The sequence below is a fragment of the Lysinibacillus sp. BS3 genome, from assembly GCF_039614735.1.
In the GTDB taxonomy this organism is placed as follows: Bacteria; Bacillota; Bacilli; order Bacillales_A; family Planococcaceae; genus Lysinibacillus; species Lysinibacillus capsici.
This window is the reverse complement of the sequence record NZ_CP154860.1, coordinates 4,651,264-4,708,934: the sequence shown is the minus strand read 5'-3', so window position 1 is coordinate 4,708,934 and position 57,671 is coordinate 4,651,264. Positions and strand designations below refer to the sequence as shown.

Genomic DNA, 57,671 nt, shown 5'->3' with positions numbered 1-57,671 from the left:
CTCAAAAATTAATTCCGCGTATTAAACACTTAATACACAGTATGTAGAATGATGGGTTGCACCTATCAACATGAACATATTTTTTCTCTCGTTAACACCTCAGCGTATTAAGTGCTTAATACACCGACAATAAAAAAATGTATTAAACAGTTAATACACTTCTTGAAATGTATTATATGCTTAATACACATTTTAAGTCAACCACATTTATGGAAATATCTATCAATAATTAAAATCACAGCCAGTTGTACAAGTAGCATACATCATGGATGCAAATATACTTTTCTTCAAACAGACGAGTGTTTTTATCTTCATTGTTAACTGGTAATGACTGTATGTTTTCTTGTAATTATTTTTTAGCACAAAAAATATTTTATGTTCACAAGAGGTATAAGAAATAGAAGTTGAGCTATACTATTAAAGATTTCACTTCAAATCCAATGACTAGGAGGGTTAACCCGATGAGTGCGATTGATCGATAACTCAGAAGGACCATCAAAACTGAATAAGCTAAAGTACAGATTTCTTAGGAATATCTTAAGATCCTATGCGGAAGCGAGGCAGTGTGTCATGGAGCAGAAAATGTAAGTGGTAATCAGACCCGGAAATTCATTTCCGGGTTTTTCTAATTGTAAAGCCGTTATTCTAATTCAGCTAAATACATAAAAGCCATATTCAGATGAATATGGCTTTTTCTCTTATCCAATTAATTCCTTTGCAAGGAATCTATAGGTATTTAAACGACTTTCTAATTCATATTGATTGCAATTTAGCATCACTTCATCAAAGCCATAGCGTTCTTGCTCAGCGCTTAAAAAAGCAGCAATGTCTTGGGGTGTCCCGACAAGATTCGCCTTGCGATTATTGTCAATCGTCAATTTATCCATTTCAGTTAATGGATAATCCTTCGCTTCTTCGGGTGACATTGTTTGAATGATTTGCCCTTTCATTAATTGAAGACGAGAAATATCAATCGGTTTAGCTAAATATTCCGCTTCTTCTAGGGTTGGGGCAACTGTTGCTGCATATGTCACAATGATTTGTGGTTTATCCATATAATAAGAAGGCGTAAAATAGGCTTTATAGGCATCAAAGATATCCTTTGACATATTGCCCGTGAAAAATTGTGCATACGAATAGCCTACTCCCAGCTGGCCAGCCTGCATTGCGCTCTGACCACTAGAACCTAGTAACCAAGCCTCTGGTAATGAAATATGAGCAGGAGCTGCAACGACTTGATCATAGACATGTTCACCTGTTTTTTGATTATTCATTAGCTTTAATATGATTTCTAGCTTATCATACTGTTCTGTGAAGCGTTGTCGTCTTCCCTCTGCCAAGGCATAGATAGCGGCATGATCACCACCAGGAGCTCTCCCCACACCAAAATCAATACGATTGGGTGCCAGCCCCGATAATGTTTTAAAGACCTCCGCTAGCTTATAGGGTGAATAATGCATCATCATGACACCACCCGTACCAATGCGAAGCCGCTGTGTTTTAGCAGCTAAAAAAGCAGCAGTTACTTCAGGAGCTGAACTCGCCAATGACTGGCTATTATGGTGTTCAGCAAGCCACATACGGTGATAGCCAAGCTCTTCACCTAGCAATGCCAGCTGTTCTGTACGTTGGAAGGCCTCTTCTGCAGAATGACCTTTTGGAATCGGCATTTGATCTAAAATACTTAATCTCATGTAAAACATCCTCTCTGTCTCTAGCTCCCCCTTTTACTGTAATACAGTTTGGATGATTTACAAAATAAAAAACCTTACTCATAAGCTAGTTGTTTCTTTTCCCAAGTGTGATAGACCATGCCAACAAGCTTTTGTTGTTGTTGCTGGTTTAATACGACTTCTTTAAATTTCATTGCCTCTAGGGAAAATTGCTGCGTTTGTTCGTTCACGACAAATTGGAGAATAGCATGTCCTTTTTCGTCTTGAAACGTAATATCACCTGATAATTCTACAACTTGCTCCCCAGTTTTTGCTTCATAATAGCGCCAGTAAGGTTCATAAAAAGCGTAATTAAACGCATTTCGAACTGTGACATCTGAAAAATTCTCCAAATAGCCTTCCTTTACGGTATCAATATACTCATGATCTGTTATATCTTTTTTTGCATTAAAGACATACCCTACAAGTACTCCCATAAACACAACACAGAGAAATACACGTATATGATTTCCTAAACTCATGTCATCACGTCCCCTTTACGTAAAAACACCATTATCTACATAATACATCAAAATAATGACTCCAAGTAGATTTTTTTTGTTTTATGTAGAAATTATCGTCATTTTCTATCGGATCACTTCACTTATTTCTATTAAAAAATAGCAGCTAGAGTATTTACAGCCTATCCTCAGTTCGCTACTATCAGATTATTATGATAGAAAAGAGATGACCTTTTGTGCCTTTTGATTTAGATGTAAATATTTTATTAATTTTAATCCTCTTCGGTTTTTTAGCAGCCTTTATTGATTCAGTGGTTGGAGGAGGTGGGCTTATCTCATTACCAGCTCTTATGTTCGTTGGCCTTCCTCCCTCTGCTGCAGTAGCAACCAATAAATTGGCAGGTACAATGGGTTCCCTTACTAGCACAGTGACATTTTATCGGTCTGGTAAACTAGATATAAAAGCCGTCTATAAGCTATTCCCCTTCGTCTTTTTTGGCTCTATGCTGGGTGCTTGGATTGTCCACTTAATGGACCCAAGTGTACTGAAGCCATTAATGCTGATTATGCTTGCAGTCGTTGCCATTTATACCATCTTTAAAAAAGACTGGGGCAGTATGACCACCTTTAAACAATTAACCCCTAAGCGTTCTATTATTTTTGTTTTCGTGATTACACTTATTGGCTTTTATGATGGCTTTTTAGGTCCTGGGACAGGCTCGTTTCTACTCTTTGCTTTTCTCATAGTTGGCTATGATTTTTTACAATCAGCAGGAAACGCCAAATTTTTAAATTTCGGCAGTAATGTAGCTGCCCTCCTTATGTTTATATACTTAGGACAAATAAATTATGCCTATGGACTACCAATGGGTCTTGCGCAAATTGCAGGAGCTATTGTTGGTTCAAAATTTGCCATTAAACGCGGCAGTGGCTATGTACGTAAATTATTTATCGTTGTGACCATTCTATTACTCTTGAAAAATACATATGACTATTTTTCATGATCAGCCGTTATACTAACGTATGCCAATACTATAGAAGGATCAAACTTATCTCAATTGGGGTAAGTTTTTTTCATGGTATCAACTTTTTCCCTCTCCTCGTACGTCTAGTAAATGTATACAATTTGACAATGTTAAAAAGGAGCTTCTTTGGACATGAGAACAAGAAATGCATTTCAACATGAAGAGGTGTTTGTCCAATTCATTCGAGAACAAAAAGAGCGTTTTTATTTGCTCGCGTATAGCTATACAAAAAATGAACAGGACGCACTAGATGTTGTACAAGACAGTATCCAAAAAGCCATGCTTTCATTAGATCGACTTGAGAATGTGACCTATATGAAAAGCTGGTTTTATAAAATAGTTGTCCGTACAGCCATAGATTTTTTACGTAAGCATAAACGCTTACAAGTGACAGATGATGATACATTACAATATTTAACACCTGCTCAAGAGGATGTTTATGAGAATGTTGACTTGGAGCATGCGTTGGATGAACTCCCGCAAATGTATCGAGAGGTTGTCATTCTCCATTATTTCGAGGATTTAAAACTCGCTGACGTGGCGAACATCCTCGACATTAAGTTGAGTACAGCCAAATCGCGTCTTTATAAAGCATTAAAACTATTGAAAATCCAATTGGAAGATGTGAAGGGAGAAACTGCACATGGATAAAAAATTACAGGAGTTAGAAAAACAATATATGAAAGTCCCGATTCCAAAAGAGCTAGACTTCGTGGTTGAAAAAGCACTTAAGCAAGGTCGAAAAAAGAAAAAAAATCGTACACCTCAATGGGTCCTTGGATCTGCCGCTGCAGCCATGCTATTTACAGCTGGTTTAAATGTAAGTCCTGCAATGGCACGCACACTCTCAGAAATTCCCGTGGTTGGTAGTGTGATAAAAGTATTGACTTGGACAGAATATGAAGTGGCTGAAGATAATTATGATGCCAACATTAAAGTACCTTCTATTGAAAACTTAGAAAATCAGGATCTGGCGAATACATTAAATGAAAAATATCGTGCAGAAGGTAAGACACTTTACGATGAATTTATGGCAGAAGTGGGCGATTTAAAATTAAATGGCGGTGGTCATTTAGGTATTGATAGTGGCTACGAAATCAAAACTGATAACGAACAAATTTTGTCGATTGGCCGTTATGTAGTGAATACCGTTGCTTCTTCTTCAACGGTGATGGAATACGATACGATCGATAAAGAAAACGAAATTTTAATTACTTTACCTATGCTCTTTAAAGATCAACACTATATTGAAACAATTAGTGAAAATATTAAAGAACAAATGCGTACACAAATAGCTGAATCGAATCAAGATAAAGTTTATTGGGTAAAGGGTGCTGGCCTTGCCGATGAAGAGTTAATGGAAGAATTTACAACTATTAAACCTGATCAGCAATTCTACATTTCTGATAAAGGCAAGCTTGTGATTTCCTTTGATAAATATGAAGTGGCACCTGGCTATATGGGCGTTGTAGAGTTTGAAATCCCAACAGATGTCTTAAAAGACGATCTTGTAAGCACAAAATATATTCATTAATTTAGCTTACTTTTCCTATGACGAGGTATTGGATGATGGTGTCATCCAATACCTCGTTTTTTCATGAAACCATACCATTTTCTGCTTATAAAGCCGACTTTTTTTGTCAAAGCTAATATGTATCAATCAATGTTAGAGGGTTTTCAACATGAAAAGTGTAGGATCAATCAGTATTTTACATGTCATCTTCCTATCAATGACTGTTATTGGCTTAAAAAATCATGTAACCATTATTCCTCCGCTACTAGATGTGGCCAAAAGAGATGGCTGGCTATCCGTATTGTTTGCTGGAGGAATTATTTTCTTTTGGCTATTTTTATTAGTATATATTCAATCAAAATCTAATCAGGAGCCCATCCGAGATTGGCTCGATTCAAAAATCGGGAAAATTGGCTCTACTATTGTTATTTATACAGTTGCTATTTTTTTAATGATTATCGCAGCTTTTACAATGGTTGAAACACTGCAATGGATTAATACTACATTTTTACCGCAAACCCCTGTAATTATCTTACTATTTATCTACATCATTCTGTGTATTCTTCTTGTGACGACTAGCTTACAGACGCTCGTCATTTTAAACGTTTTTGTATTATTCGGAGTAGTTATCTTTGGCTTTTTCGTGGCCTTTACGAACATGCAGGTAAAAGATTATGAATTATTACGTCCATTTTTTGAACATGGATTCCAGCCTGTCTTGCGAGGTATGATTTTCCCTGCATCAGGGTTTATTGAGCTTTTAATGTTGCTATTTTTACAGCATCAATTTAAGGAACGTATTCGCTGGTACCACTTTGCTATTATGCTGGCCATTTTAGTAGGACTGACATTAGGACCTTTAATTGGAGCCATTACAGAATTTGGACCGAATGAAGCGGCTAAGCAACGCTATCCTGCCTACGAAGAATGGGGATTAGTGACAATCGGTCGCTATATCGAGCATCTTGACTTTTTCTCCATTTATCAATGGCTGACAGGAACCTTTATTCGTGTTAGCTTCCTTTTGTACATTGTGGCAGATTTATTGAAGATGACAGGAGATCCCAAGCGTATATGGCAAATGCTTGCTCCTCCCTTCTTTATTCTTTGTTTACCATTAATCATGCTAAATGAAAGCCTATTTTTAAAAGTAAAAGGAAATTATATTCTGGCAGCCACTTTTATTTTTTTCTTTTTACTGTCAATATTTTTCGTAGTCGTAGCTTTCTTGTCGGATAAATCTTCTAAAAAGGGGAAAACTGAAAAACAAGATAAGAAAAGTGGTGAATCATAATGCCTCAGCAAGAACAAGCGCTAGATCTTAGTACGCTCAGAAAATTATTTCAAAAATCAGCAGATATTCAATTTCAGGAATATATGTTTAATCAGCAGAAAGTACACTTTATTACGTGTGATGCTATGATTGATCAACAAATGCTTAATGAAGTGATTATTCAACGTATTCAATATTTATATGATCATTTGGATGAGGTTCCCTTTGAAGAGAATATCGCAAGGCATCTTCATGTTCCAAGTATTCAAAAAGTACAAGACAAGGAACAGCTGATAACTTTTGTCTATAGTGGCTTCTTGTTGTTGTATTTTGACGAAGACAATCTTTTATATGCAAGCAATATTGCCCAAAAGCCGAATCGCCAGCCTGAAGAAACGCGCATGGAGGTTCTTGTTAAAGGGCCCAGAGATAATTTCATTGAAGATATTCGCGTCAATATCGCACTCATAAGAAAACGTTTGCCGACCAATTCATTTTGTGTGGAAAAAGTGGAGCTTGGGAAACGATCAAAAACTACGATAGCCATTCTTTATTTTGATGATATTGTGGATATGGATATTTTACATGGCATCAAAAAGCAGCTTGCTGCTGTTGATACAGATATTGTTTTTAGTGGCGATTTATTGATGGAACGGGTGAATAAAAATTCCAAGCTTTTTCCGAAGTTTGATTATACTGGACGACCTGATTATGCGGTTCAGGCCTTAGCGAGAGGACGTTTTATTATTTTTGTAGATGGCGTCGCCTATGCTATCGTTACCCCTGTCAATTTGTTTCTCTTACTGAAATCAGCTGAGGATAATGAATATCCTATTATTTTCAGTTCACTCGAACGATTATTAAGAATATTTGGTATTTTAATCGGCTTACTACTTCCTGCATTCTGGCTTGCCTTGACAACCTATCACCAAAACCAATTGCCGCTTCAACTACTCGCAACCGTCGTGCAAGCGAAGGCTGGCTTACCGCTCCCCTCTTCACTTGAAATGTTGCTGATGTTGCTGATGTTTGAATTATTTCGTGAAGCAGGCTTGCGTCTCCCTTCCGTTATTGGTGGGACCATCAGTGTTGTAGGTGGATTAATTATTGGGGATGCAGCCATTCGAGCAGGTGTAACGAGTCCTGAAATGATCGTTGTCATCGCCATTTCTACCATTGCTTCCTTTACATTAGTGAATCAGTCACTTGTTACTTCAGTTAGCATATTACGCGTTGCCTTTATCTTTGCTAGTGCCTTTTTCGGGTTATTTGGCTTCTTTGTTTCTTTATACCTGACACTGCTTTATTTAAGTAATATTCGAATTTACGGCTACTCTTACATGAATCTAGCAACAGATCTAAATTGGGCAACCATTAAAAAATCCATCTTTCGATTATCACCCAAAGGCTATACAGAGCGGAACAAAGCGCTTGCTCCTCAGGATTATACACGAACTTCAAAAGGGCATGAGAACAAAGATTCTCCACATAAAAACAAATAGCATCCCTATCGATTGTGAAGGGATGCTATTTTTATTCGCTCAACTATTTTGGACTCTTTCTTTTATAAGGTCCAGTACACTTTCCCAATGACCTTTCATTTCTTCTCGTACTGTCTGATCAGAAAGATGTTCTTGATGAAAGCTAATGGTTGTTTTATTACGCTCTTTGGGTAAAATACGTATTTGTACGGTAGATGGTTTTGACCACTCTTCCTTTTGCCAAGTCAATCGAAGCTGCTCTAATGGTTTAACAATCCTGATTTCGCCTGTCCCTGTCTTTGAATGGTATTTGTACCCAGGTTCGAATATAACTGAAGTGTCTTCCCCCAGCCATGTACGTACTCCTTCTGTTGTCGTAATCAATGCCCATGCTTGCTCCTGCGAAATTGGAAATGTCCTTCTAACCCCGATTTGAAAACCCACACTTTTCGTTTGACCGATAATTTTTTCGTTATCCATTGCTTCACCTCTATTTTATGACCTTTATTGTGAACTGTAATGTTCTATTCGATTTACCTGCTAAACATTCCTTCTATGATTCATAAATGAATGTTCCATTTTCCATATTAAAGATTTGACCTGTTACCCTATGCATATTCGATGGCATTACCTTCAATCGATTCCCTCTTTCCAAATAAACCTTCACTATGCATGTCAGTGTCCTTTGGCTACCACATGAGCAGTTGTACAAGTAACTTAGGGAAGCAACCAAAAAAGGGAAATTGTTTTAAAAAACAATCTCCCCCTCCTTCATTTACGTCAATTCCACAAACTCTTTCTGAACGCTTTGTTCTGTTTGTCCCTTGCGAAATTGAATATGATGAAGCTTTGCAAAAATCCCATTTTGAGCCACTAGCTCATCATAGGTACCATCCTCTTCAATGCCCTTCGGTGTCACAACTAATACACGATCAGCATTGCGAATAGTTGCCAGTCGATGGGCAATAACTAGTGTTGTACGATTTTCAGCAAGCTCTGTTAACGATTGCTGAATAATCATTTCTGTTTCTGTATCTAAGGCAGAGGTTGCCTCGTCTAAAATTAAGATAGGCGGGTTCTTTAGGAACATACGAGCAATCGCTAGTCGTTGCTTTTGTCCTCCTGATAATTTTAAGCCACGTTCACCTATTTGTGTATCATAGCCATCGGGCAGCTCTGCAATAAATGCCTCTAGATGTGCTTTTTTCGCTGCCTCTCGAATTTCCGCTTCACTTGCATCTAATTTTCCATAGGCAATGTTTTCACGAATCGTACCTGTAAATAAAAAGACGTCCTGCTGTACGATACCAATTTGAGCACGTAATGACGCTTGTGTCATATTACGTATATCGATACCATCAATCGTAATAGCGCCTTTTGTCACCTCATAAAATCGAGGAATCAATGAGCAGATTGTAGTTTTACCAGCACCCGAAGGCCCTACAAAGGCAATGGTTTGGCCAGCTTTTACATCAAATGATATATCATGTAAAACCTGTTTGGATGCATCATAATTAAAATGAACATGATTGAAGGCAATATTTCCATCTAAATGTTTTATAACCTTTGCATCCTCACGATCTTGAATTTCTGGCTCCTGTTCAATTAATTCACGGAAGCGCTTAAAGCCAGCCATTCCTTTCGGATAAAGCTCTAATAAAGCACTAATTTTATCAATTGGTTTAATCAGGACATTCGTATATAAAACAAAGCTCACTAGCTCCCCATAAGATAATTTCCCATTAAAGCTTAGCCAAGCGCCGACCACTAACACCATTAATGTAAGGAGGCGCGTCATCATGTAAATACTGGAGTGTGTCCCTGCCATAATTTTATAGGCATATAATTTAGCCGTACGGAAAAATCCATTTTGCTCCTTAAAGCGTTTAATTTCAAAATCTTCATTTGTAAAGGATTTCACAACACGGACACCAGACACACTATCCTCTACACGTCCGTTCACATCAGCAATTTTGCCATACATCGTTTTCCAAGCATTGTTCATTTTTATATTACTAAATGTCACAAGCCATGTTAAAAATGGCACCATAATCGCTGCAATCAAAGCGAGTGTTGGATTGACATTAAACATAATGGCAAAGGCCCCAACAAAGGTCATGATCGCAATAAAGAGATCCTCTGGTCCATGATGGGCAAACTCGCCTATATCAAACAAATCATTGGTAATGCGACTCATAATATGACCTGTTTTCGTATTATCAAAGAATCGGAAAGATTGCCTTTGTACATGCGTAAATAATTCCTGACGCATATCCGTTTCGATATTTATGCCTAGTTTATGCCCTAAATAGTTAACGATAAAGTTCAATAATGTACTAATGGCATAAACAAGCAGTAATAGGACACTTATTTTCACGATCATGCCCCAATCCCCTGTTGGCAATAACTCATCGATAAACCATTGAACAGCCAATGGAAACGCAAGCTCTAAGATTGCTACAATAATGGCACTCGAAAAATCGATGACAAACAATCGTTTATGTGGCTTGTAGTAGGAAAAAAATTTTCTATACATGTTTGTCTCCTCTCTAAGTTGTAAAAATTTTGCCTATCTTTTAATAGTACCATTTGTGCAAACGTAACGGAAAAGTATTTTTTCTCCATAGCAGTATATTTTTATTTACTTTTAAAATGTTGCATGTTACTATGTTAGTAAGAATTGAATAGCTTTTGACTTTATTGTCAAAGGGGAGTAGCTAGCAGATGCGATCGAAGCATCTGATTCACATTCGTCATTACATGGTATATTACCATCGGGTGTGATGGCATTTCTTGTCACACAGAACACTTTCTGTGCAACGAACAGTTAATTGCTTAGCAAGACCTTTGCCTATTTTTTAGGCAGGGGTCTTTTTCTTTTGCTTAAAATAGGGAAAGAATAAGTTAGCAAGCCATTCATTTCTGTTCAACAATTAAAGGAGGCAATAAATTTGGAGGCAATATTTTTAGAATACGCATGGGTACTTGTCGTATTAATTGTACTAGAAGGTTTGTTAGCAGCAGACAACGCCGTCGTAATGGCTGTTATGGTTAAGCATTTACCAAAGGCACAACAACAAAAAGCTTTATTGTATGGATTGGTGGGGGCGTTTGTTTTCCGTTTTGCCGCATTATTCCTTATTACAACGCTCGTTAATTTCTGGCAGATTCAAGCAATAGGTGCCGCTTATCTACTGTTTATGTCTATTAAGCATATTTATGATTCGCGGAAAGCATCTCAAAACTCCGAAGAAATTCAAGAGCCGAAAAAACAATCTGGCTTCTGGATGACGGTTGTAAAAGTAGAACTTGCTGATATCGCATTTGCTGTGGATTCTATTCTTGCGGCGGTTGCCATTGCTGTCACACTTCCACATATCGGTGATTTTGATATTGGCGGTATTAACGCAGGTCAGTTCGCAGTGATGTTCTTAGGTGGTATTATTGGTGTCATCATGATGCGTTTCGCAGCTCGTTGGTTTGTAAAGGTTCTCGACAAATTCCCATCACTTGAAACAGCTGCTTTCCTAATTGTCGGCTGGGTTGGTGTAAAATTAGCTGTATTAACATTAGCACATGAAAAATTGGGTGTGATTCCACACGAATTCCCCCACTCCACTCTTTGGAAAGCTATTTTCTGGATTGTCTTAATTGCTATCGCATTAGGTGGCTACCTAATCGGTGTCAAAAATCAAAAGAAACAAGAACAATAATAATGAAAAATCGCTTCGATTACGATCGGGGCGATTTTTTTATTTTCTTAAAAATATAAAAGAAGGTATTTTCTAATTGAGAACGAATATCAATTATTTTTTGCATGAATTGCTTTAAAAATTAAATTTTTTGTATGTTACTGCCTCTACGCTGTATACTAGTAAAGAAGTCATTTACTGCAAAAGGAGGAAAACTTTTATGTTATCTGAAAAACTACACACAGCTCTTAATGAACAAATGAATTTTGAATTCTACTCTGCGCATGCCTATATGGCAATGGCAGCCTATTGCACAGATCAAGATTATGATGGCTTCGCTAACTTCTTTTTAGTACAAGCAGAAGAAGAACGCTTCCATGCCATGAAATTTTATAATTTCTTAAGTGATATGGGCTACCGCGCAACAATTCAAGGTTTTGAAAGCCCAGGCAATCATTTCGAATCCATTTTAGATGCCTTTAAAACGGCTCTATCACACGAAAAAGAAGTAACACGCCGTATTTACAATTTATCAGACATTGCTTTAGATGAACGTGAGCATGCGACAATGGCCTTCTTAAAATGGTTTATCGACGAGCAAGTAGAAGAAGAATCTACATTTGATACATTAATTCGTAAAATCGAGCGTATCGAAACTGACTCAAACGCAATCTTTATGCTAGATGCAGAATTGGCTACACGTACATTTACACCAGATACAGAAGCATAATATTTCTTATAAAAAAATCTGCCATTAAGGCAGATTTTTTTAGGTATCTATCTTGCTTGTGGGATTTTCAAAAGATGCAATCAGAACCACCAGTCTAACTGGTGGTTTGCTCTACGCGTGAAACGCTGGGGTACTGGCCCATGTCTAAAGACACACTGAAAGGTCCGCCAACCGCACTCCGTTTTCACGCTACCACTAAAGTGGTTTTATTATTTTCGCTTTTTTGCTTGTATTTCTTCTCCTGTAAATGGATCAATGAATTCTTTCATGGTCATTTGATCCTCAAGAATATCCTCTTGCAATTGATTTTTTATATATTCCTGTATGATTTTTCTGTTTCGTCCTACTGTATCTACATAATATCCGCGACACCAAAACTTCCTATTTCCATATTTGTATTTCAGGTTCGCATGCCGATCGAATATCATTAAACTACTCTTCCCTTTCAAATAACCCACAAACGATGAAACACTTATTTTTGGTGGAATACTCACCAACATATGAATGTGATCAGGACAGGCTGTGGCTTCAATGATTTCTACTCCTTTTCTTTCACATAACTGGCGAAGAATTCTACCTATATCTGCTTTGATTTGTCCATAAATAATCTGCCTTCTATATTTTGGCGCAAAGACGATGTGATACTTACAATTCCATGTCGTGTGTGCTAAACTTTTATTATCCATTTGGAGCCCCTTTCGTACGAAGTCGGTTGACCAGACCTGATTTCATTGTACGGCTGGGGTTTTTTTCTTGTCCATAGCTAGAAGCTCTTTGGAACCCCTCGCATAGCAAGGGGTTTTCAAAATATACAATAAAAGAGAAACGTTGAAAAATCAACGTTTCTCAGGTTCTTTATGGTTCTCTTACCACTCCATCAAAGGCAGCTTGATAGATTTGATAGATATCTTCACGCTCTAATGGCATTGGACTTCGCGCTAAAATACGCGTTTGTTTTGTAGCATCCTCTGTTAGCTGTTCAAGTGCTGATGCAGGGATATTGAATCCTTGTAATGTTGAGGGAATTTTCACATCTTGAACGAGTTGTTGTAAGGCATCAACACATTTATAGGAAGCCTCTTCTTGCGATAAATAGGATGATGATATTCCCATGGCATCTAAAATATCTTTCATTCGTTTTTCACAGCTTTGACGAATATACCCCATGACATATGGTAATAGTACTGCATTGGAATCACCATGAGCTATATGGAACTGACCTCCCAGGGGATAGGCTAAAGCATGGACGCCTGCTACACCGGCATTGAAAAAGGCTAATCCTGCTAAATAGCTGCCATAACTCATATCTGTGCGCGCTTGCTTGTCTTGTCCATTATGGACAGCTGTTCGGATTGACTGGCTAATTAATCGGATAGCTTGTAGTGCAAGTGCATCCGTTACTGCATTCGCATTTACTGATACGTAGGCTTCTATCGCATGAGTTAACGCGTCTACCCCAGTCGCCGCTGTCACCTTCGATGGTAAGGAAATCGTTAAGGCAGGATCTACAATCGCTACATCCGCTAATAAATAATCATGTGTCACGACATCCTTGGTTGTATCCAGTGATAGCACAGAAATATTTGTTACCTCCGAGCCTGTCCCAGAAGTGGTAGGAATTAAGATTTTAGGTAACCCTTTATTATCTAATGTTTTCGTTCCTGTTAGGTTTAAATAATCTGCAACTTTTCCATCATGTTTTGCTAATACGGCGGCAAGCTTTGCTAAATCCAGTGCACTGCCCCCACCTACACCAATCACCAAATCAAATGGATGCTTTCTCGTAAAATCAACCAGTTTTTCGCCAATTGCAAGCGGAGGCTCTGGTGCAATATCCGTATAAATGGTTGTTGTATAGCCTTTCTCAATCAAAGGCTTTTCAACATTGTCCGTTAGACCTATTTCTTTTAATAATGGATCTGTCACGATCAAAATATTGTGAGCGTTAAACTTCTTTACCTCTAGCAGAAGCTGACTCAAACAGCCCCAGCCAGTATAGCTAGCAGGCGTAAAGGTTAATTTATGCATGGCTTCTCTACTCCTATCTATTCATAATAGCCTTCCGTTGATTTTCTAAATGATTTAAATTGAATAGGATCATGGCCAAACCATACCTGTGAATTTGTTTCATTTGCTAGTCTTCGAATCCGTTCCACTGTTGTATTATAACCTACAGAATCGTAGATAATGCCTGGTGGCTTGACAGGAGGACCAAAGCTTTCTGCCGTATAAATGGCATCTGAGGCTAAAATAATACCACCTGTGTCAGGCATTTGAATATGCAAACCTAGCATTCCCCAAGCATGACCACTACCAAAATTTAATACTTGTATCCCATCAGCTAGTTTTACATGATCCTCGCCACGTTTGATTAAGCGCCATTGTAGATTGTTTTTAATCCACATATCAATGTCACCCCAAACATAGGCACCGTCTTTCACGTTTCTAGCATATGTTTGTAATGTGCCATTAAACTCATCTTCCTGTACAATAATTGTGGCATTTGTAAAGAGTTCTAAGCACCCTGCATGGTCGAGATGCAAATGGGAAGCAACAACATATTTGATATCCTCTGGACGAACATTTAATTCTTCTAGACGATGATGTAAATAGCATTCTTCTGGCATATTAATAGGAAATGCTTTTTGCGTAAATTCACCCCATCGCCCTTCTGGACCCATCGAGTTTGGATTGCATGCAGTATCAAATAGAATTTTGCCTTCTGGATGATCAATCAATACTGTATAAACAGGGAATTCAACAAATTCATTTGGCTGGTTTGGATGATCGATGGTTGCGGGATTGTGCATCGCAATCATATAATTTTTATCCATTCGCATCGTACCATTGTCCATCACATACAATTTTGGATGTTGTTTAATCATTTTCATTTTCCCATCTCCATTCGTGATTATTGGTTATTCCAAATTACTAGCTTCATTTCCGTCATTTCTTCTAACGCATATTTAATGCCTTCACGGCCTGTGCCGCTTTCCTTTACACCACCATATGGCATGTGATCTACTCGATAAGTAGGTACATCATTAATGATGACTCCACCAACGTGCAATGCTTTTGTAGCCTGAAAAGCTGTCTGAATAGAAGGAGTGAAGATGCCTGCCTGTAGGCCATAGTGAGAATCATTGATAGCCGCTATCCCTTCATCAATGGTGGATACCGTATTAACGATAACAACAGGTGCAAAAATTTCTTCACAGGATACACGACTCTGTGGTTGAACATTATATAAAACAGTGGGCAATAAAATATGATTGTCAATGTGACCACCTGTAATTACTTGTGCCCCTTCAGCTACTGCCTCTTCAATCCATTGATAAGCACGCTGTTGTTCAGCTTGTGAAATCATCATAGCAAGATCTGTTTGATTATCCATTGGATCACCAATTGTAAGCTGCTCTATTTTTTCCTTCAGCCGAATTAAAAATTCCTCCACCATACTTTCCATGACATAGATACGTTGTAAAGAAATACAGACTTGACCTTGGTTGGAAAAGGCCCCCATCACAATGCGATCCATAATACGCTCTAGCTGTACCCCTTCATCGATAATTACGCCTGCATTGGAACCTAATTCTAAGGTTACTTTCTTCAAGCCTGCACGATTGCGTAGAGAAATCCCTACCGCTGGACTTCCTGTAAACGTTATCATCTTAACATTTGGATGTGCTAAAAATGCATCGCCTACTAATTTACCTTGTCCAGTTACAAGATTAAAGGCACCTGCTGGTAAATTTGTTTGCGCCAATAGTTTTGCCAAAAAATGGGCGGATAGCGCTGTTTGTGTGGCAGGTTTCAATACAATCGTATTGCCTGCAGCTAATGCTGGCCCAACTTTGTGTGCTACTAGATTTTGCGGAAAGTTAAATGGTGTAATCGCTGCCACAACACCGATTGGCTCTCTTAATGTATAAGCAAAGCGCCCCTCTCCATTTTTTGATGCATCCATTGGAACCATTTCACCAGTAAGTCGCTTTGCTTCTTCTGCCGCAAATTTATAGGTTTCAACTGTGCGATCAATTTCAGCGTAAGCATACTTTAACGGTTTGGCTGATTCCATTGCAATGATACTTGCTGCTTCATCTCTATTTTCTGCAAAAAGGGTGGATAACTGCTCTAAAATCTCTGCTCGTTGAAAAGCAGTTAATGCAGCCATTTGAGGAGCTGCAGCATGCGCACTTTCAATGGCCTCCTGTACATCTTTTTCAGTGGCCATCGCAAAGTGTGCCAATACCTCTTGTGAATAGGGAGATTGGATCTCCATCCATTCAGCAGTCATCTTCCATTCTCCATTAATCCATAAGCCCTTTTTCAATCGTAATTCACTCCTTTCTTTTTATGGTTACGTATTCATTTCAGAAAATAAAGAAATGAATACGTAACCATTTTGGTGTAAAAAATAAACTGATGGTCTATCAGTTTATTTTACACGTTGTATTTCTTGGGAAAATCTTAACAGACTCTGTTTGTCTAATGCAAGTACTTTTTTTCTCCATTACCTCAAATAATTTTTCGATAGCAATAAAACCTAAGTTCTCTTCTGATGTTAAACCTACAGTTGTTAAGGCAATAGAGTGATGTTTACTAAGCTCTACATTATCAATACCAATGATATTAAAATCTCTCGGAACCTGAAAACCTCTCTCTAAACAAAGATTCAATATTTCAATGGCAATGGCATCCGTAGCAGCACAAATAGCTGTTGGTCTTTTTTCGAGTTGTAAAAGCTCTGCAAACGCACGTTCAATATCCATTTTATTGGTGTTCGTTAAAAAAGTAGGCACTAATTTTGCATCTAGCCCATAATCCTGTAAAGCTTGTTCAAATCCCAGATAGCGTCCATAGAAGGTACTCATTTGATGTGGACCCCCTATCCAACATAAAGAGTCATGCCCTAATGATAGGACATGCTTGGTCGCAAGGTAACCTGCTTGAACATTATCAATTTCTACAAAATGTCTATTCTCTTTATGCTTACGGTTAAACATAATAAATGGAATAGCTAGTTTTTCTAGTTTATAAAATAAATCATCTTGATACAACATAGAAGACAATATAATTGCGTCTGCTTTCGTTTCTAAAACGGCATTGTAGATTGAATTAAGATTATCCTCTGTGCCAAAATAGACATTAACTTTATAGCCACGTGCATTAACATAATTCACGATGGCTGTAGTTGTATCAACAAAAAAAGGGTTGTGTAAGGGCCCCGAAATCAATGTAATAATACCTGTTTTTTTCTGAACAAGCGATCTTGCTATATCATTTGGCACATAGTTTAGTTCCTCTATCGCCTGCATTACTTTTTCAATTGTTTTTGGCTTTACAAGCTCTGGTGTATTCAATACTCTAGATACAGTTGTTTGTGAGACACCAGCATGCTTCGCCACATCTTTTGAAGATACCAAAAAAACCACCCATTTCATCATTGTGAAGCTATATTATATCATCTATAGAATAATGATTATAGTGATGATTCCTTCTCTACCTTAACGCTTTCGCTCATATGGCTTTGCAGCTTCACTCGCTTTAAAGTTATAAACAGGTTTAATAACTTTGACAATATCTACAGTTTCCCTAATCGCAGAAGTAATTTCTGTCATCGGCTTATAGGCCATTGGTGCCTCATCCAATGTTTCTTCATTGACTGATGTTGTCCAAATCCCCTGCATCGTATCTTTAAAATCGGCCATATTCAAAGCTTTTTTCGCTGCGCGTCGTGAAAACATGCGTCCTGCTCCATGGGGGGCTGAATAATTCCATTCCGCATTGCCTTTCCCTATACAAATCAGAGATCCATCCCGCATATTCATTGGAATAACTAGCTTTTCATCTTTATTTGCACGAACAGCCCCTTTGCGAAGCGTCATCGTTTCTGTATCGATATAGTTATGAATCGTATCAAACGTATCTGTAAAATGCCAATCCATCTGTTTAGCAATGGTTTCTGCAATGGTCCAACGATTCATCCGTGCAAATTGCTGTGCAATCTTCATATCATGGATATAATCATGGAAAGCTTCCCCCTCTAAATATGACAAGTCTTTCGGAACGAACGGTGTTTGTTCTTTATAGGCTTGTATCATGGATTGAATCTCTTGTTGTCGTCCTTGCTGTTTCATTGCCTCTATTTTTTCTGTCAAATCTTCTCGACGTAAATTTTCATAAGCTCTTTTTTGATGCCAATTAGCAACCTTTGCCCCTACATAGCGTGACCCCGTATGGATGAGCAAATAGTGCTGATCATCTTCATCTTTGGCAAGTTCAATAAAATGGTTGCCTCCCCCAAGTGTACCTAATGACAAGTTCGTATAGTCGTCTTTCAAGCCGCTTGCTCGAAATTGTTTACCTTCAAACTCTACAAAATGTCGGCTTGGCGATACTTCTTTATGAATATCCTGCCCACTTGGTACATATGTGCGAATGATGGCATCGAGTTGAGCAAAATCAACTGTTGTTACGTCAAGTTGTGCTACAAATACACCACACCCCACATCAATGCCGACAAGATTGGGTACAACACGGTCTTGCAATTGGATGGTCGTGCCAATGACACATCCTTTACCCGCATGATAATCTGGCATAATACGTACTTTAGTGCCTGCCATAAAAGCCTGGTCTGTTAATTCTTGAATCTGATCAACAGCTGTTTGTAATGCTGTTTGCGCAAAGATTTTTGCATTCGTGAAGCGTCCATTTATTTCAATCAAGTGTATCCCTCCTTACTACTTATACGTAAAACTGGAATGATTTGTTTCATATCATAAAGAAAACGTTCTAAAAGCATGCTACTTTTAGAACGTTTGGTGAAAACCTAATCTTCATATTGTACAACTAATTTTTTAGGTATTTCGGGTATATCATTTGATTTTACATCTTCTTCCCTTAAGTCAAGCATTTGCAGGGGATATTTTTCTCGCACCTCAAAAGGTATTGCAATACTTTCCATTTTATTATTCATTTGACTTCTTGCGAGTAAGCCATTGTTTGATAAATCAATGGCTAAAATAGCCTGCACAGTTTCCTCAAGCATGGCAATATCCTTCGATTTCAACGGCATTTGCTCATTCATTAAAAATGGTTGAAGATGCTCTTTTATATAACCCTGTGCTTCGATTAAGCAAGAAAATTCATTTAATTTTTCAGCATAGCGCTTTAACTGACGCTTATCTTTTGCACGCTGTTGATTTAGTTTCTGTACCTTTTGTTCGATACGGCTCATGCGTACTTTCACTAAATCAATCAAAAAAGGTTGGGTATCTCGAATCGCCTGTAGCATTGAAACCTCTGCTTGTTGTACCTTGGCATATTGGGCGACACAAACCTCTTGCTGCTCATTGAGTTTTTGAACACGCTCTTTGAAAAATTCATTTTGCGTATGTTGGCCAAAGAAAGCTTTCATAAGACCTTTACCATGAATTTTTTTATGTTGTGCATCTAAACGCTCATATTCGCGTAAATACTCACTGTGCATGTTGCGGTATTCACGCAACATTTGTTGATAGTGCACAGCAATTTCAGTAAATTCTTCCACCTTGGAATCGTGTAAATAATCATGTTGCGCTATCGTTTGTAATAGCTGATACAGTGTTTGAACCTGTTTAAACGTGTTCGCTACCTGTTCATATTCTTGCTCATATTCTTTGACAATTGCTAAGTCACGTTGATAGCGAGAATATTCATATTGGGTATCGCCTGCATATTTTTCTATATTCTCTACAGCAGATTGAAATGGATCTCGTTGTGGAATTACAGTTAATTCGAAGCGGAATCGTTCAAGCCATTGTAAGAAGCGAATTAGGATGGCATATGTTTTTTTATCACTATTTTCAGCCACACGATGAATGTGAGCAATTAATTGATCATACTGACTTTTTTGCCAAAGCTCATGACTGTCTGTTTGTTTGGCTACTAGTGCATTAATTGCTGAAATCCCTATAAAATCACTCATCAAATGACCAATACGTTGTTGTTCAGAGTCCATAAATGCTGTGGCATGTTCCTCATCATCGATGCCGTTGATGACACATAAAGGTTCAACACCTTTATTCTTTAACGTTTCAATCAAGAGAAGTTCAGCATCCATTGCCATTGAACCAGCGCGTAACACCCAGAAAATTTCATCAACACGGTTCATAAGCGCCTCTGAAAAATAAGCCATTTCTCCTCCGCCTGCTTCTAATGACACAGAATCAATTATTGTCACGGATTTTAATAAATCATTTTTCAAATAGACTTCTAGGTAATCTAAGTGTTCACGTAAAATCTGGGAAGCAAACGTATCGCCAGTTGTTAGTAGCTCTAATTTACTGAGATCAAATACAGCGACAACACCATCTAAAAAATAAGCTTTAATCTCTTCTTGCTCGCCGTAGCGTATAAACGTATTTACACTTGTTGGATGCTGATCATCTACCGATAATATTTCGCGTCCTAGAAGTCCATTCACAAGTGTTGTTTTGCCCACCCGCTCTTTTCCAACTATTAAAATCATCGTCTGGTTATTGGCATCTTGAATGATTCGATTTAAATGTTTTGCTGTATCTTTCACATATGTATTTTGGACGATGATGCCATACAAGTGTCGTAGTTGGTCAACAAATTGCGGCAAAATATTATTCGCTGAGGTTGTATTTTCGATTGGCGTATTGTCAATGTTCGTCATCCTCAAAACCTCTTTTCGTATGTATCTATAAGACCATTATAAATGAAACTATGGCTTTTCTAATACATGGATTGATGAAAAGAGGACAATATACTTATACGTTTATACGACAAATAGGAATTCATCCTTACACCTATTTCCTGTCTGCTTCATATATGATTGCTACACAGACTAAAGGGAATAGTCCCAGCTATGAGTTTAGAAGTATTAGGCTTGGAGATTTCTCTCCAAGGTTGCTGAATAGCTGACCTTTGTCCTATCCCTCCAAACCAGCTATACGTGCATAAACAGCTCCAAGTAATGGCATTCCACCTTGGGCACCTAGTTTCTCTACAGATAAGGAAGCAGCGATATTAGCAAAATATACAGCCTCATCCAACGATTGCCCTTCTACTAAAGCATAGGCTAAAGCACCATTAAAGGTATCACCTGCGCCCGTTGTATCCACGACTGTTGTCATATAACCTGGAACATGAATTGGATAGGAGCCATCGAAATAACGTGCACCATCACTTCCTAGCGTCACGATTAATTTATTAGGATATTTTTCTAAAACTTGTTCCACTGGCTCCTTAAAAATTTCAGCACATTCTGTCTCGTTAGGTGTTAAATAGGTAATATCATCCATCCACTGCACATCAAAATTGGCTGCTGGAGCAGGGTTTAACAGTATCGGAACACCCGCTTCTTTACATAAATGAATGGCATGGGCTGTCGTCTCTTTAGGGATTTCAAGCTGTATAATTACCAAGTGACTTTTTTGTATCAACTCTTTTGAAGCTTCAAGATGGGATATGCTTAGGTCATAATTAGCTCCAGGTACGACAACAATTCGATTATCGTTATTGTAAATAAGTATATTAGCAATTCCTGTAGGAGCAGTGGTGCTTTTTACAATGGCGTTTGTCTGAATCTGCTCTTGCTGTAAAGCAGCATGTAATGTCTCACCAAAATGATCATTCCCTAAACAGCCAACCATCGCCACCTCGCTGCCAAGACGAGCTGCGGCAACTGCTTGATTAGCCCCTTTTCCTCCTGGAACTGTTTGAAACGAGTTACCTAGAATGGTTTCCCCCTGCTTTGGAAAAGCATTCATTTGTACAACTAAATCCATATTTAAACTTCCTATAACTGTAATCATGGAATTCCACCTTTCATCTTTTGATCAAACAAAAAACAACTGAAATGAGTAGTATCATTTCAGTAGCTTAACAATATAAAAATTCGTATAAACTAAAAACCTATCGACTGTTTTAGGGATGCCCTAAATTCTTTCACTTACTGTAAATCGATACGAGCTTCTTTTACTCGTTAAATGAAAACGATCTAGTCACTCAGGCTATCTTCCTGTTATGCGAAGCAATGCTTCAGATGGCGCTTTCAAAAACTGGCTGGATTTGTCCTTTAATATACAAATATTTTTATAATGATAACATAGTGCCACCTTCGCATTTGATGTTTCCTTAATTATAAATAATTTCATATAGGAAATGCACTACAAACACAAAAAAACTGAAGACAACATCAAATTTGTCTTCAGTCATATCAATTAATAGGCTACTCGCTTCGCCTCATATGCGGCAATGTGGTCCTCATATTTAAAGGTTAAGGCGATTTCATCCCAGCCATTCAGTAACGTTTCTTTATAGTATGGGTCAATTGTAAAATGATAGACTGTACCATCTTCCCCTGTTACGGTTTGCTCTGCAAGATTTACTTCCATACTATAGGGCTTTGCTAAGCCTTTTGCTAAAATAGCATCACATTCCGATTCTGTTAGCTTAATCGGTAAGATACCGTTTTTGAAGCAGTTATTATGGAAAATATCTGCAAAAGAAGGTGCAATCACAACGTTAAAACCGTAATCTAAAATTGCCCATGGTGCATGTTCACGAGAGGAGCCACAGCCGAAATTATCTTGCGCCACTAGAATTTTAGATTCTTTAAATTCAGGTTTATTTAATACAAAGTCAGCTATTTCATTCCCTTGTGCATCGAAACGCCAATGGTAAAATAAAAACTGTCCAAAACCTGTGCGCTCAATACGTTTTAGAAATTCTTTTGAAATAATTTGATCGGTATCAACATTTTTTCGATCAAGTGGTGTGATGACACTATTTACGATATTAATTGGTTCCATTTTTCAATCATCCCTTCCCGAGTAAAGCAAGACTTACACTGTTTCCTTCACAAATTCACGTACATCGACGAAGTGACCTGCAATCGCAGCGGCTGCTGCCATTGGTGGTGACACTAAATGTGTACGAGCTCCAGCGCCCTGACGTCCTTCAAAGTTGCGGTTTGAGGTAGAGGCACAGCGTTCTCCAGCTGGTACGATGTCATCATTCATCGCAAGACACATCGAGCAACCAGACTCTCGCCATTCAAAGCCTGCATCCATAAATATTTTATCTAAACCTTCTGCCTCTGCTTGTTTTTTCGTTGTATGTGAGCCTGGGACAACGATGGCTGTGACCTTGTCATGCACCTTACGCCCTTTGATAACATCAGCAGCTGCACGCAAATCACTAATGCGTGAGTTTGTACAGGAGCCAATGAAGACATGCTGGATGTCAATGGATGTTAATGGCTGGCCTTCCTCTAAGCCCATATAGGCAAGTGCTTTTTGAAGTGCCGCCTTGTCTGATTCATCCTCATAATCTGCTTGTGTTGGAACATGCCCAGAAACACCAGTACCCATCGATGGGTTTGTTCCCCACGTAATGATTGGTTCAATTTCTTCAGCTTTTATAATACGAACCGTATCGTACGTTGCATCTTCGTCTGAAGCAAGACTTAACCAGTAAGCGGCTGCTTCTTCCAATTTTTCTCCCTGCGGTGCATATTTGCGTCCACGAATATAATCGACTGTTGTTTGGTCAGGTGAGATAAGCCCTGCTTTTGCGCCTGCCTCAATTGACATATTACAAATCGTCATGCGTTCTTCCATAGATAGTTTGTGGATAGCCTCTCCAGTGAATTCCACAATATGTCCTGTACCAACACCTATTCCGAACTTGGCAATGATGGCTAGAATAATATCCTTTGCCGCTACCCCAACTGGTAGCTCCCCTTCAACACGAATCTCCATCGTTTTCGGCTTATTTTGCCATAATGTTTGCGTCGATAATACATGCTCCACCTCTGATGTTCCAATACCAAATGCAATGGCCCCGAAGGCACCGTGAGTCGATGTATGAGAATCACCACAAACAATGGTTTTACCAGGCTGTGTTAATCCAAGCTCTGGCCCAATCACATGGACAATCCCTTGGTCAGGGTGACCCATGCCCGCTAACTCAACGCCAAATTCCTCAGCATTTTTAGCTAATGTTTCGATTTGATTGCGCGCAATGGGATCATGGATAGTTGGTAAATTTTTTGTTGGTACGTTATGATCCATTGTCGCAAAGCTTAAATCAGGACGACGCACTTTACGTCCGTTCATGCGTAACCCTTCAAAAGCTTGCGGAGATGTTACTTCATGAATTAAATGAAGATCAATATATAACAGGTCCGGTTTGCCCTCTTCCTGATAAACAACATGTTTATCCCAAATCTTTTCAATTATATTTTTACCCATTGTCTTCACCTATTTCTTTAAATATATGTTGTCATAATACTTTGTGATACAAAGCTAGTATCAATTTCGTTAATTACCTTATCTGTCCATTCATTAGTCGATAAAATACGACTGCCGTCACGAGCAAGATCTGCTGTAAAGTAGCCATCATCAAATACTGCACTTACCGCGCGTTCAATTTCTGCTGCTTCTTCTTTTAAGCCAAATGAATATTGCAGCATCATCGCTACGGATAAAATGGTTGCAGCAGGATTTGCTACACCTTGCCCTGCAATTTCTGGTGCGGAGCCATGTACTGGTTCATATAAGCCAAAATTATCACCACGAATGGATGCGGATGGTAAAACACCTAGAGAACCAGTAATAACAGATGCTTCATCACTTAAAATATCACCAAACATATTTTCAGTAACGACTACATCATAGTGTCCAGGATTTGTAATAAGTTTCATTGCGACAGAGTCTACTAGGTTATGTTCTACGATTACATCTGGATACTCTTTTTTCTTTGCTTCTACAACTTCACGCCATAAGCGACTTGTTTCAAGCACATTCGCCTTGTCAACAGAGCATAATTTGCCACCACGTAAACGTGCTAGTTCAAAGGCATTTTCAACGATACGCTCTACCTCTGCTTTAGAGTAAACCGTTGTATCAATTGCGCCATTTTCAGTACGCATACGTGGTTCCCCGAAGTATACGCCGCCTGTTAGTTCACGTACAATCATTAAATCAACGTTCTCAGCCACTTCACGCTTTAATGGTGAAGCATCTAGTAAACTCGGGAACGCCTTTACTGGACGTAGATTGGCAAATAAATCGAAGTGTTTCCGAATTCGCAGTAACCCTTTTTCTGGGCGCAATTCAGGAGGGTTTTGATCCCACTTTGGACCACCTACAGCTCCTAATAAAATCGCATCACTATTTTCACACATCTCGATTGTTTCATCAGGTAATGGATTATTGTGCTGGTCAATCGCAGCACCACCAATTGTTGCATATCCTAAATGAAATGTATGATTAAATCGTTTACCAATCACCTGTAATACACGTACAGCAGAAGCAACAACCTCTGGCCCAATTCCATCACCGGGAAGTACTGTAATTTTTCTCTCCATCGTCAAAACACCTTTCTTTGTATAGCGTATTCGCTAATTTAGTAAAGACGCTCACCTACCTTTTATCGAGGTGAGCGTAGTCATTACGTCTAAGCGTAATTTTTGGTTAATTGATACAATACGCCATGACATCATTGCATCCGACTTGTGAATGGTACTTCATACAATTCACTACCTCAGAAACCTATACAGGATGTGCGCGAAGGCTTGCTTGAATTAAATGACGGTTAATAGCATTTAAATAAGCTTTTGCCGATGCTTCTAAAACATCTTGAGAGGAATTACGGCCTGTAGTCGAAACCTCATCATAGCGAATATTAATAACCGCTTCACCCAGTGCATCTCGTCCTTTGCCAACCGAAGTCACACGGTAATCAATGACATGTACAGCTCCAGGTACAAGTTGCTCCAGTGTATTAAAAATTGCTTCTACAGAACCAGAGCCAGTAGCTACAACGGTTTTTTCTAGTCCCTCAGGTGTAAGCACAATGGCTGTAGCTGTAGGAATATTTTCAGTACCATATTGCACCTGCACCATTTTCAACTCAAAGAGTGGTACATCTTCTACTTGAACTTGTTGCTCAGTAAGAAGAGTAAGTAAATCTTCCTCTGTAATTTCTTTTTTACGATCAGCCAATTTTTTAAATTCCACAAATGCTTTGTTCAACTTTTCATCAGAAAGATGGAAGCCCATTGTTTCCGCACGATCACGGAATGCTGCACGACCAGAATGTTTCCCGAGAACTAATGGAATCTCACCTTCGCCGATTAAAGCAGGTGAAATAATTTCATAGGTTTCTGGATTTTTTAAGACACCGTCTTGATGGATGCCCGATTCGTGTGCAAAAGCATTTCTTCCTACAATCGCTTTATTTGGCTGAATCACAACATTTGTCAATTTACTGACTAATTGAGACGTACGTTTAATTTCTTGCAACTGAATGCCCGTTTGCACCTGATAAATATCCTTGCGAATATGAAGTGCTACAGCAATTTCCTCGAGTGCTACATTACCTGCGCGTTCGCCGATACCATTGATTGTTCCTTCGACTTGTGCAGCACCATTTTCTATTGCGGCAATCGTGTTAGCTGTTGCCATCCCTAAATCATCATGACAATGGGCAGAGAATTTCACTTTGTCAGCACCTTTGACATTTTCCAGTAGGAACTTAAATAATGCACCATATTCTTGCGGGGATGCATACCCTACAGTGTCTGGAACATTAATCGTTGTTGCACCAGCAGCAACCACTTCGTTCATAATTCGCACTAAAAATTCACGATCAGAGCGGAATGCATCCTCGGCAGACCATTGTACAAGTGGGAAGTACTTTTTAGCGTATTTAACAGCCTCTACCGCTTGCTCCACCACTTGCTCAGGGGATTTTTTTAATTTGTATTCCATATGAATAGGTGATGTGGCTAGAAAAATGTGAATATGTGGCTGTTGTGCTACTTTTATCGCTTCCCATGTAGCATCAATATCCTTTTGGATACAGCGAGCTAGCCCCGTCACAATGGAATTTTTTACTGTACCTGCAATGCGATGGACTGCATCAAAGTCACCAGGTGACGAAGCAGGAAATCCTGCTTCTATAATTGTCACACCAAGGCGCTCTAATTGTTTGGCAATTTCAATCTTCTCGGCTGTGTTTAAGTTGATCCCAGCAGATTGTTCACCATCGCGAAGCGTAGTATCGAAAATATCAATTTTTCGCACTTGTCGCCACTTCTCTCACAACTTTTTCTTTACCTTCGTTGATGAATGGCATCATAGCACGTAGTTTTGCGCCTACTTCTTCGATTTGATGGTTCGCACCAGCTTCTTTGAATTTTGTATATTCTGGACGACCATTTTCATTTTCTTGAATCCAACGACGAGCAAATGTACCATCTTGGATATCTGTTAATACGTCTTTCATACGAGCTTTTACAGACTCATCGATAATGCGTGGTCCTGCAACATAATCTCCCCACTCTGCTGTATCTGAAACTGAGTAGCGCATTGTTGCCATACCGCCCTCAAACATTAGGTCAACAATTAATTTAAGCTCATGTAGTGTTTCAAAGTAGGCTAATTCTGGTTGATAACCAGCTTCTACTAATGTTTCGAATCCTGCTCTTACTAGTTGTGTTGCACCACCACAAAGTACCGCTTGTTCACCGAATAAATCTGTCTCTGTTTCTTCTTTGAATGTTGTTTCAAGAAGCCCACCACGTGCAGCACCGATTCCTTTACCATACGCAAGTGCTAAATCTTTTGCTTGGCCTGTAGCATCTTGGTGAATAGCGAATAGTCCTGGTACCCCAGCACCTTCTTGGAATTGACGACGAACTAGATGTCCTGGTCCTTTTGGTGCTACTAAAAATACGTCAACGTCTGCTGGTGGTGTAATTTGACCGAAATGGATATTGAAGCCGTGTGCAAACATCAATGCTTTACCAGCTTGTAAATGTGGCGCAATTTCCGCTTCATAAACTGCTTTTTGGCGCTCATCTGGTAGTAGAATTTGGATAACATCTGCTTCTTGTGCTGCTTCAGCCACTGTTTTCACGTCAATACCATCTGCTTTTGCCGCATCGAAGGATCCACCTGGACGAACCCCTACTACCACGTCAAAACCTGATTCTTTAAGGTTTAAAGCATGTGCATGACCTTGTGAACCGTAACCGATAATTGCGATTTTCTTTCCTTTTAATACGTCCTCGTTGATATTTTGCTCATAGTACATTGTAGCCATTGTTAATTTCCTCCTAGAATATGTTTTGTTTTTTATAGCTTTAGATACTTGCTCTGTCTATAAAGCTATTCATTTTTATATGCAAACTATTTTAAAATAGAGAGCTGCGGGTTTGAGACTTTTTGTGTTTCACGAACGGAGGCAGTTGCCCCTGTACGTGTAAGTTCTTTAATGCCATATGGTCGAATGAGTTCGATAAAGGCATCAATCTTCTCTGGATGCCCTACTACTTGATACGTCACAACATTTTTGGCTGTATCAATAATTTGGGCGCGGAACGGTTCAACAATTGAATTCATTTCCAAACGTAAATTTGGTGGGGAAATCACCTTTACTAGTGCTAGCTCTCGCAGAACAATCGATTTATCGGTAATGTCATTGACCTTTAACACATCAATTTGCTTGGATAACTGTTTCACTAGCTGCTCAATTTTGCGTTCGTCCTCGATGTTGACAACGAAGGTCATCTTTGAAAAATTCGGTTGCTCCGTATGACCTACTGTAATCGATTCAATATTGAACTGACGCTTCATCAATAAACCTGTCAAACGGTTTAATACACCACTTTGGTTAATCACAGTTACGGTAATTACTCGCTTCAATTTTTTTTCACCCCAATCATTTCATGTAAGCCTGTGCCAGGTGCTACCATTGGGTAAACACATTCAAGCTGTTTCACTCGACAGTCAATTAATACTGGCTCATCAGACAGCAGTGCCTCATGGAAAATAGACTCTGCTTCATCGATTGTGTTAATACGATAACCTTTAATGTTATAAGCATCCGCTAACTTAACAAAATCTGGTTGGATCGGCATAAGTGATGATGAATAGCGCTCTTCATAGAATGTTTGTTGCCATTGACGTACCATGCCAAGACAGCTATTATTCAAAATCACTATTTTTACTGGTAAGTTAAATTCCTGTAGGATGGATAGCTCCTGTGCCGTCATTTGGAATCCTGCATCTCCTACAATCGAAATAACTTTTTTGTCTGGCTTCGCAAATTGGGCGCCAATTGCGGCCGGGAAGCCGAAGCCCATCGTACCAAGTCCACCAGACGTTACCCATGAATGATCATTATTTAAATGATAATATTGTGCTGCCCACATTTGATGCTGCCCAACATCTGTCGTCACAATGGCATTACCTTCAGTTACCTTGTGCACTAATTGCAATGCCTCTTGTGGTAGGATTTCTTGCGTATTTGTATCCTTGCAATACCATAATGGATATTCCATCGCATGATTCCTTAAATAAGCTAACCAATCGGCTGTATCAGGACCTTGGAAATCCTTTTTCAATAGTGCTTTTAAAGCCTCCTTGGCATCAGCAACAATTGGAATATCTGTCGGTACATTTTTGCCAATTTCAGCAGGATCAATATCGATATGGATAATCGTTGCATTTGGTGCAAATGTAGCTAGATTACCTGTTAGACGATCATCAAAACGTGCCCCAATATTGAGTAATAAATCGGATTTTGTGATCGCTGTATTTGCTGTAGCTGTACCATGCATCCCAGCCATCCCAAGGAATAAGTCATGTTCACCATGGATGGAGCCCAATCCTAGCAATGTGTTCGTTACTGGAATACGATATTTTTCTGCGAAAGTCGTTAATTCCTCACGTGCATCCGCAAAAAGAACACCTGCACCCGCTAAGATGATTGGGTTTTTTGCCAATGAAATGGCTTGAATCGCCTTTTGGACTTGTAGATAATTTGGTTTATATGTTGGCTGATAGCCTGGTAAATAAATTTCATCAGGTGCTTGCGGTGGATTCTCTACATCAAACAACATTTGGGAAACGTTTTTTGGGAAATCCACGACAACTGGTCCCTTACGACCTGTGCTAGCGATATGGAAAGCTTCCTTCACAATGCGGGGAATATCATTGACATCCTGCACCTGATAGTTGTGCTTTGTAATCGGTGTTGTAATCCCCATAATATCGGCTTCTTGGAAAGCATCTGTACCGATCACAGATGTCGCAACCTGTCCTGTAAAAACAACCAATGGAATAGAGTCGATCATGGCATCCGCAATACCTGTTACAAGGTTTGTTGCACCAGGTCCACTTGTGGCAATAACAACGCCCGTTTTACCTGAAACACGAGCATAGCCTTCCGCCGCATGAATAGCACCCTGTTCATGTCTTGTTAAAATATGGCGAATTGGGTTTTTATACATCGCATCATAAATTTGTAATACGGCTCCTCCTGGATAGCCAAAGACAATTTCAACCCCTTGATCGTGCAATGCCTGCACTAATACATCTGCACCGTCCTTCGCTTGATAGGTTTGTTCAGCTGTTGCTGTTGTAGCTAATTGTTCTTGTTCATTGATTGAAACATTCGCACTCATCAAATTATGCCTCCTTCATTTCTTTCAAACTCACACATCAGTGTTGTAGATTAGTGAAGTGTCAATAGCTGGATTGACTATTCCTCTCATCCTTTTCGTTGAGAGGCTGTTCAATTGCATCGTGAAAATAATAAAAAGCCTTTTTCTCCACACGCAAAGAACTACCTTACGTAGGGATGAAAAAGACTTTCCATGGTACCACCCTTTTTTATAGCAAATAATTGCTACCTCGCGAATAAATGACAGCATTTATGCACCAATGCGAAAGACATCGCATCCAATATAGTGCCATAAAACATTTATTCATTAATAACGAGCACTTTCGACTATGCCCGGAGCTATCTAATGGTGTAAACACGTTTAATAGCCCACTCCGAGGGGATGTCGGATCTAGTTGTATCGCCGGCTTCCAGCACGACCGGCTCTCTGGTAGATACAAGGCTCTAGAACCTTTAACCTCATCAACGTTTTTATTTATCTAGTTGTTAAATTTTCATTACGCCTCCAGTGGAAGCGCTCGTCACTAATTTTGAATATCTTGCTAACCAACCACGTTTGATTTTTGGCTCAAAGACTGGTAATTTTGCACGACGTTCAGCTAAAACTTCATCTGAAACTTGTAAATTAATCGTACGATTTGGTAGATCAATTTCGATAATATCTCCGTTTTCTACTAAAGCGATTGGACCGCCTTCAGCAGCTTCTGGTGAAATATGGCCAATTGAAATACCACGAGATGCACCTGAGAAACGACCATCTGTAATTAATGCAACCTTTGTACCAAGGCCTCGACCTTGAATGGCAGATGTTGGTGCAAGCATTTCTGGCATCCCTGGGCCACCCTTAGGTCCTTCATAGCGAATGACGACTACATGGCCCTCCTTCACCGTTCCATTATCAATGTTTTCTTGTGCTGCTTCTTGTGAATCAAAGACAATTGCCTCGCCCTTGAATACTTTGATAGAAGGATCAACGGCCCCTACTTTAATAACAGAGCCATCTGGTGCGATGTTACCGAATAAAACTGATAATCCACCTACAGCACTATACGGATTGTCTTTTGTTCGAATGACTTGATCATTCGTGATGTGATAATCTTTGACAAGCTCACCCATTGTAACGCCTGCTACGGTTGGACGGTCTGGATGAATAGCACCTGGAATAGATGTTAATTCATTAATAATGGCACTTACTCCACCTGCTTTATTAATATCATCCATTGAAATATCTGAAGCAGGCATGATTTTTGCTAAATAAGGCACTCTTTCCGCTACTTTATTAATATCTTCAATGTTGTAATCTATTTCGGCTTCATTGGCAATTGCTAATGTATGAAGAACTGTATTTGTGGAGCCCCCCATTGCCATATCAAGAGCAAAAGCATCATCAATTGCCTCTTTTGTAATAATATCGCGAGGTTTAACGTCTTCCTTGACCATGCGAATTAATTGCTTAGCTGCTTCTTTAATCAGCTTGTGACGCTCTTCAGAAGTGGCAACGATTGTACCATTTCCAGGTAAAGCAACACCAAACATTTCCATTAAGCAGTTCATTGAATTTGCTGTAAACATGCCTGAGCATGAGCCACACGTCGGACAAGCATTATTCTCAATATCCAACAGCTCTTCCGCAGACATTTTTCCTGATTTGTGTGCTCCTACACCTTCAAACACAGATGTTAAGGAAAGCTGTTTCCCTGCTGCAGAAGTTCCTGCCTCCATTGGACCACCTGAAACAAAGATAGATGGTACATTCGTACGAACTGCTGCCATAAGCATTCCTGGTGTAATTTTGTCACAGTTTGGAATATAAAATACGCCATCAAACCAATGTGCATTAATAACTGTTTCAGCAGAGTCTGCTATAATTTCACGACTTGGTAAGGAATAACGCATACCAATATGCCCCATTGCAATACCATCATCGACACCAATTGTATTAAATTCGAATGGAATACCACCCGCTTCAATAATAGCTTCTTTCACTACATCAGCGAACGTACGTAAATGAACGTGACCTGGTATTATGTCGATATAAGAGTTACAAACCCCAATAAATGGTTTGCCTAGATCTTTTGCTTTTACTTTGCCTGTTGCATATAAAAGACTTCGATGTGGCGCTCGATCTACGCCTACTTTAATCATGTCACTTCTCATTTTAAACGCCCCTCATTGCTATCCATACTATGTTCGTTGCTATAGACAAAATGTTCTGTCTTTTTAATTTTTGTTTATAGAGTAATAGCCTCTTAGACGACTACTGCTGTAACGAACGTGTTAAATTGTTGTTATCATAGTACGAAAAAAAGGTCTCGTCAACACTATTTTTTGAATTGTTTAAACAATTCAAAAAATCTGTCAAAATTGAAATCGTTTACATGCTGATTAAGCATCAGTTTTATCTCGCTTTGATAAAAATTTTGACATTTCGTTCAAATTTTAATTTTTTAATAATAAACAAAAATGGATAAATAAAAAATTCCCATATATTTGAATAAGCTAAGTTATCCAATCCTAGAGATAACGCTTACAATAGAAACAACTTTTTTAAGTATCCTGTAAAAAATATTTGTTCAGGATCGTATTGGTGTCGAATGCTTAAAAACTTTTCAATCTCTGGATACAACGCATAGACCGTTTGCGCTGTTAAATGATGTTGTTTTCCCCAGTGAGGACGACCTTCATATTTTTGCATCAATGTATGCACCCATTTAAAGTAAGGCTCTTCTGCCATTCCCTTATACATATGAAAGGCTATAAAAGCCGACTCACGCCCTTGTGTTGGACTTAAAAAACCTGCTTCGCCTGCAGTTGTTCGACACTCTAAAGGAAAATGAACATTAAAAGTCCCTTTTTTAAAGGTTGCATGGATTTCCTCCAAACAAGCTTCAAACTGTGATAAAGGGATGGCATATTCACTCTCTTGAAACTTCACGCTACGAGGTGAGGGATAAATTTCATAGCTTATCCCTACTTTTTCACTTTCTACCACATTGGCAGCCGCTATCTTGCTCATGGCACTACTTAAACCAGGTTTCCACTTACAAAGCTCTGACATCGCAAAGAAAGCCCCGTTTTCTACTATTTGTAGCTTTAACGTTTCTATTTTTTTATTCCATTCACTTTGATAAACAGGCGCGACCGCATTCATCCGTTTTACTTGAATTGTTTCACTACCAGGGAAATAAAACCACTCCACATGACGATGTTGACGAATATCCTCCGCAAATAACGAGAGACCATTTGTCAATGTTTCTCTTGCCCCCACATAATGCAAACCATATAGTGGTATGACCTTAATCGTTACTTTGACCAGAACACCTAGCATCCCAAGAGATACATGCAGCGCTTCAGATAAATCATCCATACCTCTCCTATGTTCCTGATAAGTACCAGTACCGTCTACAAATCCCCATGCCTGGACAGCTGACGATAGAGAACCAAGTGTAACCCCCGTGCCATGTGTGCCAGTTGACACTGCCCCTGCAATGGTTTGCTCCTGTATATCGCCAATATTGATTAACGCAAAACCGTGTTTCGCTAGCATTGGTCCAATTTCATATAGGTAGGTCCCCGCCCATAATGTTGCCTCCTGCCTTTCCTCATTCACAGCGATTAATCCACGCAGATTATGTAAGGAAATTGCTATATGCTCAGGCATAGCCACAGCGCTAAAAGAATGAGCAGCACCTGTGACACGGATTGTCTTTCCTGATTGACACGCATGCTTCACAATTGCTGAAACTTCATCAATAGAGTGTGGTAAATACATTTCACTCGGATAGGAAATAACATTCCCAGCCCAGTTTGTCCACTTTTCACCATTTCGCCATTTTTCTATAGAAAACATTGTCCATCTCCCCTATATGTTGTGTAATGTCCTGCATACTTGTCACCACGAATAGCATGCAGGACCTGAAAACGCTCACAAAGCTCTCCTGCCTTCGCATGTCGAAAATAAATGGTATCGCCAATATTGATAATCTTCCCTTTGACCTTAATAGGTGTTTGCACTTCCCCTGCGCCTTCTAGGCTAAGATATGCAAAAGTGGTAGGGTCATAGAATACAGGCAAACGATCCATCCCAATGGCTCCAGAAGCCGTATAGCCTCCCCCATGACAAACAACGATATTTTTTTCAGGCATTCTTGTTACACGTAAGGCAAATCCAGCAGCCTTTTCTAGCTGTAAATGTGTAAATTGATCGAACAATGCGGGTGCATAAAAAGCCGAGCCAACTGTAATTTCCGTTACTTCCTTCTGTTGATTGGTGTACGTCATACTTCCTGATCCTCCACCATTAACAAAGCGTAGATTTGGAAAATAAGCCTTGATATGGGCGATCGCTAATCGACGAAACTGCGTTACTTGCTTTTTGGCTTGTACTTGCATGGCTTCTATGACTCTACCTTTTAAAGCATTTGCAGGACGATTGCCCACCCCTGCTATTTGAGCCTCATAGCCCATCGCTCCTACCACTTCAATTACAGGGGTGTTTTGAATGGTTTGTAAAAAAGGTGTCAACGTTTCAAGAGAAGACAATGACGAACGTTTTGTTCCAAAATACAATACTTTAAAATCATTAGAAACATTAAGATCAATACAAACCTGTACACGTACGCCAATCTCTTGTCCTAATTTCGCCAATAGTTGGATATGTTCTTGTCTGTCTACCATAAAGGTGACGATTTTTCCCTCCTTTACAAAATGCAACAATCGACGAATCGTTGCTTCCTCCATTACTGGATAGCCAAGCAATAAGTCATCAAACTGCTGCTCTAATAAAAAAAGGGTCTCTGCTGCAGTAAATGTCATAAACCCCACAACATTCACAAGTTTTTTTTGTATATAACGAAGGACCTCAATAGAACGAATCGATTTTGTTGCAATACGAATTTGTTTTCCCCCACAAGCATCTTGAACCATTTGTATATTTTTATCTAGTGCATCTAAATCTAACCATGCAAATGGTCTTTCCAAATCACAAAATGCTTGATCCAATCTTGACGTCATTTCATCACTCCCTTGTATAAACTATGTATTTGACATTTAGCAGAATAATTCCTTTTTTCAGTTAATTAAGCATAATAAAACAACCGTGAGCCTGTTTTACAATAAGACTACACGGTTGTTTTAATATGGTATAAACATTTCATTCACCTTTCTATTAAATTGGTTACGATGCGTATAAGAAATCAGCTGCAAGATTTAGCATTACTAATAAATGCAAACCAGCAATTAAAAAGCCTTGACGATTTAAACGTTTCATAACAGCCATATTCATATGACCACGCTCCTTTTCTACATTATAATCCCTTTATACAGAATTTTCAAACTATTAAAAAGTGGAAATTTACCCATTTTTCTTTTTCTACACAAAAAATTCTCCCAAAGAAATAAGGAATTGCACATAGAATTGACATTCTGTTTCAATAAAAAATAATGTATTTTTTCACGAATGAAAAGGCTATTGTAGTAAATAATTTAGTTAAATGGCTGTTTTTTATTGTTACTGGCGATTGGGCGTTGCATGCATTTCTGGTACGAATTGAATACATGAACATACTATAGAAGTAAGCGATAATCGGTGTATGTACAATATAGAAGTAATTGTAGTTAATGTGGACATTTTCACGGTAGTTTATGCAGGTGGATTAGCTATAAAGTGAGCACAGCAAAGGAGCTGCATTCACTTGTCTACAGCCTTATTTACAACATGTAATAATTACTAAACAAAATCACAGTGTTTAATCTACTCCATTCAGGGTATAACTAAGTAATCGCCATTATATCTTAAATTTAAGGAGATGAAAGTAATGATTAGTTTCATTTGGTATTTAATTATTGGAGGAATTCTTGGATGGCTAGCTGGCGTCATTTTAGGTAAAGATGTACCAGGCGGCATCATCGGGAATATTATTGCAGGGATTGTCGGTTCTTGGATTGGTAGTATGGTTTTAGGGAACTGGGGCTGGAGAGTAAGTGATTTCTACGTGTTCCCAGCACTAATCGGTGCCATCGTGTTGATCTTTATCGTCAGCCTTATTTTAAAAGGTATGCGTAAAGCAACTTAAATATGTAATGAAGAGCCATCCAATGTGATGGCTCTTTATTTTTTTTCATGTAAGAGAACAGCTGCTTGGAGTTCATCGTGAAAATCATCATACAACTGGTAGTAATATAACACATCCTCAACATATTTCTCGCTATGGTTGTATTGATAAACAGCTTTCTTAATATTCCCTGTCGCAGCACCGTATTTGGATAAGTAATTCGCAGCACTAAATACTGCATCCTCAATATCATAGGGATCAGCTATTCCATCCCCATTTGCGTCAACGCCATATCCTCCATATTTAGCAATCGTCTCAGGACTCATCAATTCAGTTTTTGTGATGCTTCCTTTTCCCAAACCTGAGCATGTGGGATGCTGCCAGCCAACGAATGTACAGGGCATGAAGTAGAGTAAGAACCCAGCGCCTTGGCATATTTCTATGCTAGGTTTCCAGGAACTCCTCCCCGAACCGTACGTACACCTCTCAGCGTATACGGCTCTCCACCTATCAGTCTAATTTACCGTTATGTAAATCTAAGTGGCATTTCTTGCATAGTGCCATCGTTTTACGGTTTCTCTCAATCATACGCTTTTCCCATTTCTTTTTGCCTTCAAGGTCTTTTAACTTTTTAATGTGATGAATTTCTAGATCCACATTTGTGGCATGGCACCATTCACATTCCTTTGCTACAAGTCTTTCAATAAGACCTGTTCGGTTGTAAATGATGTTTCTTGTCTTAGAAATAACATCAACATCGGCATATGAGGATGGTAATAGTTTCTTTTTGAATCCATCTTTGTAGAAGAAGGCGATTTTACTGCCGTTGGCAGTTTTGTATCTCACCGCAAAATCTCCGTTGATACTGTATTTTCTGTGAATTTTTCTTACGCTTGATTTATATTTATTTGCGAATGTTTTATACATGCTATATTCCATGATGAATTTAAATCCATCTAGTTTATATACATTGTTCGCTAGCTTGTAGTAGTTATATAAACCTCTGATTTCTGCATTATAGATTGTCAATATTTCAAGGTCATCGTTTTGAAGAAGATGCGCTCGATGAGTAGACTTCCATTTTTGTGTTTTTTTATCTATTTCTAGCGCTTTGTATTCGATTAATTTATTTCGCCATACTTCATGTGGTAAAAGAAGTTCACAACTCATTGTGCGTGTACGTTGTTTATGTCCACTTGCTGTGTATTTTGTCGTTTTGTTATCATGACTAATTTTAATATCATACCCAAGAAATCTTGCTCTTTTACTAGAATGTGTAATGAGCGTTTTTTCTTGTGATAACTCTATTTTCATTTCGTCTTTAAGAAATGTACTAATGTCATGTTTTATTTGCTGACAATCTTCCTTACTTCCAATCACACCAATTAAGAAATCATCGGCATATCGCACATATTGTATTCGTTTGTAGTTTTCATCCATAGGGTCTTTATAAGGTAATTCCATCATGTGATTTTTCAACTCGTCCAAGTGTTGAAGTGCTTGTTCTTTTTCTTCCTCATTCATTTCTTCCCATATTTCCTTATACCTTGCGTTTGCTCGGTATAGCCTAGCTTCTCTTGTACGGTATTCTTTTAGGCGCTTTCGACCCTTGCCTTTATCAAATCTGTCTTTATAAGCTGATACAAAGTTATCTAACTCATTTAAGTAGATATTCGATAGGATGGGGCTGATAATTCCACCTTGTGGAGTACCACTGTACGTCTTATGATATTGCCAGTCCTCTAGGAAACCTGCTTTAAGAAATTTCCAAATTAAATCGATGAATTTGTCATCATTAATTTTTCTTTTTAAAATCTCAATTAGTTTATGGTGGTCAATGTTATCAAAGAATCCCTTAATATCACCTTCCACGAACCATTTAACTCCAGTAAATCTGTCCTTTACTTGCATAAGTGCAGTGTGACAGCTTTTTTCTGGTCTGAAACCATGAGAGTGTATTGAGAAAGTTTTTTCGTACATAGCTTCAAGTAAATTTCGTACTACTTCTTGAACTAGTTTATCCTCGAAAGATGGTATACCTAATGGTCTTTTACCACCGTTCTTTTTTGGAATATAAACCCTTTTGGACGGTTTTGGTTGATAACTACAATCTTTTAGGCTTTCAATTAATCTTTCAATACGTTCTAGACTCATACCATCAATGGTTTGTCCATCGACACCTTGTGTCATATTGCCTTCTTTCGCATAAATCTTTGCGTAAGCCATTAAGTAGAATTCCACGTTATACAGATTTCGATAGATTCGTTCGAATTTGTAATCTTCGCGTTTTGATTGTTTCGTTAGACTGTCTAACACAGTGTTTGGACTTCTCATAGAGCCTCACGCTCCTTTCCAATTTTAGTTAGACTTGATAAGCTGTTCTCCTTCGCCATGTAATGGGCTTTCCCCATCTCGGACTACTACGAGAACTCCGTTACCATATCAGATATTCAGCATCATCTTCCTTGTGTTTTGCACTTGGAATTTGTCACCCGAAGGCATTTTGCATAGCTTAATTTAACATAAGCATTCTGACGTAGGTAATCACCATTTAGTACATATAAGAACAAGCATGATGTAATGTCGGATATGACGTTCGTCCTTTACTACTTATGGTAGTTGGTCAGCGATAGACTACTCACTGTTGACATGCAATTCATCAAAGTGTATTCAGATGTGGCTTCCAATTAACCAATCTGTTTCGCTGTATGACGTAAATAATCATCTTCCATCATAGGTGGGCCAATAACCCCCTCGGACTGTCATTCAGGCAGTATAGCTTTTATCCTCGTTTACATCTTTTCATTTTGCTATTCAGTCGTAACGTGATGATTCGATAACTTATAGCTTTCCCAACATGCTACACTCCCCGATATTTGGTTTCCCTCACGGATAAGTTGGGTAATGATAGGCATTGTAGTCTCGCCTACTCCTTGCTAGTGGAGATTTCTTATATGACCTTATGGTCGCACTTGCATATGCCCCTCTGCCCCAGCAGATGATACCATTGATTTTACCGTAGAAAACCGTGTTTCAATACGATGATGCGCAGCAAGTAATGTCCAGGGTACACCATATTTTTCTTCTGCAGCTACATAAACGGGAATGTATTGCTCAGGAATTTTCATATCGAAATGCTGTTGAATCTCCTCAATTGCCTTTTGCTGGACAAGCTTTTCGAATATCGGTAATGTTTGAAGCTCCTTCCAAGCAAAAAATGTGAGAACATACACGGTAATTGCAATTGGAATCAATAATGCTATCATACCCAATTTTGTCGCGGGTGATAACAGAGGTTTGTTATTCTTTTTCTTTGCCATACGTCACACCTAATCTAGTATTCTTTTTCTATATTACCAAATTTTCCGTAATGTGCAGTATATCTTTTCATTTTGAAAGAATGAAGTCTTCCACATCTATGAAAGTACATCATTTCCACCATGAAAGCAGTTGAAAGGTTTGCTAAAAATATAGTAAAATACAGATTGATTCGTTTATTGGATAATAATAGGGAGGAATTTATTTTGTGGAAAGACTTTAAAGAATTTGCGATGAAAGGCAATATTGTCGATCTAGCAGTAGCAGTAGTCATTGGTGGTGCTTTCGGTAAAATTGTTACCTCCTTAGTTGAAAATATCATCATGCCATTAGTCGGTGTTTTAACAGGTGGTATTGATTTAACAAAGAGTTTTGTTTTTGGCTCAGGTGAAGCCCAAATCAATTTTGGTGTATTTCTACAATCCATCATTGATTTTTTAATCATAGCATTTGCCATTTTTATGGCCTTACGAATTATGACAAAGCTCACACGTAAAAAAGAAGAAGCAGTCGTGGAAGAACCGGCACCTGAACTCGATGCCAAAGAAGAGCTTCTCAAAGAAATTCGCGACTTGCTAAAAAAAGAACAAGCCTAACATGTTGTTAAAGCATCTGTCTCTCAAAGGAGGCAGATGTTTTTATTTTGTCTCCTTTATTTTTTGTGTTCTAACCGCTACTTCAAAACTATCCCCCACTTTGTCTGCTCTATCCATCACTTTTCACGTTGTATCCGCTACTTTTTACGTTCTATCCGCTACTTCCGAACCTATCCCCCACTTTGTCCGCTCTATCCCTCATTTTTTACGTTGTATCCGCTACTTTTCACGTTCTAACCGCTACTTCAGAACCTATCCACCACTTTGTCTGCTCTATCCACCACTTTTCGCGTTGTATCCGCTACTTTCTATCTTGTATCCGCTAACTTGAAACTATCCTCTCTTTAGCTCTATCTTTATTCTGGAATCTCCTACTATTCCTAGGTGATTAACTATAAATAATCTAGCTAATTTTCAGAAATCACCTTGTTCTTCTTTAGTATCCATGTTAAATTGGTAACAATTATTGAGAATACTATTAAATTGAAAGCAAAAGTTGTTGCTTTTAATAATATTGAAGAAAAGAGTGACGTCATGACATTAAACAGAAGTATTGAAACAAAGCTTGTACAACTTGGTAATTTAAGTGACCCAGCAACAGGAGCTGTGAGCCCACCCATTCATTTATCGACTGCTTATAAACATACTGGGATTGGTGAATCTACTGGTTTTGACTATACACGTACAAAAAATCCTACACGTGCTCTTTTAGAAGCAGGAATTGCTGATTTAGAGGGTGGTGATATGGGCTTTGCCTGTAGTTCCGGGATGGCTGCCATTCAATTGGTGTTATCCCTATTTAAACCAGGCGATGAATTAGTCGTGCCAGATGATTTATATGGTGGTACATATAGACTTTTTAATTTCTTCCAAGATACTTATAATATTAAGCCTGTTTATTCAAAATTTGAATCTGTTGAACAGGTGGAAGCATTAATGAATGAAAATACACGTGCAATATTTATTGAAACACCAACAAATCCACTTATGCAGGAGTTTGATTTACAAGTGTATGCGGAGTTAGCACATAAGCATGGGGCATGGTTAATTGTGGATAATACTTTTTATACGCCTTACTTCCAACGCCCTATTGAATTAGGCGCAGATATTGTGCTTCATTCTGCAACGAAGTATATTGGTGGTCATAATGATGTTTTAGCTGGGCTAGTGGTTGCTAAAGGCACAGAATTAGCCGAACGCATTGGCTTTATTCATAATGGTAGTGGCATGGTGTTAGGAGCTATGGATTCATGGTTACTTATTCGTGGTCTAAAAACAATGCATCTACGCTTAAAGCAACATGATGCCAATGCGAAGGCTATTGCTGCTTACTTAGAGGAAGAAGAGTTAGTGACCGATGTCCTTTATACTGGAAAAGGTGGCATGCTGTCATTCCGCTTGCAAAAGCCTGAGTGGATTGACCCATTCCTTCGTAACTTAAAGTTAATTACTTTTGCTGAAAGTCTTGGCGGTGTCGAAAGCTTTATTACGTATCCTGCTACACAAACACATGCAGATATGCCTTATGAAGAGCGTGTGGAGCGTGGCGTTTGTGATCGTTTATTACGCTTCTCTGTTGGCATTGAGGAAGCAGAAGATTTAATTGCAGACTTACGACAAGTGTTTGATATCCTTAGAAAAGAGGCGTAATTGATGAAGCAACGTATTGAAACAAGCCTCATTCACGCAGGTGTTCGTGATGGCTATAGTAATAAAAAAGGGGCTGTTAACGTCCCGATGTATCTGTCCTCTACTTTCCATCAAGAAAGTATAGATGAATTTGGAGAATATGATTATGCTCGTTCAGGCAACCCTACAAGAGATGCGTTAGAAAAAGCTGTAGCAGAGCTTGAGGGTGGCGTTCGTGCCCATGCATTTTCATCTGGTATCGCTGCCGTATCAGCAGCATTAATGCTGTTATCGCAGGGAGATCATATCGTCATGACTGAGGATGTTTATGGTGGAACCTATCGTTTTGTAACAAAGGTGTTGCCGCGCTTTGGGATTTCCCATACATTTGTAGATTTTACGGATCTAGCAGCTGTAGAAGCAGCAATCACGCCAGCTACAAAACTACTTTATATGGAAACACCATCAAATCCAACGTTAGGCATTACAGATATTCGTGGTGTAGTGGCGCTTGCCAAGCAACACCACTGCCTTACATTCTTGGATAATACTTTTATGACACCGTTACACCAACGCCCACTAGAACTTGGTGTAGATGTCGTCATTCATAGTGCAACGAAGTTTTTATCTGGACATTCTGATATTATTGCTGGCTTAACGGTTACTGCCGATGAAAAGCTAGGTCAGGATCTCTACTTTATCCAAAATTCATTCGGTAATATTTTAGGTGTACAGGATTCATTCACACTACTACAAAACATCAAAACAACAGATGTACGTTTTAGTCGTTCTGCTGAATCTGCACAAAAAATTGCTGTGTATTTGGCTAGCAATCCACTAGTTGAGCAGGTCTACTATCCAGGGCTTGCTTCACACCCTGGCTACGCTATTCATCAACGTCAAAGCACAAGTCCTGGGGCCGTTTTATCCTTCCGACTACCAAGCTATATAGCTGCAAAGGTATTGGTTGAGGCGATGACAATTCCAGTATTTGCGGTCTCTCTTGGAGGAGTAGAATCTATTCTTTCTTACCCTGCAAAAATGAGTCATGCTGCTATGGAGCCTGAAGAGCGTGCTAAACGAGGCATCACAGATGGTCTTCTACGTTTTTCTGTAGGACTTGAGCATGTTGATGATTTAATTGCTGATTTTGCACAAGCCCTAGAGATTGCTGCCAAGGCTTAATTGAATCAACATAAAAACCGCGTCCAATTGACGCGGTTTTATTATAATAGGTTCAATTTCTCACCTTTGCTAACAATCGGTATAAATAATCGCCATGCCCCTTTGCTAGCAGGGCATCTTGCTCAGCTGAAATCCAATAGAATGAAAAGATTAAATCCCCTTCGTTTAAGCCTGTTGGATGATGTTGCCATGCATCCCGTGTTTCATCGGATGTTAAATGATAAAAATACCGTTTCTGTAAAACACCTGATGGATGATTAAAATAGTCCTGTGCTATTAGCGCTTGAACGACAAGTGTGGTTAGACCTGTTTCTTCTAGCATTTCACGTTTCACAGCATCTAAAGGTGTTTCCCCTTCCTCAACCGTACCTTTGGGCACCTGGATACCTGCCCCAACTGAATTCTGTTCAAATACGAGTACCTGTAATTGATCCTCATGCGTTCTCGTGATATAGCCAAAAGCTTTTTCAATTACTTGCATGAAAGTGACCCCCTTTGAATGATTGAATGTTACAATAAAGAGAAAAATTGGAATAGCAGGTGAAAAGTGTTGACACTTATTATACGACAGATGCAAGAAAATGACATTACTTTTGTACAAGAAATTGCTAGAATAAGCTGGCATCATACATACGAAGGAATCATTCCACGTGACATTCAAGATCGTTTTTTACAACTAGCTTATAGTCGAGAACGATTAATCGAACGTCTTATCAATAGTCCGTTTCTCGTTGCAATTTTTGATGAATGGCTAGTAGGCTTTGCTAATTTTTCAAATGTAACACAAGGTGAGGCGGAGCTACATGCGATTTATTTACATCCTGATATGCATGGTAAGGGCGTGGGTACTGCACTTTTACAGGAAGGACTACGCATGCTCCCAAATCTATCGTCTTTATTTGTTTGTGTAGAGAAAGAAAATAAACTTGGTATGCATTTTTATCAAGCAAAGGGATTTGTAGCAATAGAAGAATTTGATGAACAATTTGATGGCCATCTACTTAAAACAGTTAAATTGGTTAAACAATATGAAAAAGTGTAACGGTTCTTGCAACTACCGTTACACTTTTATTTATGTAAGATTTATCTGCTCCGCTTGGATAACAAGTGCTGTTAAGCCCGTTATACTACCAGATTCATGTGCCTGTCCTTGATGCCATAGTACTCCCTGTCCTGTTTTTATCGTGATTTTTTCAGCATCTTCACCACTAATCCATCCCTCTCCATTAATAACGATAAAAAGCTGTGGAATGGGCGCGTCATGCAAACCAACCACACCGCCTGGCTCAATATAGATGAAACCGATCGTCGTAGGTACTTCCGTTTTCGTGATTTTTCTATAAAATGTATCGATGGATTGGTATTGATGAATTGGATTTGCTAAATCTTGTGTAAATTGTATGAGTTGCATTTCGCGAAAATCCCTTCCTATTAGGCTAGTTCTTCTTCAGCAAATGCTAAAAGTGTTCCATCTTCTTTTTTAAAATAAAAAGCAAATGCATCATAGCCATTTCTTTTAATCGTTTCCCAATTAGTGGTTTCTCCATTTATAAGTTGAACATTTTCTTGTTCATCTACCTCATAGTCGTCTATTTCTTGGTCATAGTCGATGTTATAGAAAAATGATAATACGACTTCTGTTTCGGGTAAATTATATTTTTCTAGAGGACGGTTGTCACGGTGATTCTCTGTATACGCCTCACAAAATAGCGCATTATAACCATGTAGAGTCGCATCAAAGAGCAAAATTTCCTCGGCGGATAAAGGATCTTTAGCAACGATTCTAGCGGTTGAGCCTGTAATATAAGGCATTTCCTCCCCTTCAATCATTAGCAAATCACCGTAATACCAAATTTCAAATTGTTCATTGCCTGCACTAGAATGAAGCTGAAACTGGGATTCAACGTCATCTATAATTTGGACGTTTCCTGCAAATTGCTGTAGATAAATGGGAATAGGATTAATCATAGCTTTCCTCTCCTTTTCTGTTAGAAATTACTTCCTTACAATATAATACATCTTTCTTAGTCATAAAGAAAAACCCAGAATTTTTTCTGGGCTTGATGACACTTACTTTTCTAGCATGATTAAAACTGACGGGCCTTTGCTTCACTTCGCAAGAGACGGTTATGGAGAGTAATCTCCGTTTCACCATTTACTTGCGATTTTGATCGCTTAATCCTTGACCAGTTGCGGTGGATTTTTTGAGATTTGGGGTCTAGTTGTTCGAACCTACTCATTTTTCATCCTCCTCATCATTATAGATTTCATAAGTGAAATCTTCTTTATTATGACCAGCTAAGGTGAATTTATACTAATTTCATAAGAAGCTTAGTTACTTCACTTTATTAGTTTTCGCTTAACCAAGTTAACGCATATTGTACATATAATTCGGCTCCAACGCGCAAACCATCTTCATCGATATTAAAATGGCCGTTATGATGTGCCCAGCGTGTATCCTTTTCTGTATTGCCTGAGCCTACTAGAGCAAAACAGCCAGGTACTTCATCTAAGTAAAAGCTAAAGTCTTCTCCACCCATTGTCGGATCATCAATATGATAAGCATCCGCGCCAAAATGTTCAGCTGCAAGGCGCTCGACTAAGCTGGCACTCGCCACATCATTGTTGACGGCTTGTGTACCATATTCATAAACGACCTCTGCTGTGCCACCATAAAGTGAGGCAATCTGGTCAGCATAATGACGAATTTGCGTTTCGATATGTGAACGAACCTCTTTATCAAAACAACGCACAGTCCCTTCTAAAATGGCATCTTCTGCAATTACATTAAAGCGTGTTCCAACCTCCATTTTTCCAATTGTAAGAACGGCAGGTTGAAGTGGATTGACTGTACGTGCCACAACTGTTTGGACATTCAAAGCAAACGTTGAAGCAATCATCACGGCATCAATGGCATCATGTGGGACTGCGGCATGACCGCCCTGCCCTTTAAAGCGCACTTTGAAAATATCAGCAGAGGCAAAGGCAGGACCTTTATTACACTGAATTTTCCCTGTGTCAATTTGTGACCAAATATGAATACCAAAGACGTTATCTACACCTTTCATTGCTCCTTGCTCTACCATCGCTTTTGCGCCTGTAGCTACTTCTTCCGCTGGCTGGAAAATAAAACGAACTGTTCCCTCAATTTCTTCTTGTACCATATGTAATGTCTTAGCTGCAATCAGCAACATGGCTGTATGCGCATCATGACCACAGGCATGCATCTTACCATCCGTTTTAGAGCGATACGGAATATCTTCTCGTATTTCATAAACTGATAATGCATCCATATCTGCACGTAAGGCAACGGTTTTTCCTTCCTTGCCCCCTTTTAACTCCGCAATAATGCCTGTTGGCTCTGTTCGTCTATACGGAATACCAAGGTTCTCTAAATATGCTGCTACATAATTCGTTGTTTCATATTCTTCCCAAGAAAGCTCTGGCTCACTGTGCAATTTTTGACGAATTGCCACAAGCTCACTATTTAATTCCGCAATAATTTCTTTCATTTTATTCATGCTGACTCTCTCCTTCTTTATAGCCAATTGACAAAAATACCCGCTAAAATCACAGATGTTATCGTTACACTAATGAAACCTCCCACAAGCATCGGTGGTAACATATGACTTAACAGCATTTCTCGTTCTTTTTGATCGGCTGTGGACGATTTCACTACTTCATTCGTTAAAATATAATCTGCTGGGAACCCATAGAGTGCTGTTAAGGATACAGCAAACGCTAAATTCGGGCTGACCTTTAAAACTTTTCCTGCGATGAAAGAGAAAATATACATACCAATGACTGCTAAGACAATAGACACTACTAATGGCACAATAATACGCATCAGCATTTCAGGGGAAGCCTGTTTTAAGCCATCAAATATAAAGAGCATTAACCCCATAATGGCAAAACCGAAGCCATTTGCTTTTTGCAATGGTTGTCTTTCTAAAAAACCAAATGTCGATGCAAGGACACCAAACACTAGGCATAGCACTAACGCATTGACTGTCACAACAGGTGCTAATGCTGTAGATGTACCATACGCTAATAATCCAACAAGCGCTAAACGGAAAAATTTAAAGTATTCTGTATTGTACTTGGTAGGAATTTTCCTAAATAATTTTGGTTGCTCAGATGCCTGTTCAACATCTTCCTCTACCTGTGTTACCGATTGTATATTCCCTTGCTGATGTTCTTTTAATAAACGTTTTGCTTCACGCTTCAATACAATGGACGTGATGGGATATCCTGCAAAACCTTGAATAACATAAATTACAATGGCAAAGACGGCTAAATCCTCTAAGCCAGCTGCAGAAGCGCCTTCTGACATCACTAGCGCTGCCACAACACCACCGACTAATGGTGGAACTGCAACTATCATCGTTTTTAAATCAAATAGCAAGGCACCAATTGTAAATAATATGGCGATGATGCCTACAATACCAGCTAAAGAAATAACGATGGCTTTCCACTGGTTTTTCAATTCCTTAAGGGACAGAAGTGTACCCATATTCGTAATTAATAAATACATTAACATCGTGGCAACGACTGGACCAATCCCGGCAATACTAACAATATCTTTCGGGAAGAATGTCCAATAGCCAATTAAAAATAATACCGCACAGACGAACACAGATGGAATCCACGCCTTCGTTCTTGTTGCTACGATATCTCCGATGTAAAGAATAGCAAGTACTATCGTCAGTGCTAACATTTGCGACATATCAAAGAATTCTCCTAACTTAGTAATTTTTTAATGTCATCTATAATAATACTAATTATTCTTAAAATTCTATTTTTACAGAAAAGAAGAAAAACAGCGCATGAACGAGCATATTCGTGACACTAAAATTACGGTTTTCCAAATATTTAGATTTTAAAGAATTTTCATAAAGCGCTTACAAAAAAATAGAACCATTATAAAATGGTTCTACTTTTTCTTACATGCTATTTTTTGAAACGATTACCTGTGTTCGCATAGATCAATAAAAATATCGTAAGGGCGACAAAAAGTACAAGACCTACATGAAATAACCATTGTGTATGGAAAAATTCGTTTAGTATCCATAAAAGGACACAAAAACAGTAGCCATACATCATTTTTCCCATAAATCTTGCCAGTGCCTTTTCATCATATTGTTCTTTATCTTCCTGTGCCATCGTATGAAAGCCTTCAAGTAGAAAAGCTCCTTTACCTTGCGATAGAACAATGGCGAAGATGAGAAACGGCAGCATGATTATTAAATAGACAAGTACTCCCAAGGTTAATCATCCTACTTTTCATTTTTAATAAATTGCTCAATTGCTGGTAGTAATTCTTCATGCAGTGGCAGCGAAGGGTCTGCATAGGTTGCTAAGTTTTTGGCGCGATCTGCCGGTGCCTTTTTCAATACGTGATTCATACCCGCTAGATAAAGTAATTTTGAGTCTTGTTTGCCTTTCTTCAATGCCTCAGCATCGGCTTCCTTCACTTGTAAATCCGTTGTTCCTTGTACTAGCAATACACGGCTTTTTACTTTTGCAAGCTCATTAGCAGGTTGATATTTTAGCAAGGAAATCAGGAAAGGCTGTACAGATGGACGGAAAAGGGCCTGTAGCTCTGGCGAAATATTTTTCACTTGCTCCCCTTGCTTTAAAGCTGTCAAAATATTCGTGGATTCATTAAAAAGCTTTGGTGCTAATTGACCTTTTAATTGCTCTAAAAGCACTTCATCTAACGATCTACCTGCACCGGCAATGGAGACAAAGGATGCTACGCCTGTCTTTTGAGCCGCGAGCAAACCAATGAGTGAGCCTTCGCTATGACCAATCACATGGACACTTGTGTAGGCTTTATCAGCCATCAATGTTTGGATAATTTGTACAGCATCATCAACGTATTGGTCAAACGTTCCATCCTCTTCCTTTGTTAAGAGCGCTTGATTGTCACCAAGTCCTTGCTTATCATAACGCACCGTCGCAATGCCCTGTTGTGCTAAACCTTCGGCCAACATTTTCAAGCTATTATTTTTTCCAGCCAAAGCGGAATTACCATCTTTATCAGTTGGCCCCGATCCTGCTATTATCAGTGCCACTGGTGATGGAGATGGAGAAGCCTTTTGTACAGCTACCGTTAAGTTACCGTTTTGAACGGGAATTTTTAATGTGTCATAGGTAACAGGTTGCTCTTTATAAGCCTTTAGTATTAAAGGAAATTTCCCACCATTTTGTTGAAATGTAGCCTCTATTTGTTCATTTTTGATTGTGCCATTAATGGCAATAGCAGAGCCGTTTAAATTTATGGACACTTTTACTTTATCACCTGTATACGTCACACTTTGAAATGGAAAATTAGATAAGCCCTGTGCTGGCACGGATAATGTACCACTTTCCTTCTTTAAATCGATAATAATCGGTAATGGTCCATTTGGCGTTTCAATAGTTCCTTCCCATTTTCCAATAAACTGTTCATTCATTGCATTTGTCCCCTTTGATCCTTGATGTTGTGCAGTGACCTCTTTTTGCCCACAGGCAGCTAAAAGTAAAATTGTACAGCAAATCAATAACCATTTTTTCATCTAATCTTCCTTTCTATATGAAAATCACCAATAAAATTGGCAGTAACGTAATCGCTATTAAGATGTAACACCATTTGTTCGCGAAATTTACAGTCCAACCAATCCCGAACTTTTTAGGCACTAATAAGGATGGATCATTTTTATTGCAATAAAAAATACCCCATTTCCAGTATTGATCATCTGTGGCAGCTGTTTCATTTGTATGTACCTCATCAAAACGTTCATTACTTTTACTGAGCTTCCAAATGAACACTAGTAAACCACCCAACGTAACGACATTAAAGACAAGAAAAAGTGGGAAGAAGTAGGGAGCCGTTTGGTCTTGTAAAATAACAGTTGTATAGTGTAAAACAACAAATAGAATTGTCATACTAAAATTAATGGCTGCCAGGTACCAGCTTCCGTATTTACGCTGAGTTAACTCCCGATGAATGGATGCTTCTTTGGCCTGTGCACTTAATTGAATTTTGGCACTTTTCATGCCTTGACTCATCATGAAAAAACTAATTTGTATTGCCAATAATATAAGTGGCATACTGATGACTGAAAGCCGCGATTTTTGAGTCCAACCATCGACCTCTCCTGCCCCATTCCAATGTGTTGCGAAAACCTCAGGGATTGACTCATAGTTCATGTACGTAAAAGCGATTAATGCAAGTGTGATGATAATGGGTACACTAAAAAATATAGGTGATAATGTTTCCTCTTTCTGACGGATAGACAAATCTGTCACATATACTGTTTTTATTTGTGCCTCCCACTGCTCCTGCACCTTTAATTTTTTCGTTTTAGCATGATAACTCATGTAAAGACCTGATGATAAAAGGAGCATGACATACAAAAGGATAAAGGAAATTAAAGATACCTTCTCCTCTTGTATAGGTGAAAGATAGAGAGCGATTTGACCTACTAAGAATAAGCCAGCAATCCCTGCGATGATTTGGCTATAATGCTTCTTCCACAGCTTTAATTGTGGATGTTTGACATATGGTTCGGGTATGGAAACACCAAAAACAAGTGTTTTTCTTGTTAAATGTGGTGTCATCATTTCCATAATTCCGACAATGATAAAGATGCCTACAATTATAAGCATACTACCCCTACTTCCATTGTTTTAAAATTCGCTGGAACAAACTTGTCATTTGCTCTTTCTCGAGGCCACGCGCAAAAGCCTCCGCCATGATAGGCTTCAAGGCATTTTCGACTTTTTCAACCTCCGTTTCTTCCAGCGCTCTCTTTTGACCACCAATAATGACCGCTTTTGCTTTCGGCTTCAATTCAATTAAGCCCTTCTCTTCAAGCTCATGATAACTTTTACTGACCGTGCTAACATTGATGCCTAGATCTGTAGCCATCGAACGTACAGACGGTAAAGTATCACCATTTTTCAGCTCACCTTGCGCAATGCATTCTATTATTTGATTGGCCAATTGTTTATATAGCTGCAATTCACTGTTTGGATCTAATTGTATTTGCATAATAACCCTCCAATCTGTATTACTTGTAACCAAACAGAAATCTGTTATGTATAGAGTAATACAGATTTTCTTTAATGTCAAATGAAGGAATTTTTTATGGTGTTGAGTAGAGGTTTTTTCACAATAAGAGCGGGAGCCTTCCCTTAGTAGTGCTTTGAACTTCATTTAGAGCGGGTTCTCCTTCCTTATGAGCGCTTTAAATTTCATTTAGAGCGGATCTTGAGTACTTTAGACCCCAAATAAGAAACAAAAAGGACCCAGAATAATTCTGGATCCATGGACACTTATTGCTTCTATTTGATTTTTAACTGATATGGTTTACACTTCTTCTTAATCTATAGCAAAACAGAATGTTCTGTTTCACCTTTAGGCTTAAGATTTAGAAGCTTCAACCTTCAACAGTTGTGGCGGACTTTCCTGAGATTCTTGGTCTTTGGGTGTTTGACTATTACTACTCATTCTGCATCCTCCCCATCAGATTAGATTAATAAGTGGTTCCTCTCTTATTATGAACCTTCTTCTATTTTTTATACATGCTTTAGCTTTTTTCTGCAAAGACTTGTTGGGCTATCGTTAAAGCATTTTGCACTCTTGGAAAACCGATGTAGGGTGCTAATTGTAAAAGTGCCTCGACCACTTCTGTCTGTGTCAAGCCTGCATGTAATCCACGCTGAATATGCGTTTTGGTTTGTGGTGCAGCACCTTGTGTAACTACCGCTGTTATCACGACGAGTGCTCGACTCTTTGCATCCAGCCCAGGCCGTGCATAGACATCACCGTAAGCAAATTCAATAATCATTTTGCGTAAATCGGGTGCTATATCGGCTAATGCATCGGATTCAATCATCCGTGCTGCTTCTTCTTCTGTCACATATTGTTTAATTGTTTCGAGCCCCTTTGTAAAACGTTCATTCATTTCTTCATCCCTCCTACATTTACTTATACAAAAACCCCAATTCCGCGTCTCCAGAATTGGGGATTGTCCTTCACATATGTAAGGTTCTCTTCTTCACGTCACCCTCTGGCTCAGTGAAAAAGGATAAAGGTTTTCATAGTGCCTCACAGGACAGCTTTAATGAATATCTATGCAAAAAGTCACAAGGACATGCACGCAAAAATTAAATGGCTACAAGACAGGCTTTCGCTTTTTCAATTTGGATTTTTACTTGTTCAAAGCCAGTACCACCTAAGGAATGGCGGCGGCGAACAGCAGCTTCTGGCGCTAGTACATCATAAATATCCGCTTCAATTAACGTACTTTCTTGCTGCATTTCTTCCAATGGCAAGTCTAATAAATAAATGCCCTTTTGAATACATGTAAAGACAAGCTTACCAGTCACCTCATGTGCCTCACGGAATGGCATCCCCTTTGTAGCAAGGTAATCTGCTAGCTCCGTTGCATTTGAAAAATCAGCGTGAACAGCCTGATGTAAGCGTTCCGTGTTGACAGTCATTGTACGAACCATACCTTCAAAGATTTTAAGTGAACCAAGAATCGTATGAACAGTGTCAAACATTCCCTCTTTGTCCTCCTGCATATCTTTGTTATATGTTAATGGTGTGCCTTTTAACACCGTTAATAAGCCCATTAGATTCCCATAAACACGCCCTGTTTTACCACGAATAAGCTCTGCCATATCTGGGTTTTTCTTTTGTGGCATAATCGAAGAACCTGTTGAGAAGGCATCATCCAGTTCGATAAATTTAAATTCATCTGTAGACCAGATAATAATTTCCTCAGCAAAGCGTGATAAATGCGCCATAAGTAAGGAGGAATGACTTAAAAATTCCACAATAAAATCACGATCACTTACAGCATCCATGGAGTTTGCGTAAACCTCGCTAAACCCTAATAGCTCTGCTGATTTTAAACGGTCAATCGGGAAAGTTGTCCCTGCCATTGCCCCAGCACCTAAAGGTAAAATATCAATACGTTTTATGGATTCTGTAAAACGTTGTTTATCACGCTCTAGCATCCAAAAATAAGCCATTAAATGGTGTGCAAAGGAGATTGGCTGTGCACGTTGTAGATGCGTATAACCTGGTGCAATCGTTTCAATATGCTCTTGTGCTTTGTCTAATAGTGTTTGTTGGAACGTCACAATTAAATCAATTGCTTCCTGCACACGCTTTTTCAAGAAAAGATGCATATCCGTTGCTACTTGGTCATTTCGGCTACGTCCTGTATGTAGTTTGCCACCGACAGGACCTATTAAATCAATTAACATTTTTTCTAAATTTAAGTGTATATCTTCATTGGCAACGCTAAATTCAAGCTTACCTGCGATTGCCTTATCTTTTAATTGGGCAAGACCACCTAGTATGGCCTCTACATCAGCTGCCGGTAAAATTCCTGTGGCACCAAGCATTGTGACATGTGCAACACTACCTTCAAGGTCCTCTAGCACAAGTTGCTGGTCAAAGCCAATGGATGCGCCAAATTCGTCTACCCATGCTTCTGCTGATTTTTGGAAACGTCCACCCCAAAGTTTTGTCATGTCAGCTCACCTTTTCCTCGATTACTTATCAAAAGGTGTAGTATAAGCACAAATGCCTCACCACACCTTGCTTGTTTAACATTACTTTTTATTCACAGATGAGTTCACTACAGTTGGTAGCCCCCATAACTCGATAAAGCCTACAGCGGAAGCATGATTGAATTGATCTTCCTTCGAGTATGTTGCTAGCTTTTCACTGTATAATGAATTTGGTGATTTACGTCCTTCTACAATCGCATGTCCTTTAAATAGTTTCACACGTACTGTACCATTCACATATTGTTGTGTTTGCGCAAGGAATGCTTCCAGAGCATCACGTAATGGTGAGAACCATAGACCGTCGTAAATTAATTCGGATAGTTTTTTCTCGATTACTGGCTTGAAATGTGCTAATTCTTTTACAAGCGTTAAGTCCTCAAGCTCTTTATGCGCTGTTAACAGCACTTTTGCACCTGGAATTTCATAAACCTCACGAGATTTAATACCAACTAAACGATTTTCAACGTGATCGATACGTCCTACACCATGAGCACCTGCTACTGCATTTAATTCTTGAATTAAATCAGCAAGCTTCATTTCTTTTCCATTTAATGCTACTGGTTTACCAGCTACAAACTCGATTTCCACATACTCTGCTTCATTCGGTGCATTTTCAACAGAAACAGTTAAGCCATAAGCTTCTTCTGGTGGTGACACCCATGGGTCTTCCATGATGCCAGCTTCATTCGCACGGCCCCATAGGTTTTGGTCGATTGAGAATGGTGAATCCAATGTTGCAGGAATCGGTACATTATGCTTCATTGCATATTCGATTTCCTCATCACGGCTCCAGCCCCACTCACGTACTGGTGCTAATACCTCTAAATCTGGATTTAATGCTTTAATCGATACTTCAAAACGAACTTGGTCATTCCCTTTACCTGTGCAACCATGCGCAACAGCATCTGCGCCTACTTGATTAGCAATCTCTACTAGTTTTTTCGAGATAAGTGGACGGGAAAGTGCTGATACTAATGGATACTTTTGCTCATACCAAGTATGTGCTTGTAAAGAAATTAATGCATACCCTTCAGCAAATTCGTCTTTCGCATCTACCATATAAGATTCAATCGCTCCTACTTGAAGAGCTTTATTTTTTACGAATTCAAGATCTTTCCCTTCGCCAACGTCAAGACATACTGCAATTACGTCCCAACCTTGTTCTTTTAACCATGGAATTGCTACCGAAGTATCAAGTCCACCTGAATAAGCTAATACCACTTTTTTATTTGCCATTAAAAATGCGCCTCCATTGCTCTATCGATATGTATGTTTATACATTCATTTAAAAGTTTATACACGAATAGTATCATGTTATAAAAATAAATACAAGTGTATTTTTATAAATTCATAGACTTTTATTTTTATTGTCAAAAGTAAGTCGTTCCTTGTATAAGGTTGACAAGAAATCCATGGCAATTCACTCGAAAAAACGTTTTTTTACTATATATATAAATGTATACTATATAAATTTAGCAACGGACGAAAAAAAAGAATCCATGATACAAACTGGATTCTTTCTAGTTACTTAGCTGATTGTATCTTATACAATACTTTTTTAGGATTAATCAAAATAAGTAGAACGGCCACCGCCGAATATAAAATGGCATTATACATAATTAAATCAATTAGGTTTCCATTAATGGAGCCGATAAAAAAATTAAAGAGCTGATGAATAATAATAGGAATGATTAAATTCTGATTGATCGTATAAAATACTGTCATGATGATGGTCGTAGCTATAATCGTTAACATAAAGAAGAAGCTATATTTGATCAAATCCATTCCCATAAACCCTGTTGTAAGCCATATCGGTAAATGCCACATTCCCCACCAAAAGCCTATGATAATTGAAGCTATTAATGGCGAATACTTCTTTTGCAGCTCCAGCAGTGCAAAGCCCCTCCATCCTAACTCCTCACCCAGTGGTCCTGACAAAAGCGTTTTAACAAAATAAAAACTGAGCATGCCCCATGAAGACAGCGTAAAAATAGAGGTTTCTTCATAATTATTCATGATATGAAACAAAATCATGATAAAGATAGCTGTTTGTATCATCACGATTAAAACAATTACTGAAAGTGACAATTTGTTTTTGAATTTTTGTTTGACAAAGTGTATAAAACGTTGCCCAGGATAGATTCTTGGAAATAGTATCGCAAAGGCAAAGGTGGATGACCAAGCCGATAGACAGCGTACGGTATCAAATAGCCAAGTAGGATAGCCTAATAGCTTGACGGCTCCTACAACACAGAAAAGTGGCCAAAAAATAATATTGGTTAAAATAATAAAGCTTGCTACTGGTTTTTTTAATTTCTTTTTTCTACGCAAGTAGATCCCCCATTTCATCTGAATATCTTCAGCATAAACCTAGGGGTTGCTCACAGGTCAAATCCATTTTGCCATTATTTTATCGGTACATACATTTCTAAAAAAATACGTTCAAGCCCTTCTTCATAAGTGGTAAGCAATAAGTTGATATAAACAAGCCCTAAAAGCTCATAGCCATTTTCCTTAGCTACTTTTCTTATACTAGCCTCTACTTTATTGTCTGTATTTTTGCCACCTGTTGACCAGCGCCCATCTTCAATAACTGTATAAAGACATTTGGGATGCGCTAAAACTTCACCTTTAATTGGATGATCGCTATTTTCTACTTTCCTGACAACCATAAATTTATTTTCGAGCATTCCGCTATCATCGAATCTAATAACTCTTCTTAAAGAAGTAAGAATTACCGCTTTCTTTATACTGTCTGCATTTTCTTTTAACGAATCATATTCATCATAGGCTGTATAATGATCTATTACGCCCATTATTTCTAATGGTTTCATTTCCTTTATAGTATACGTGCCTAGATATTGGCTAATTTTTTGACAATCCTCTTTTACAAGCTGGAGCTTTTTTAATTGTAGCTTTTTATAAGCTATTTCCTCTAACATTACTTGTTCTTTTTCTACTAACAATGATTGGATGCCCTCTATACTCTTGCCTTTTCTCAATTCCTGAATCTTTTTGATTTCAAAATCAATTTCTCTATAAAAATTGATTGTTGTGATATCGTATATATCAAAATGATTGTATGTTCTATACCCATTTTCACTATTTTGCTGGGGCTTTACTAATCCCTTTTCTTCATAAAATTTTAAGGTATCTCTAGAAACTCCTAAAAATTTTGCAACTTGACCAATTGTATACATCTATGTCTCCTTTTCAACTCTTCCTTTTTACTACTATAGCTACAATTATATGTAAATATGAAAAAACCGTAGACATGCACGTGAAGCATGTTTACAGTTTCAAATGTTGTTATTTCTTATGGAAAAATGATTTGCCTAGCCATTCAATGGTTGCAGGGGCTAATGCATACAATTTACTCGACAATCCCATAATTCTAGGTAGATTAATCTCACGAACAGGACGATCAATCGTTTTCACTGTCTCTTGAGCTACTTCCTCCGCTGACAATAAAAAGCGCCCTAAGGATTCTCGGTAGCCACTTGTATCATTGGCTTTATCTAAAAATGGTGTATCAATGGGACCAGGATGGATGGCTGTCACTTTTACATTGTAAGGAGCTAATTCCATACGCAATCCATTGGTAAAACCGACAATAGCATGTTTCGTCGCAGCATAGACACTCGCTTTTGGTGTGGCCACCTTCCCAGCCTGAGAACCAATGAATATTAAATGGCCCTGTTTGCGCTCTATCATCTTAGAGGCTAATCGTTTGGCAAGATAAATGGGTACGCTAACATTTAATTCGATCATTTGCGCAATATCCTCATCCTGTAAAGCAGGGGCTACAGCAAACTTCCCTACACCTGCTGAAAGAATCGCTACATCAATCGGTGGTAGCTGCGCACAAACATCATCAAGTGTATGTAGATTGGTTAAATCCGCTTGGATCACTTGAGCACCTAAACGCTCTAGCACCTT

At 38.7% G+C, this 57,671-nt stretch carries 52 protein-coding genes and 1 pseudogene (1 of these 53 running past the window's edge); 12 read left to right on the top strand and 41 right to left on the bottom strand.

Annotation, left to right across the window (positions count from 1 at the left end; all coding sequences use genetic code 11):
* Positions 1 to 698: 698 nt before the first annotated feature.
* Both AAJG31_RS23515 and AAJG31_RS23510 read right to left on the bottom strand, forming a co-directional pair.
* Positions 699 to 1,694: an LLM class flavin-dependent oxidoreductase gene (locus tag AAJG31_RS23515; RefSeq protein WP_066037789.1), complete on the bottom strand. Its 996-nt coding sequence runs from the start codon at positions 1,692 to 1,694 to the stop codon at positions 699 to 701.
* Positions 1,695 to 1,768: 74 nt separating this feature from the next.
* Positions 1,769 to 2,194 carry a hypothetical protein gene (locus tag AAJG31_RS23510; protein ID WP_048392403.1) on the bottom strand — a complete coding sequence of 142 codons (426 nt, stop codon included), beginning with the start codon at positions 2,192 to 2,194 and terminating at the stop codon, positions 1,769 to 1,771.
* A gap of 215 nt (positions 2,195 to 2,409) precedes the next feature.
* Here AAJG31_RS23510 and AAJG31_RS23505 point away from each other — a divergent pair, with 215 nt between their 5' ends.
* The 5 genes from AAJG31_RS23505 (at position 2,410) to AAJG31_RS23485 (ending at position 7,486) form a co-directional block, all read left to right on the top strand.
* On the top strand, positions 2,410 to 3,177 hold the full coding sequence (locus AAJG31_RS23505) for a TSUP family transporter (RefSeq protein ID WP_066037790.1): 768 nt from the start codon (positions 2,410 to 2,412) through the stop codon (positions 3,175 to 3,177).
* Between the two features lie 153 nt (positions 3,178 to 3,330).
* Positions 3,331 to 3,849 carry a sigma-70 family RNA polymerase sigma factor gene (locus AAJG31_RS23500; RefSeq protein ID WP_004230723.1) on the top strand — a complete coding sequence of 173 codons (519 nt, stop codon included), beginning with the start codon at positions 3,331 to 3,333 and terminating at the stop codon, positions 3,847 to 3,849.
* A complete protein-coding gene (locus tag AAJG31_RS23495; RefSeq protein ID WP_048392401.1) occupies positions 3,842 to 4,732 on the top strand; it encodes an RsiV family protein in 891 nt (296 codons plus the stop codon). Before AAJG31_RS23500 ends, AAJG31_RS23495 begins: the two co-directional genes overlap by 8 nt.
* A gap of 148 nt (positions 4,733 to 4,880) precedes the next feature.
* Positions 4,881 to 6,005 (top strand): endospore germination permease, encoded by a 1,125-nt coding sequence (locus tag AAJG31_RS23490; RefSeq protein WP_279495334.1) that lies wholly within the window; start codon positions 4,881 to 4,883, stop codon positions 6,003 to 6,005.
* Entirely contained in the window at positions 6,005 to 7,486 is a 1,482-nt protein-coding gene (locus AAJG31_RS23485; protein ID WP_054550467.1) for a spore germination protein, read from the top strand. The genes AAJG31_RS23490 and AAJG31_RS23485 overlap by 1 nt, the downstream gene beginning before the upstream one ends.
* A 39-nt stretch (positions 7,487 to 7,525) precedes the next feature.
* Here the strand turns inward: AAJG31_RS23485 and AAJG31_RS23480 are convergent, their stop codons facing one another.
* Together AAJG31_RS23480 and AAJG31_RS23475 are read right to left on the bottom strand one after the other, a co-directional pair.
* Positions 7,526 to 7,945, bottom strand: a complete 420-nt coding sequence (locus tag AAJG31_RS23480) for an SRPBCC domain-containing protein (protein WP_066037792.1) — start codon at positions 7,943 to 7,945, stop codon at positions 7,526 to 7,528.
* A 295-nt stretch (positions 7,946 to 8,240) separates the two neighbouring features.
* On the bottom strand, positions 8,241 to 10,001 hold the full coding sequence (locus tag AAJG31_RS23475) for an ABC transporter ATP-binding protein (protein ID WP_054550469.1): 1,761 nt from the start codon (positions 9,999 to 10,001) through the stop codon (positions 8,241 to 8,243).
* A 415-nt stretch (positions 10,002 to 10,416) separates the two neighbouring features.
* Between AAJG31_RS23475 and AAJG31_RS23470 the strand changes: the two genes are divergently transcribed.
* Together AAJG31_RS23470 and AAJG31_RS23465 are read left to right on the top strand one after the other, a co-directional pair.
* Positions 10,417 to 11,178 (top strand): TerC family protein, encoded by a 762-nt coding sequence (locus AAJG31_RS23470; RefSeq protein WP_016994674.1) that lies wholly within the window; start codon positions 10,417 to 10,419, stop codon positions 11,176 to 11,178.
* Positions 11,179 to 11,377: 199 nt separating this feature from the next.
* The gene (locus AAJG31_RS23465; RefSeq protein ID WP_048392396.1) at positions 11,378 to 11,887 is read left to right on the top strand and encodes a ferritin; all 510 of its coding nucleotides are present in this window, start codon (positions 11,378 to 11,380) and stop codon (positions 11,885 to 11,887) included.
* Positions 11,888 to 12,096: 209 nt separating this feature from the next.
* Here the strand turns inward: AAJG31_RS23465 and tnpA are convergent, their stop codons facing one another.
* The 18 genes from tnpA to AAJG31_RS23375 form a co-directional block, all read right to left on the bottom strand.
* Positions 12,097 to 12,573 (bottom strand): IS200/IS605 family transposase, encoded by a 477-nt coding sequence (gene tnpA, locus AAJG31_RS23460; RefSeq protein WP_115673398.1) that lies wholly within the window; start codon positions 12,571 to 12,573, stop codon positions 12,097 to 12,099.
* A gap of 169 nt (positions 12,574 to 12,742) precedes the next feature.
* Entirely contained in the window at positions 12,743 to 13,915 is a 1,173-nt protein-coding gene (locus tag AAJG31_RS23455) for an iron-containing alcohol dehydrogenase (protein WP_048392395.1), read from the bottom strand.
* A gap of 17 nt (positions 13,916 to 13,932) precedes the next feature.
* On the bottom strand, positions 13,933 to 14,778 hold the full coding sequence (locus AAJG31_RS23450) for an N-acyl homoserine lactonase family protein (RefSeq protein ID WP_066037793.1): 846 nt from the start codon (positions 14,776 to 14,778) through the stop codon (positions 13,933 to 13,935).
* A gap of 20 nt (positions 14,779 to 14,798) precedes the next feature.
* Positions 14,799 to 16,220 carry an aldehyde dehydrogenase family protein gene (locus tag AAJG31_RS23445; RefSeq protein ID WP_066037794.1) on the bottom strand — a complete coding sequence of 474 codons (1,422 nt, stop codon included), beginning with the start codon at positions 16,218 to 16,220 and terminating at the stop codon, positions 14,799 to 14,801.
* Between the two features lie 100 nt (positions 16,221 to 16,320).
* On the bottom strand, positions 16,321 to 17,322 hold the full coding sequence (locus AAJG31_RS23440) for a LacI family DNA-binding transcriptional regulator (RefSeq protein WP_231595618.1): 1,002 nt from the start codon (positions 17,320 to 17,322) through the stop codon (positions 16,321 to 16,323).
* A gap of 72 nt (positions 17,323 to 17,394) precedes the next feature.
* Entirely contained in the window at positions 17,395 to 18,615 is a 1,221-nt protein-coding gene (locus AAJG31_RS23435; RefSeq protein ID WP_054550473.1) for an RtcB family protein, read from the bottom strand.
* Positions 18,616 to 18,719: 104 nt separating this feature from the next.
* Complete coding sequence (locus tag AAJG31_RS23430) at positions 18,720 to 20,570, bottom strand: dynamin family protein (RefSeq protein WP_103118362.1); 1,851 nt, start codon at positions 20,568 to 20,570, stop codon at positions 18,720 to 18,722.
* Between the two features lie 256 nt (positions 20,571 to 20,826).
* Positions 20,827 to 21,711, bottom strand: coding sequence for a ribokinase (rbsK, locus tag AAJG31_RS23425; protein WP_279495344.1), 885 nt, complete (start codon positions 21,709 to 21,711; stop codon positions 20,827 to 20,829).
* A 408-nt stretch (positions 21,712 to 22,119) separates the two neighbouring features.
* Positions 22,120 to 22,710, bottom strand: coding sequence for a 3-isopropylmalate dehydratase small subunit (leuD, locus tag AAJG31_RS23420; protein ID WP_048392388.1), 591 nt, complete (start codon positions 22,708 to 22,710; stop codon positions 22,120 to 22,122).
* A 33-nt stretch (positions 22,711 to 22,743) separates the two neighbouring features.
* Positions 22,744 to 24,153, bottom strand: coding sequence for a 3-isopropylmalate dehydratase large subunit (gene leuC, locus AAJG31_RS23415; RefSeq protein WP_279495346.1), 1,410 nt, complete (start codon positions 24,151 to 24,153; stop codon positions 22,744 to 22,746).
* Between the two features lie 17 nt (positions 24,154 to 24,170).
* Positions 24,171 to 25,271, bottom strand: coding sequence for a 3-isopropylmalate dehydrogenase (gene leuB / locus AAJG31_RS23410; RefSeq protein WP_004231422.1), 1,101 nt, complete (start codon positions 25,269 to 25,271; stop codon positions 24,171 to 24,173).
* A 184-nt stretch (positions 25,272 to 25,455) separates the two neighbouring features.
* Positions 25,456 to 26,991 carry a 2-isopropylmalate synthase gene (locus AAJG31_RS23405; protein ID WP_048392386.1) on the bottom strand — a complete coding sequence of 512 codons (1,536 nt, stop codon included), beginning with the start codon at positions 26,989 to 26,991 and terminating at the stop codon, positions 25,456 to 25,458.
* On the bottom strand, positions 26,978 to 28,012 hold the full coding sequence (gene ilvC / locus AAJG31_RS23400) for a ketol-acid reductoisomerase (protein ID WP_016991908.1): 1,035 nt from the start codon (positions 28,010 to 28,012) through the stop codon (positions 26,978 to 26,980). Before ilvC ends, AAJG31_RS23405 begins: the two co-directional genes overlap by 14 nt.
* Before the next feature lie 86 nt (positions 28,013 to 28,098).
* A complete protein-coding gene (ilvN, locus tag AAJG31_RS23395; protein ID WP_016991907.1) occupies positions 28,099 to 28,614 on the bottom strand; it encodes an acetolactate synthase small subunit in 516 nt (171 codons plus the stop codon).
* Entirely contained in the window at positions 28,611 to 30,377 is a 1,767-nt protein-coding gene (gene ilvB, locus AAJG31_RS23390; protein WP_279495352.1) for a biosynthetic-type acetolactate synthase large subunit, read from the bottom strand. The genes ilvN and ilvB overlap by 4 nt, the downstream gene beginning before the upstream one ends.
* A 485-nt stretch (positions 30,378 to 30,862) precedes the next feature.
* Complete coding sequence (gene ilvD / locus AAJG31_RS23385; protein WP_279495354.1) at positions 30,863 to 32,533, bottom strand: dihydroxy-acid dehydratase; 1,671 nt, start codon at positions 32,531 to 32,533, stop codon at positions 30,863 to 30,865.
* Between the two features lie 370 nt (positions 32,534 to 32,903).
* Positions 32,904 to 34,226, bottom strand: coding sequence for a D-arabinono-1,4-lactone oxidase (locus tag AAJG31_RS23380; RefSeq protein ID WP_279495356.1), 1,323 nt, complete (start codon positions 34,224 to 34,226; stop codon positions 32,904 to 32,906).
* Complete coding sequence (locus AAJG31_RS23375) at positions 34,214 to 35,389, bottom strand: amino acid deaminase/aldolase (RefSeq protein ID WP_279495359.1); 1,176 nt, start codon at positions 35,387 to 35,389, stop codon at positions 34,214 to 34,216. Before AAJG31_RS23375 ends, AAJG31_RS23380 begins: the two co-directional genes overlap by 13 nt.
* Before the next feature lie 803 nt (positions 35,390 to 36,192).
* Here AAJG31_RS23375 and AAJG31_RS23370 point away from each other — a divergent pair.
* Entirely contained in the window at positions 36,193 to 36,450 is a 258-nt protein-coding gene (locus AAJG31_RS23370) for a GlsB/YeaQ/YmgE family stress response membrane protein (protein ID WP_004231402.1), read from the top strand.
* A gap of 35 nt (positions 36,451 to 36,485) precedes the next feature.
* Here AAJG31_RS23370 and AAJG31_RS23365 read toward each other — a convergent pair.
* The 3 genes and pseudogenes from AAJG31_RS23365 to AAJG31_RS23355 all read right to left on the bottom strand — a co-directional run.
* Positions 36,486 to 36,836, bottom strand: a pseudogene (locus AAJG31_RS23365) (lytic murein transglycosylase); the annotation flags it as partial.
* 103 nt (positions 36,837 to 36,939) lie between these two features.
* Positions 36,940 to 38,763, bottom strand: a complete 1,824-nt coding sequence (locus AAJG31_RS23360; RefSeq protein ID WP_207889227.1) for a reverse transcriptase/maturase family protein — start codon at positions 38,761 to 38,763, stop codon at positions 36,940 to 36,942.
* A 626-nt stretch (positions 38,764 to 39,389) separates the two neighbouring features.
* Positions 39,390 to 39,749: a hypothetical protein gene (locus AAJG31_RS23355; RefSeq protein ID WP_279495370.1), complete on the bottom strand. Its 360-nt coding sequence runs from the start codon at positions 39,747 to 39,749 to the stop codon at positions 39,390 to 39,392.
* A 204-nt stretch (positions 39,750 to 39,953) separates the two neighbouring features.
* On the opposite strand from AAJG31_RS23355, the gene mscL reads away from it, so the two are divergent.
* From mscL to AAJG31_RS23340, 3 genes are all read left to right on the top strand, one after another.
* Complete coding sequence (mscL, locus tag AAJG31_RS23350) at positions 39,954 to 40,343, top strand: large conductance mechanosensitive channel protein MscL (RefSeq protein ID WP_009370295.1); 390 nt, start codon at positions 39,954 to 39,956, stop codon at positions 40,341 to 40,343.
* A gap of 534 nt (positions 40,344 to 40,877) precedes the next feature.
* Positions 40,878 to 41,993: a methionine biosynthesis PLP-dependent protein gene (locus AAJG31_RS23345; protein ID WP_026023403.1), complete on the top strand. Its 1,116-nt coding sequence runs from the start codon at positions 40,878 to 40,880 to the stop codon at positions 41,991 to 41,993.
* A gap of 3 nt (positions 41,994 to 41,996) precedes the next feature.
* Positions 41,997 to 43,157: an aminotransferase class I/II-fold pyridoxal phosphate-dependent enzyme gene (locus AAJG31_RS23340; protein WP_279495372.1), complete on the top strand. Its 1,161-nt coding sequence runs from the start codon at positions 41,997 to 41,999 to the stop codon at positions 43,155 to 43,157.
* Between the two features lie 52 nt (positions 43,158 to 43,209).
* Here the strand turns inward: AAJG31_RS23340 and AAJG31_RS23335 are convergent, their stop codons facing one another.
* Positions 43,210 to 43,638: an NUDIX domain-containing protein gene (locus AAJG31_RS23335; protein ID WP_004231389.1), complete on the bottom strand. Its 429-nt coding sequence runs from the start codon at positions 43,636 to 43,638 to the stop codon at positions 43,210 to 43,212.
* A 69-nt stretch (positions 43,639 to 43,707) separates the two neighbouring features.
* On the opposite strand from AAJG31_RS23335, the gene AAJG31_RS23330 reads away from it, so the two are divergent.
* Positions 43,708 to 44,199, top strand: coding sequence for a GNAT family N-acetyltransferase (locus AAJG31_RS23330; RefSeq protein WP_004231387.1), 492 nt, complete (start codon positions 43,708 to 43,710; stop codon positions 44,197 to 44,199).
* A gap of 30 nt (positions 44,200 to 44,229) precedes the next feature.
* Here the strand turns inward: AAJG31_RS23330 and AAJG31_RS23325 are convergent, their stop codons facing one another.
* The 15 genes from AAJG31_RS23325 to AAJG31_RS23255 form a co-directional block, all read right to left on the bottom strand.
* On the bottom strand, positions 44,230 to 44,568 hold the full coding sequence (locus AAJG31_RS23325; RefSeq protein ID WP_279495374.1) for a cupin: 339 nt from the start codon (positions 44,566 to 44,568) through the stop codon (positions 44,230 to 44,232).
* A gap of 20 nt (positions 44,569 to 44,588) precedes the next feature.
* Positions 44,589 to 45,125, bottom strand: a complete 537-nt coding sequence (locus AAJG31_RS23320; RefSeq protein ID WP_279495376.1) for a hypothetical protein — start codon at positions 45,123 to 45,125, stop codon at positions 44,589 to 44,591.
* A gap of 119 nt (positions 45,126 to 45,244) precedes the next feature.
* Entirely contained in the window at positions 45,245 to 45,397 is a 153-nt protein-coding gene (locus AAJG31_RS23315) for a YpzG family protein (protein WP_004231380.1), read from the bottom strand.
* 108 nt (positions 45,398 to 45,505) lie between these two features.
* Positions 45,506 to 46,678, bottom strand: a complete 1,173-nt coding sequence (locus tag AAJG31_RS23310) for an amidohydrolase (RefSeq protein ID WP_279495379.1) — start codon at positions 46,676 to 46,678, stop codon at positions 45,506 to 45,508.
* A 17-nt stretch (positions 46,679 to 46,695) separates the two neighbouring features.
* Positions 46,696 to 47,883 carry a membrane protein gene (locus AAJG31_RS23305; RefSeq protein ID WP_048392374.1) on the bottom strand — a complete coding sequence of 396 codons (1,188 nt, stop codon included), beginning with the start codon at positions 47,881 to 47,883 and terminating at the stop codon, positions 46,696 to 46,698.
* A gap of 224 nt (positions 47,884 to 48,107) precedes the next feature.
* Positions 48,108 to 48,422 (bottom strand): DUF3784 domain-containing protein, encoded by a 315-nt coding sequence (locus AAJG31_RS23300; RefSeq protein ID WP_054549218.1) that lies wholly within the window; start codon positions 48,420 to 48,422, stop codon positions 48,108 to 48,110.
* An 11-nt stretch (positions 48,423 to 48,433) separates the two neighbouring features.
* Positions 48,434 to 49,717, bottom strand: a complete 1,284-nt coding sequence (locus AAJG31_RS23295) for an alpha/beta fold hydrolase (RefSeq protein ID WP_279495381.1) — start codon at positions 49,715 to 49,717, stop codon at positions 48,434 to 48,436.
* Between the two features lie 13 nt (positions 49,718 to 49,730).
* Complete coding sequence (locus AAJG31_RS23290) at positions 49,731 to 50,810, bottom strand: DUF5808 domain-containing protein (protein ID WP_054549217.1); 1,080 nt, start codon at positions 50,808 to 50,810, stop codon at positions 49,731 to 49,733.
* Positions 50,811 to 50,817: 7 nt separating this feature from the next.
* Positions 50,818 to 51,195, bottom strand: a complete 378-nt coding sequence (locus tag AAJG31_RS23285; RefSeq protein WP_054549216.1) for a GntR family transcriptional regulator — start codon at positions 51,193 to 51,195, stop codon at positions 50,818 to 50,820.
* A 538-nt stretch (positions 51,196 to 51,733) separates the two neighbouring features.
* A complete protein-coding gene (locus AAJG31_RS23280; RefSeq protein ID WP_112118372.1) occupies positions 51,734 to 52,111 on the bottom strand; it encodes a carboxymuconolactone decarboxylase family protein in 378 nt (125 codons plus the stop codon).
* A 202-nt stretch (positions 52,112 to 52,313) separates the two neighbouring features.
* A complete protein-coding gene (gene argH, locus AAJG31_RS23275; RefSeq protein WP_279495384.1) occupies positions 52,314 to 53,693 on the bottom strand; it encodes an argininosuccinate lyase in 1,380 nt (459 codons plus the stop codon).
* Positions 53,694 to 53,774: 81 nt separating this feature from the next.
* A complete protein-coding gene (locus tag AAJG31_RS23270; RefSeq protein WP_004231366.1) occupies positions 53,775 to 54,968 on the bottom strand; it encodes an argininosuccinate synthase in 1,194 nt (397 codons plus the stop codon).
* Between the two features lie 288 nt (positions 54,969 to 55,256).
* Positions 55,257 to 56,063: a CPBP family intramembrane glutamic endopeptidase gene (locus tag AAJG31_RS23265; protein WP_259950808.1), complete on the bottom strand. Its 807-nt coding sequence runs from the start codon at positions 56,061 to 56,063 to the stop codon at positions 55,257 to 55,259.
* Between the two features lie 74 nt (positions 56,064 to 56,137).
* Positions 56,138 to 56,932, bottom strand: coding sequence for a MerR family transcriptional regulator (locus tag AAJG31_RS23260; RefSeq protein ID WP_004231362.1), 795 nt, complete (start codon positions 56,930 to 56,932; stop codon positions 56,138 to 56,140).
* Positions 56,933 to 57,041: 109 nt separating this feature from the next.
* Positions 57,042 to 57,671, bottom strand: partial view of an SDR family NAD(P)-dependent oxidoreductase gene (locus tag AAJG31_RS23255; protein ID WP_048392368.1) — the 3' portion only. It continues 126 nt past the right edge of the window; 630 of the gene's 756 nt are visible here — the last part of the coding sequence; its start codon lies beyond the right edge, outside the window; its stop codon occupies positions 57,042 to 57,044.

Bases quoted from the DNA above. Each gene is read 5' to 3' on its own strand.
- argH (WP_279495384.1), bottom strand. From the start codon at position 53,693: ATGACAAAACTTTGGGGTGGACGTTTCCAAAAATCAGCAGAAGCATGG.
- AAJG31_RS23465 (WP_048392396.1), top strand. From the start codon at position 11,378: ATGTTATCTGAAAAACTACACACAGCTCTTAATGAACAAATGAATTTT.
- AAJG31_RS23485 (WP_054550467.1), top strand. From the start codon at position 6,005: ATGCCTCAGCAAGAACAAGCGCTAGATCTTAGTACGCTCAGAAAATTA.
- AAJG31_RS23325 (WP_279495374.1), bottom strand. From the start codon at position 44,568: ATGCAACTCATACAATTTACACAAGATTTAGCAAATCCAATTCATCAA.
- AAJG31_RS23510 (WP_048392403.1), bottom strand. From the start codon at position 2,194: ATGAGTTTAGGAAATCATATACGTGTATTTCTCTGTGTTGTGTTTATG.
- tnpA (WP_115673398.1), bottom strand. From the start codon at position 12,573: ATGGATAATAAAAGTTTAGCACACACGACATGGAATTGTAAGTATCAC.
- leuC (WP_279495346.1), bottom strand. From the start codon at position 24,153: ATGGGTAAAAATATAATTGAAAAGATTTGGGATAAACATGTTGTTTAT.
- AAJG31_RS23380 (WP_279495356.1), bottom strand. From the start codon at position 34,226: ATGTTTTCTATAGAAAAATGGCGAAATGGTGAAAAGTGGACAAACTGG.
- AAJG31_RS23355 (WP_279495370.1), bottom strand. From the start codon at position 39,749: ATGGCAAAGAAAAAGAATAACAAACCTCTGTTATCACCCGCGACAAAA.
- AAJG31_RS23320 (WP_279495376.1), bottom strand. From the start codon at position 45,125: ATGATTAATCCTATTCCCATTTATCTACAGCAATTTGCAGGAAACGTC.
- AAJG31_RS23345 (WP_026023403.1), top strand. From the start codon at position 40,878: ATGACATTAAACAGAAGTATTGAAACAAAGCTTGTACAACTTGGTAAT.
- AAJG31_RS23430 (WP_103118362.1), bottom strand. From the start codon at position 20,570: ATGACGAACATTGACAATACGCCAATCGAAAATACAACCTCAGCGAAT.
- AAJG31_RS23310 (WP_279495379.1), bottom strand. From the start codon at position 46,678: ATGAATAAAATGAAAGAAATTATTGCGGAATTAAATAGTGAGCTTGTG.
- AAJG31_RS23280 (WP_112118372.1), bottom strand. From the start codon at position 52,111: ATGAATGAACGTTTTACAAAGGGGCTCGAAACAATTAAACAATATGTG.
- AAJG31_RS23495 (WP_048392401.1), top strand. From the start codon at position 3,842: ATGGATAAAAAATTACAGGAGTTAGAAAAACAATATATGAAAGTCCCG.
- AAJG31_RS23260 (WP_004231362.1), bottom strand. From the start codon at position 56,932: ATGTATACAATTGGTCAAGTTGCAAAATTTTTAGGAGTTTCTAGAGAT.
- AAJG31_RS23290 (WP_054549217.1), bottom strand. From the start codon at position 50,810: ATGCTTATAATTGTAGGCATCTTTATCATTGTCGGAATTATGGAAATG.
- ilvD (WP_279495354.1), bottom strand. From the start codon at position 32,533: ATGAGAAGTGACATGATTAAAGTAGGCGTAGATCGAGCGCCACATCGA.
- AAJG31_RS23295 (WP_279495381.1), bottom strand. From the start codon at position 49,717: ATGAAAAAATGGTTATTGATTTGCTGTACAATTTTACTTTTAGCTGCC.
- AAJG31_RS23500 (WP_004230723.1), top strand. From the start codon at position 3,331: ATGAGAACAAGAAATGCATTTCAACATGAAGAGGTGTTTGTCCAATTC.
- AAJG31_RS23360 (WP_207889227.1), bottom strand. From the start codon at position 38,763: ATGAGAAGTCCAAACACTGTGTTAGACAGTCTAACGAAACAATCAAAA.
- AAJG31_RS23315 (WP_004231380.1), bottom strand. From the start codon at position 45,397: ATGAGTAGGTTCGAACAACTAGACCCCAAATCTCAAAAAATCCACCGC.
- AAJG31_RS23450 (WP_066037793.1), bottom strand. From the start codon at position 14,778: ATGAAAATGATTAAACAACATCCAAAATTGTATGTGATGGACAATGGT.
- rbsK (WP_279495344.1), bottom strand. From the start codon at position 21,711: ATGATTACAGTTATAGGAAGTTTAAATATGGATTTAGTTGTACAAATG.
- AAJG31_RS23475 (WP_054550469.1), bottom strand. From the start codon at position 10,001: ATGTATAGAAAATTTTTTTCCTACTACAAGCCACATAAACGATTGTTT.
- ilvC (WP_016991908.1), bottom strand. From the start codon at position 28,012: ATGGCTACAATGTACTATGAGCAAAATATCAACGAGGACGTATTAAAA.
- AAJG31_RS23370 (WP_004231402.1), top strand. From the start codon at position 36,193: ATGATTAGTTTCATTTGGTATTTAATTATTGGAGGAATTCTTGGATGG.
- AAJG31_RS23480 (WP_066037792.1), bottom strand. From the start codon at position 7,945: ATGGATAACGAAAAAATTATCGGTCAAACGAAAAGTGTGGGTTTTCAA.
- AAJG31_RS23335 (WP_004231389.1), bottom strand. From the start codon at position 43,638: ATGCAAGTAATTGAAAAAGCTTTTGGCTATATCACGAGAACGCATGAG.
- AAJG31_RS23375 (WP_279495359.1), bottom strand. From the start codon at position 35,389: ATGACGTCAAGATTGGATCAAGCATTTTGTGATTTGGAAAGACCATTT.
- AAJG31_RS23305 (WP_048392374.1), bottom strand. From the start codon at position 47,883: ATGTCGCAAATGTTAGCACTGACGATAGTACTTGCTATTCTTTACATC.
- AAJG31_RS23515 (WP_066037789.1), bottom strand. From the start codon at position 1,694: ATGAGATTAAGTATTTTAGATCAAATGCCGATTCCAAAAGGTCATTCT.
- leuB (WP_004231422.1), bottom strand. From the start codon at position 25,271: ATGGAGAGAAAAATTACAGTACTTCCCGGTGATGGAATTGGGCCAGAG.
- AAJG31_RS23455 (WP_048392395.1), bottom strand. From the start codon at position 13,915: ATGCATAAATTAACCTTTACGCCTGCTAGCTATACTGGCTGGGGCTGT.
- AAJG31_RS23490 (WP_279495334.1), top strand. From the start codon at position 4,881: ATGAAAAGTGTAGGATCAATCAGTATTTTACATGTCATCTTCCTATCA.
- AAJG31_RS23340 (WP_279495372.1), top strand. From the start codon at position 41,997: ATGAAGCAACGTATTGAAACAAGCCTCATTCACGCAGGTGTTCGTGAT.
- AAJG31_RS23270 (WP_004231366.1), bottom strand. From the start codon at position 54,968: ATGGCAAATAAAAAAGTGGTATTAGCTTATTCAGGTGGACTTGATACT.
- AAJG31_RS23285 (WP_054549216.1), bottom strand. From the start codon at position 51,195: ATGCAAATACAATTAGATCCAAACAGTGAATTGCAGCTATATAAACAA.
- ilvB (WP_279495352.1), bottom strand. From the start codon at position 30,377: ATGAGTGCGAATGTTTCAATCAATGAACAAGAACAATTAGCTACAACA.
- leuD (WP_048392388.1), bottom strand. From the start codon at position 22,710: ATGGAACCAATTAATATCGTAAATAGTGTCATCACACCACTTGATCGA.